General features: G+C 50.1%; 47 protein-coding genes and 1 pseudogene (2 of these 48 cut by a window edge). 11 read left to right on the forward strand and 37 right to left on the reverse strand.

What is annotated here, in order from left to right:
• The 10 genes from H8S80_RS21680 to H8S80_RS21725 all read right to left on the reverse strand — a co-directional run.
• Window positions 1-175, reverse strand: the 5' end (the start) of a protein-coding gene (locus H8S80_RS21680; RefSeq protein ID WP_243007963.1) for a hypothetical protein. It extends 194 nt beyond the left edge of the window; 175 of the gene's 369 nt are visible here — the first part of the coding sequence; the start codon lies at window positions 173-175; its stop codon lies off the left edge, out of view.
• A 111-nt stretch (window positions 176-286) separates the two neighbouring features.
• Window positions 287-1,180 (reverse strand): hypothetical protein, encoded by an 894-nt coding sequence (locus H8S80_RS21685; RefSeq protein WP_117632860.1) that lies wholly within the window; start codon window positions 1,178-1,180, stop codon window positions 287-289.
• 544 nt (window positions 1,181-1,724) lie between these two features.
• Window positions 1,725-2,777, reverse strand: a complete 1,053-nt coding sequence (locus tag H8S80_RS21690; RefSeq protein WP_320934766.1) for a branched-chain amino acid aminotransferase — start codon at window positions 2,775-2,777, stop codon at window positions 1,725-1,727.
• A gap of 81 nt (window positions 2,778-2,858) precedes the next feature.
• Window positions 2,859-3,770, reverse strand: a complete 912-nt coding sequence (locus tag H8S80_RS21695; RefSeq protein ID WP_117632861.1) for an acetamidase/formamidase family protein — start codon at window positions 3,768-3,770, stop codon at window positions 2,859-2,861.
• Window positions 3,771-3,791: 21 nt separating this feature from the next.
• A complete protein-coding gene (locus H8S80_RS21700; RefSeq protein ID WP_117632862.1) occupies window positions 3,792-5,153 on the reverse strand; it encodes an MATE family efflux transporter in 1,362 nt (453 codons plus the stop codon).
• Between the two features lie 139 nt (window positions 5,154-5,292).
• Window positions 5,293-5,712, reverse strand: a complete 420-nt coding sequence (locus tag H8S80_RS21705; protein ID WP_002603662.1) for a VOC family protein — start codon at window positions 5,710-5,712, stop codon at window positions 5,293-5,295.
• A gap of 59 nt (window positions 5,713-5,771) precedes the next feature.
• A complete protein-coding gene (locus H8S80_RS21710; RefSeq protein WP_117632863.1) occupies window positions 5,772-7,043 on the reverse strand; it encodes a hypothetical protein in 1,272 nt (423 codons plus the stop codon).
• Between the two features lie 222 nt (window positions 7,044-7,265).
• Complete coding sequence (locus tag H8S80_RS21715) at window positions 7,266-8,777, reverse strand: sulfatase (protein WP_117632864.1); 1,512 nt, start codon at window positions 8,775-8,777, stop codon at window positions 7,266-7,268.
• Between the two features lie 19 nt (window positions 8,778-8,796).
• Entirely contained in the window at window positions 8,797-10,713 is a 1,917-nt protein-coding gene (locus H8S80_RS21720; RefSeq protein WP_029466430.1) for a beta-glucoside-specific PTS transporter subunit IIABC, read from the reverse strand.
• A gap of 15 nt (window positions 10,714-10,728) precedes the next feature.
• A complete protein-coding gene (locus H8S80_RS21725; protein ID WP_117632865.1) occupies window positions 10,729-12,156 on the reverse strand; it encodes a glycoside hydrolase family 1 protein in 1,428 nt (475 codons plus the stop codon).
• Between the two features lie 164 nt (window positions 12,157-12,320).
• On the opposite strand from H8S80_RS21725, the gene H8S80_RS21730 reads away from it, so the two are divergent.
• A complete protein-coding gene (locus H8S80_RS21730; RefSeq protein WP_002603657.1) occupies window positions 12,321-13,160 on the forward strand; it encodes a MurR/RpiR family transcriptional regulator in 840 nt (279 codons plus the stop codon).
• A gap of 90 nt (window positions 13,161-13,250) precedes the next feature.
• Window positions 13,251-14,540 (forward strand): alkyl/aryl-sulfatase, encoded by a 1,290-nt coding sequence (locus H8S80_RS21735; RefSeq protein WP_117632866.1) that lies wholly within the window; start codon window positions 13,251-13,253, stop codon window positions 14,538-14,540.
• A gap of 113 nt (window positions 14,541-14,653) precedes the next feature.
• Here the strand turns inward: H8S80_RS21735 and H8S80_RS21740 are convergent, their stop codons facing one another.
• The 7 genes from H8S80_RS21740 to H8S80_RS21770 form a co-directional block, all read right to left on the reverse strand.
• Entirely contained in the window at window positions 14,654-15,457 is an 804-nt protein-coding gene (locus H8S80_RS21740) for a histidine phosphatase family protein (RefSeq protein ID WP_117632867.1), read from the reverse strand.
• 276 nt (window positions 15,458-15,733) lie between these two features.
• Window positions 15,734-16,192, reverse strand: a complete 459-nt coding sequence (locus tag H8S80_RS21745) for a hypothetical protein (RefSeq protein ID WP_117632868.1) — start codon at window positions 16,190-16,192, stop codon at window positions 15,734-15,736.
• Between the two features lie 430 nt (window positions 16,193-16,622).
• Window positions 16,623-18,440: a beta-glucuronidase gene (gene uidA, locus H8S80_RS21750; RefSeq protein ID WP_117632869.1), complete on the reverse strand. Its 1,818-nt coding sequence runs from the start codon at window positions 18,438-18,440 to the stop codon at window positions 16,623-16,625.
• Between the two features lie 101 nt (window positions 18,441-18,541).
• Complete coding sequence (locus H8S80_RS21755; RefSeq protein WP_117632870.1) at window positions 18,542-20,005, reverse strand: carboxylesterase family protein; 1,464 nt, start codon at window positions 20,003-20,005, stop codon at window positions 18,542-18,544.
• Complete coding sequence (locus tag H8S80_RS21760) at window positions 20,002-20,838, reverse strand: creatininase family protein (protein WP_117632896.1); 837 nt, start codon at window positions 20,836-20,838, stop codon at window positions 20,002-20,004. The genes H8S80_RS21755 and H8S80_RS21760 overlap by 4 nt, the downstream gene beginning before the upstream one ends.
• A gap of 11 nt (window positions 20,839-20,849) precedes the next feature.
• Window positions 20,850-21,785 (reverse strand): amidohydrolase family protein, encoded by a 936-nt coding sequence (locus tag H8S80_RS21765; RefSeq protein ID WP_117632871.1) that lies wholly within the window; start codon window positions 21,783-21,785, stop codon window positions 20,850-20,852.
• A gap of 17 nt (window positions 21,786-21,802) precedes the next feature.
• Window positions 21,803-23,185 (reverse strand): MFS transporter, encoded by a 1,383-nt coding sequence (locus tag H8S80_RS21770; RefSeq protein WP_002603649.1) that lies wholly within the window; start codon window positions 23,183-23,185, stop codon window positions 21,803-21,805.
• A gap of 198 nt (window positions 23,186-23,383) precedes the next feature.
• Between H8S80_RS21770 and H8S80_RS21775 the strand changes: the two genes are divergently transcribed.
• The gene (locus tag H8S80_RS21775) at window positions 23,384-24,247 is read left to right on the forward strand and encodes an AraC family transcriptional regulator (RefSeq protein WP_002603648.1); all 864 of its coding nucleotides are present in this window, start codon (window positions 23,384-23,386) and stop codon (window positions 24,245-24,247) included.
• A gap of 396 nt (window positions 24,248-24,643) precedes the next feature.
• Complete coding sequence (locus tag H8S80_RS21780; RefSeq protein WP_117632872.1) at window positions 24,644-24,856, forward strand: hypothetical protein; 213 nt, start codon at window positions 24,644-24,646, stop codon at window positions 24,854-24,856.
• A 116-nt stretch (window positions 24,857-24,972) separates the two neighbouring features.
• Here H8S80_RS21780 and fucO read toward each other — a convergent pair whose 3' ends face one another.
• Both fucO and H8S80_RS21790 read right to left on the reverse strand, forming a co-directional pair.
• Window positions 24,973-26,121, reverse strand: a complete 1,149-nt coding sequence (fucO, locus tag H8S80_RS21785; RefSeq protein WP_002603646.1) for a lactaldehyde reductase — start codon at window positions 26,119-26,121, stop codon at window positions 24,973-24,975.
• A gap of 205 nt (window positions 26,122-26,326) precedes the next feature.
• A complete protein-coding gene (locus H8S80_RS21790) occupies window positions 26,327-26,896 on the reverse strand; it encodes a TetR/AcrR family transcriptional regulator C-terminal domain-containing protein (protein ID WP_002603645.1) in 570 nt (189 codons plus the stop codon).
• Between the two features lie 233 nt (window positions 26,897-27,129).
• Here H8S80_RS21790 and H8S80_RS21795 point away from each other — a divergent pair, with 233 nt between their 5' ends.
• Window positions 27,130-27,813 (forward strand): CatA-like O-acetyltransferase, encoded by a 684-nt coding sequence (locus H8S80_RS21795; RefSeq protein WP_117632873.1) that lies wholly within the window; start codon window positions 27,130-27,132, stop codon window positions 27,811-27,813.
• Here the strand turns inward: H8S80_RS21795 and H8S80_RS21800 are convergent.
• Both H8S80_RS21800 and H8S80_RS21805 read right to left on the reverse strand, forming a co-directional pair.
• Window positions 27,810-30,431, reverse strand: coding sequence for a cation-translocating P-type ATPase (locus tag H8S80_RS21800; protein WP_117632874.1), 2,622 nt, complete (start codon window positions 30,429-30,431; stop codon window positions 27,810-27,812). The two genes, H8S80_RS21795 and H8S80_RS21800, sit on opposite strands and share 4 nt — an antisense overlap.
• Before the next feature lie 51 nt (window positions 30,432-30,482).
• Complete coding sequence (locus H8S80_RS21805) at window positions 30,483-31,166, reverse strand: YoaK family protein (RefSeq protein WP_038257988.1); 684 nt, start codon at window positions 31,164-31,166, stop codon at window positions 30,483-30,485.
• A gap of 177 nt (window positions 31,167-31,343) precedes the next feature.
• Between H8S80_RS21805 and H8S80_RS21810 the strand changes: the two genes are divergently transcribed.
• Both H8S80_RS21810 and H8S80_RS21815 read left to right on the forward strand, forming a co-directional pair.
• Entirely contained in the window at window positions 31,344-32,792 is a 1,449-nt protein-coding gene (locus H8S80_RS21810) for an MATE family efflux transporter (RefSeq protein ID WP_117632875.1), read from the forward strand.
• 94 nt (window positions 32,793-32,886) lie between these two features.
• Window positions 32,887-33,783, forward strand: coding sequence for a DUF4261 domain-containing protein (locus H8S80_RS21815; RefSeq protein ID WP_025529895.1), 897 nt, complete (start codon window positions 32,887-32,889; stop codon window positions 33,781-33,783).
• A gap of 135 nt (window positions 33,784-33,918) precedes the next feature.
• Here the strand turns inward: H8S80_RS21815 and dcd are convergent, their stop codons facing one another.
• The 8 genes from dcd to argS all read right to left on the reverse strand — a co-directional run bounded on the left by dcd (window position 33,919) and on the right by argS (window position 44,265).
• Window positions 33,919-34,437 carry a dCTP deaminase gene (gene dcd / locus H8S80_RS21820; RefSeq protein WP_025529894.1) on the reverse strand — a complete coding sequence of 173 codons (519 nt, stop codon included), beginning with the start codon at window positions 34,435-34,437 and terminating at the stop codon, window positions 33,919-33,921.
• A 12-nt stretch (window positions 34,438-34,449) separates the two neighbouring features.
• Entirely contained in the window at window positions 34,450-34,683 is a 234-nt protein-coding gene (locus tag H8S80_RS21825) for a hypothetical protein (RefSeq protein ID WP_002603638.1), read from the reverse strand.
• A gap of 131 nt (window positions 34,684-34,814) precedes the next feature.
• Window positions 34,815-35,534, reverse strand: coding sequence for a YkgJ family cysteine cluster protein (locus H8S80_RS21830; protein WP_117632876.1), 720 nt, complete (start codon window positions 35,532-35,534; stop codon window positions 34,815-34,817).
• 16 nt (window positions 35,535-35,550) lie between these two features.
• Window positions 35,551-36,075, reverse strand: a complete 525-nt coding sequence (gene nrdG, locus H8S80_RS21835; RefSeq protein WP_117632877.1) for an anaerobic ribonucleoside-triphosphate reductase activating protein — start codon at window positions 36,073-36,075, stop codon at window positions 35,551-35,553.
• 19 nt (window positions 36,076-36,094) lie between these two features.
• Window positions 36,095-38,224: an anaerobic ribonucleoside-triphosphate reductase gene (gene nrdD, locus H8S80_RS21840; protein WP_117632878.1), complete on the reverse strand. Its 2,130-nt coding sequence runs from the start codon at window positions 38,222-38,224 to the stop codon at window positions 36,095-36,097.
• Window positions 38,225-38,571: 347 nt separating this feature from the next.
• Window positions 38,572-39,192: a flavodoxin family protein gene (locus tag H8S80_RS21845; protein WP_002603634.1), complete on the reverse strand. Its 621-nt coding sequence runs from the start codon at window positions 39,190-39,192 to the stop codon at window positions 38,572-38,574.
• Between the two features lie 111 nt (window positions 39,193-39,303).
• On the reverse strand, window positions 39,304-42,471 hold the full coding sequence (locus H8S80_RS21850) for a DEAD/DEAH box helicase (protein WP_117632879.1): 3,168 nt from the start codon (window positions 42,469-42,471) through the stop codon (window positions 39,304-39,306).
• 24 nt (window positions 42,472-42,495) lie between these two features.
• Complete coding sequence (gene argS, locus H8S80_RS21855; RefSeq protein WP_117632880.1) at window positions 42,496-44,265, reverse strand: arginine--tRNA ligase; 1,770 nt, start codon at window positions 44,263-44,265, stop codon at window positions 42,496-42,498.
• A gap of 277 nt (window positions 44,266-44,542) precedes the next feature.
• On the opposite strand from argS, the gene H8S80_RS21860 reads away from it, so the two are divergent.
• Window positions 44,543-45,379, forward strand: a complete 837-nt coding sequence (locus H8S80_RS21860; protein WP_117632881.1) for a hypothetical protein — start codon at window positions 44,543-44,545, stop codon at window positions 45,377-45,379.
• A 23-nt stretch (window positions 45,380-45,402) separates the two neighbouring features.
• Here H8S80_RS21860 and H8S80_RS21865 read toward each other — a convergent pair whose 3' ends face one another.
• From H8S80_RS21865 to H8S80_RS21885, 5 genes are all read right to left on the reverse strand, one after another.
• Window positions 45,403-46,134: an alpha/beta hydrolase gene (locus H8S80_RS21865; RefSeq protein WP_117632882.1), complete on the reverse strand. Its 732-nt coding sequence runs from the start codon at window positions 46,132-46,134 to the stop codon at window positions 45,403-45,405.
• A 55-nt stretch (window positions 46,135-46,189) separates the two neighbouring features.
• On the reverse strand, window positions 46,190-47,059 hold the full coding sequence (locus H8S80_RS21870; RefSeq protein WP_117632883.1) for a glycoside hydrolase family protein: 870 nt from the start codon (window positions 47,057-47,059) through the stop codon (window positions 46,190-46,192).
• On the reverse strand, window positions 47,056-47,943 hold the full coding sequence (locus H8S80_RS21875) for a carbohydrate ABC transporter permease (protein ID WP_181988014.1): 888 nt from the start codon (window positions 47,941-47,943) through the stop codon (window positions 47,056-47,058). The genes H8S80_RS21870 and H8S80_RS21875 overlap by 4 nt, the downstream gene beginning before the upstream one ends.
• Before the next feature lie 83 nt (window positions 47,944-48,026).
• Complete coding sequence (locus tag H8S80_RS34365) at window positions 48,027-48,944, reverse strand: carbohydrate ABC transporter permease (RefSeq protein WP_207662651.1); 918 nt, start codon at window positions 48,942-48,944, stop codon at window positions 48,027-48,029.
• 56 nt (window positions 48,945-49,000) lie between these two features.
• Window positions 49,001-50,455: an ABC transporter substrate-binding protein gene (locus H8S80_RS21885; RefSeq protein WP_117632885.1), complete on the reverse strand. Its 1,455-nt coding sequence runs from the start codon at window positions 50,453-50,455 to the stop codon at window positions 49,001-49,003.
• Window positions 50,456-50,639: 184 nt separating this feature from the next.
• Between H8S80_RS21885 and H8S80_RS21890 the strand changes: the two genes are divergently transcribed.
• Both H8S80_RS21890 and H8S80_RS21895 read left to right on the forward strand, forming a co-directional pair.
• Window positions 50,640-51,917 carry a response regulator gene (locus H8S80_RS21890; RefSeq protein WP_117632886.1) on the forward strand — a complete coding sequence of 426 codons (1,278 nt, stop codon included), beginning with the start codon at window positions 50,640-50,642 and terminating at the stop codon, window positions 51,915-51,917.
• Window positions 51,904-53,664, forward strand: coding sequence for a sensor histidine kinase (locus tag H8S80_RS21895; protein ID WP_117632887.1), 1,761 nt, complete (start codon window positions 51,904-51,906; stop codon window positions 53,662-53,664). The genes H8S80_RS21890 and H8S80_RS21895 overlap by 14 nt, the downstream gene beginning before the upstream one ends.
• A 48-nt stretch (window positions 53,665-53,712) precedes the next feature.
• Here H8S80_RS21895 and H8S80_RS21900 read toward each other — a convergent pair whose 3' ends face one another.
• Both H8S80_RS21900 and H8S80_RS21905 read right to left on the reverse strand, forming a co-directional pair.
• Window positions 53,713-54,651 carry a hypothetical protein gene (locus H8S80_RS21900; protein WP_117632888.1) on the reverse strand — a complete coding sequence of 313 codons (939 nt, stop codon included), beginning with the start codon at window positions 54,649-54,651 and terminating at the stop codon, window positions 53,713-53,715.
• 77 nt (window positions 54,652-54,728) lie between these two features.
• Window positions 54,729-54,974, reverse strand: a pseudogene (locus H8S80_RS21905) (AAA family ATPase); the annotation flags it as partial.
• Between the two features lie 328 nt (window positions 54,975-55,302).
• On the opposite strand from H8S80_RS21905, the gene H8S80_RS21910 reads away from it, so the two are divergent.
• The gene (locus H8S80_RS21910) at window positions 55,303-56,202 is read left to right on the forward strand and encodes a phosphotransferase enzyme family protein (protein ID WP_181988015.1); all 900 of its coding nucleotides are present in this window, start codon (window positions 55,303-55,305) and stop codon (window positions 56,200-56,202) included.
• Between the two features lie 1,309 nt (window positions 56,203-57,511).
• On the opposite strand, the gene H8S80_RS21915 is transcribed toward H8S80_RS21910, so the two are convergent.
• Window positions 57,512-57,671: the final stretch of a hypothetical protein gene (locus H8S80_RS21915; RefSeq protein WP_118033047.1), read on the reverse strand. 344 nt of this gene lie beyond the right edge of the window; the window shows 160 of its 504 coding nt (coding positions 345-504); the start codon falls outside the window, past its right edge; the stop codon is at window positions 57,512-57,514.

Below are 57,671 nucleotides of genomic sequence, written 5' to 3' on the forward strand. Positions count from 1 at the left end.
CAATAGCGTCCTGATACGGCAGCTGATACCCAAACCACGGATCCAGAAAACGGTCCAGACAGAAAAGAAGGCTCTCCTTCTTCCCCATATTCGTTCCCATCAGGACATTCCTTATGGCCTCTATCCCGCTCTTCACGATCTCCATCTCATCATCGGTATAAGTTATGTAAGACATCTGACATCTCCCGCCTTCCTCTTATCATGACAAAAGGAGCTGCCCACTGATTACCCAGCGAGGCAAGCTCCATCAAAACTTGTCTGTTCCGGTTCTTTTATTCTGTCCCCATTATTTTGCTGCTTCCCATTCCCGATGCCATTCCGCCACCAGACTGCTGTCTTCTCCGCATATCGAGGCAGCTTCCTCCGCGCTAATACCTTTGGCAAACAGATTGACTGCTACTTCATGCGCTTTCTCTGAGATACCTTCCGCTCTGCCTTCTTCTTTACCTTCCCTGCGGCTCAACTCCTTTTCATCGGCAATATGCCGCTGCTCATCATATTCCGTCAACAGCACCTCGAACACCTCCGCTCTGTGGATCGACAAAAATTCCGCCAGTACTCCATCCCGGATACAGGAATCCATCACGTCCTCAACCGCCGTCCCGAGCGCCGTTCTATCCTTCGTCCTCTCCCTGATACGTGCCACGAATTCCGCATACTCCCTGAGTGTCGAACACTGCTTCATCAGCCCCTCATTATGACCGCGATTAATATTCATCATAATCGCCTTAAACTCCATACACGGCTCCAGTTCTGAATGAACGCGGGAAAATGCATCCGAAAGCTTCAGTTCGATGTAATCCGGTTCCTCCTTCAGACCGTTATAGAACACATAAAACTGAGGAATCGGAAGCGTAATCAGCCTGCTCCCGTAGAGATTAAGTCCATTCTGCTCAATGTATTTCCTGTATTCCTCTACGATATATAATGTGCCGCGAACCGGCATATTAGGATTCCAGGTCGACTGGTGCTCCCAGAGATTTAAGACATCATCAATCAGAAATGCGAGATCATTCTTCATCTTCATGTAGATTACATCATCCAGCGTATTAATCTCAAGCTCTTCAGGATTGGTATACTCTGAGTGACTGATCGCGTTATACAGGGAAAGCAGTTCCTCTTTCCGGTTAAATACCATTCGAAATAATCTGTCTTTGTATTTCTTATTCACTTTTACCATATTCCTTACCTCCATTATACTGAAACCAGTTGTACTTTTCAACAGATTTTTTAACCATTACCATAGAGGCCCCTAATATCCGATACCCTGCGAAAGCCTGCATCCAGTAACGATAAACAGACCACTCCCTTTCTTTTATTCAATTTCTGACCCCAATTCTATATTCCCTGTGAACGCTTCGGCCGAACAGCCATGATGCCAGTAACTGGCATTAGATCTCCAGATATAAATGGAAATTAATAAAACAACTATATCATAATCTCAAACAAAAGGCAATCCAAAAGCCTTATCGAACCTTCCGGAATCAAGTCATGTTTTTCCTCACACCGCCAGTACACAGCCCGAGGCCTTCCGGGTGGTCCGGGGAGCAGGAGGGACGGGAGAACGAACGGTTTCCTTTTCCGAGGTTCGCTGGAACTAAAGCAGAAAGACGGGAAAAAGCGGCGGATCGTGCACATGGAGGAGAAGTCCATCAGGAGTTCTCCGTAATTTGCGCGATCCGCCACTTTTTCCCGTCTTTCTGTTTTAGGGCGTACCCCCCGGCTTATTCAATCACATGAATCCACCCTTCAGGCGCCTCAATTCTTCCCATCTGAATCCCGGTCAATGTATCATACAGCTTCTTCGTCACTTCTCCCATCTCGCTCATACCGCTCGGCAGGCAGATCTCTCTCTCATGATCCACAATCTTGCCCACCGGGGAGATAACGGCCGCAGTACCACACAGTCCGCATTCCGCGAAGTCCTTCACCTCTTCCAAAAGCACTTCTCTCTCCTCCACTTCCAGTCCCAGATAGTCCCTGGCAACCACCATCAGGGAACGGCGTGTGATTGACGGCAGAATGCTTTCAGACTTCGGAATAACCACCTTCTTATCTTTAGTCACGAACAGGAAGTTGGCTCCGCCTGTCTCCTCCACCTTCGTTCTCGTTGCGGGGTCTAAATACATATTCTCGTCAAATCCGGCGCGGTGGGCTTCCATGATCGCATGTAAGCTCATGGCATAGTTTAAGCCTGCCTTGATATGGCCTGTGCCGTGAGGCGCCGCACGGTCGAAATCGCTGACACAGATGGTGAGCGGTTTCACGCCGCCCTTGAAGTAAGGACCTACCGGTGTGGTAAAAATCCGGAACTGGTATTCATCCGCCGGCTTCACGCCAATAACCGGATTGCTTCCAAACATATACGGTCTGACATAAAGCGTCGCTCCGCTTCCAAATGGCGGCACGTATGCGGCATTGGCCGCCACTGCCTTCGTAACGGCCTCCACGAAACGCTCCTTCGGGAATACCGGCATCTCAAGCCTTCTGGCGGAATTCTCCATACGCTCTCCGTTTAAGTCCGGACGGAAGGTTACAATACGGCCATCCTCGGTAGTATATGCTTTCAATCCCTCGAAAATCGTCTGCGCATACTGCAGAACACCTGCGCACTCATTTAATACAATATTCGCATCCTCGGTCAGAGTACCCTCATCCCAAGCTCCGTCTTTAAAATTGGATACATATCTTTTTTCTGTCTGTATATATCCAAATCCTAAATTTCCCCAGTCGATGTTCTTCTTTTCCATACGTATCTTCCTCTTTCCCTCGTTGATTTGTTTCCTGATTCATTTTTAATTCAATTCTTAATTTTTTTCATTATTATACTTTTCCATATAAAAGTCAAGACATTTTCCTCAGGAACCAAAGATCGAATAAAAGCCATAACTCTGAGTTATATAACGAGGCAGTTCCATTCTAACGGTTTTCATCGGATTCACGGTCTGGCAGATGATCAGATTGCCTGTCATCGTCAGAAGCATGCCGGCATCCGAAACCTCCATTCCAATCTTTTCTCTCATGAAATCATACATCTGTCTCGTCGCGGCCCGCCAGGCGCCTTCCACATCTTCCGCCGATGCGATGGTGATCAGACGGTCCTCCGTCTCGATCATGGGATATGGGACGCAGTACTCATTCCGCACCACATCGACGCGAACCGTAGCCCGGCCTTCGATCTCCAGGCCGCAGTCCTCCACTTCCCCGTCGCCCATGATGGCGTGGAAATCACCCATGGACAGAAGGCCGCCCTCGGCAAAGACAGGAAGGTACAGCACGGCGCCCTTTTTGATCTGGGTGCAGTCCATATTTCCGCCGTGATCCATGGGAGTTATGGTAGAAACGCCCTCTCCCGCCGGCGCCACACCGATCACGCCGATCATCGGCTCCACCGGGATTTCCACTTTGCCGTCGTAGTATGCCTTTCCATCTTTGACAGGAACGCGTTTTAATACCTTTTTCGGAAATTCCGACCTCTCGCTTCCGCTGTTCGGCCCCAGCATCACAATGCCGACAGGTCCCAGCTCGATATCCAGAATCTCGATCTTAAGCATGTCCCCCGGCATCGCTCCCTCAATGTACAGAGGGCCGGTGGCCGGATTCCCCGGTTTTCTCACCACATTTTCAAAGGTGGCCTCCTCCGGCAGGAACTGGTTCGTAAAGCAGTCATACGTCTCAAATACCACCGTCTCTCCCGCCTGAATGGAAGCACAGGCTGCATTGTCCTTTGAGAGCACGTTCGTTATAAATTCTTTTGTTATCACTTTCATCTCTATTCTCCCTGACCCTGTTTATTTTTTCTTACCGCTGAGCTCCGGCCACACCGTAATCAGCATGGTGATGAAGCAGGCCGCCCCGCCGATAAAGTTGGACACCGGTTCCGCCATAAGCACGCCGTCTGTTCCCAGTCCAAACATCAGAGGAAGGACCAGCATAAGCGGAATCACGATGATCACTTTCCTGAAAATCGAGAAGAACACCGCATTCTTCGCTTTTCCCAGCGCCACAAACACGGATTGGCCGGCGAACTGAAGCGACATCATGAAAAAGCCGAAATAGTAGATCCGCATGGCCGGAATTCCTTCCCTGACCAGATCCGCGTCCTGATTGAAGATGCGGATAAAGAATTCCGGAAAGCCATGGACAAACAGCCACATAACCGTCGTATAGGCGATGGAGACCACCGAAATGAATACAATGGCCCGTTTCACCCGCTTATACTCTCCCGCCCCGTAATTGAATCCCATCACCGGCTGCGCGCTGTTAGTCAGGCCATTAACCGGCATGGAAATGATTTCCCGGACAGAGTTGATCACGGTCATGATCCCTACGTACAGATCTCCGCCATAATGCTGCAGTGACGCATTGTACATGATCTGTACCGAGCTGTTGGTGATCGCCATGGTAAAGCCCGACATGCCGAGGGCCACGATGTTCTTCATCCGCTGCTTCTTCAGCCGGAACGCTGAAGTTTTCAGCCTTAAAATCGCCTTCCCGCCCGTCAGAAACTTTACGATCCAGAGGGCAGACAGAAACTGGGACAGTATCGTGGCAAGCGCCGCCCCTCTTACTCCCATATGAAAGGTAAAGATAAAGATCGGGTCCAGAATAATGTTGGCGACCGCTCCGAGGAGCACGGTCATCATGCCGATGGTACCGAACCCCTGCGAGTTGATAAAGCTGTTCATCCCCAGACCGATCATCACGAAAATACTTCCGAGAAGATAGATGCTTATGTACTGATCCGCATACGGATACGTGTTGTCACTGGCCCCGAACAGATAGAGCATGGGCTTTTTGAGGGCCAGTCCCACCACAGTCAGCCCGATTCCGAATATTACCATCAGGACGAAGGAGTTGCCCATGATCAGCTCCGCCTCCTCCTTATTGCCGCGGCCGCGTTCGATGGAGCACAGCGGTGCCCCACCCATGCCAAATAAATTGGCGAACGCGATAACCATGGAAATAATGGGCAGACAGAGCCCCAGACCGGTTAGGGCCAGCGTGGCATTCTCCGGAATCCGCCCGATGTAGATCCTGTCGATAATATTATAGAGTACATTGATCAGCTGGGCCATGGTCATAGGGACCGCCAGCTTCATGATATTTGATACGATGCTGCCTTTTGAAAAATCATTTGCTGTGTCTGACATGGTGTTTCAATCCTTTTACCTGTAACATTTCTATCTATCATATCACTAACCGCCGCATTTGCAAAGTGCTTTATCCCCTGCTGCCGGCAGGCGTTCCCGGTCGGTCTTCCAGGTCAGTGCTCCTGATCAGCCCTCCAGGTCAGTGTTCCCTCAGGACATTGATCTGCCATCCGATGCCGTACCGGTCCGTCACCATACCGAAACAGCTGCTCCATGCTGTCTCCGAAAGCTCCATCTCTGCCTTACCGCCTTCCTTCAGATGCCCGAAGATCTTCCTGGCCGTCTCTTCGTCCTCCGGCATGAGAGCGATCGTAATGTGGTTTCCCTGTTCATACGGCATACCCGGAAATGTATCGGAAAACATCAGTTTCTTTCCCTTCACAGTGATCTCCGTATGCATAATCAGCTTCTTCGCCTCCTCCGGCATCGGCCATGCGGGATTCTCCCCACTCTCCCCGAAGGTCAGAAACTTCGGCTGCTCCGCTCCGAACGCCTTCGCATAAAATTCCACCGCCTCCCGGCAGCTTCCGTTAAAACGGATATAGGGTGTAAATTCCATCCTGTGTTCCTCCTTGGATTCTAAGATGGAATTAGTATAACCGGATATCCATTTCTTTATCATTTTTCCAGATTTGCCTCCGGTGAGTGGGACATGCTCCGAAAAAACGCTTCCGCCCATTCGTCCTCCCTGTGTTCACAGGAAGCCGTTATCAGTGCGATCTGATATCCGCCTGCCACTTCCCCCACATACTGGCTGCACGGACCGTCCGTCTCATGCTCTGTGGTTCCGGCAAACGCAAACCGGTACGCTAAGCAGCCATTCTCTCCGCTTATCGGTTCTCCCTCTGCGCCGTCGAAAATCCGCTCCGTGATCTCCGGGCTCTCCTCTCTGCTTTTTAACGCCGTAATCCGGATCGCATGCCAGTCCTCCTCCAGACCGTCATACCATAAATGAGAATTGCTGTCCTCATCGTATTCATAGAGATAGGAGCCCGGAACCACAAAGGTCATGGTGCCGATCTTATCCCGCACATTCCCGCGCTTGTAGCCGATGGGATAATCCGGTTCATACACCGGCACATCTGCCACAGCCTCCGGCTCTCTTCCATTTAGCCGGCAGAGCAGGATGTATTCCTCCGTTGGAAATGGAAGGCCCCGGTCTAAGAGAAGGGCTTTTTCCAGATCATCAATAATACGGTCATTCATCCGTTTATCCCACTCACTCCTGCTGCCCGGCATGAAACAGCACTCTTCCCACATCAGGCTGAGAGCTGTGTTTCTGTAATATCCCGCATCTCTTCCCGGCTCATTCCAGATAAAAAATTCCTTTGCAAAGGGCTCAATCCCCTCATTTTCCACCCAGCCCAGCATTTTCTGGACTGAGAACCGGCCGAAGGGAGTAAACACGGTGCCAGGAATCTCCTCCGGCGTGTACTGATCCAGATCCCAGCAGAGACCGAAGGACACGGCATCCGGCCATTTTTCTTCCCGCTCCCGGCATACCGCAACCAGGTTTTTCAGCCATCCGTAAAAATGTTCTTCTCTCATCCGTTCAAAATCATGGTCATCCCCATAGCCGGTCTCATCGTCCAGGATAAATTCCAGATCCGTCTCTCTGGCAAGCTCCTCCACGAAGTGAACCGCAGCAGCGTGAAATCCCGCTCCCGCCAGACTGGAGGTGCACTCTCCATAGACCATCTGCGCCGGAATTTCCCCGTCCAGCCCGGAGCTGAACTGAAAAAACACGTCTCCCAGCCGGCAGAATCCCACACGCATACAGTCTTCCTCCTGCCGTACCTCATACCGCTTCTCCTCTCCCAGCATCCGGATCATCTGCTTTACAAACCGTTTATCTTTAACCACTGCCTGGCACGTAAATCCTACACTCATACTTTTTTCCTTTCCCTTCGATCACTCATTTTGGCCGCTCCTTCTGTGCTACTGTTCATTATACTCAGGGAAGCAGTCATTTGTAAAGTATTTGGTATAGTGGCCAGTACAGATAAAAACCTCCCATTTATGCGGATTGCGGGATAATAAATCTGATAAGAGAATTATTCCTTTGCAATCGCATAAATGGGAGGTTTTTCAAGAATTCCATCTGCTCATATTCTATTTACCCGGCAGCGCGGTATTGTTCCGGTTTTCCTGCCGGGCATCAAGCCCCAGCCGCACAAACTGCTCCTTGGGCGCCCCCATTTCCTCCATGCACCGGATCAGAAGCGTCCGATACTGTTGTTCTAAGGGACCATCGTCCGCCAGATTGTTCTTCTGCTCCCCGTCCTCTGCCTCAAACAACAGATTTCCATACCGGGATGAGCTTCCTGGAACTCTGCACGGGATCTTTAACACTCTACTTCCGTGGGAATATCTCCCGCCGTCTGTCAGTTCCATCTCATCAATGCACACCTGCGGTATAAAACCGCGCATCGCAGTCGGCATAAGCGTATAATTATACAAGGGCTGATTGTCGTCAGAGGAGGCGCATTTCATATAAACATACTTCCCGTCCGTTACGTTTACATGGCCTCCATGGATTCCAAATACCGCGGTTTCACGAACCGGCTTTTCGTCCGCCAGAACCGGAATCAGGCTTCGTCCGTCCATGGTGTCATCTGCTTCCAGACCGAAGAAATCCATGAGTGTCGGCGCAATATCAATGGTCTGTGCAAGGCCGTCTCTGCGCTCTCCCATCTTTTTGTACCTGGGATCCCAGATAAAAAATGGCAGGTGGGCGATTTCGTCGTAGGCGGGCTGGATGTTCTTTCCCATCCAGTCGTGCTCTCCCAAAAGGAATCCGTGATCGGTATTCACAATCAGCATGGTATCCCTCCACAGACCGTACCGGTCCATGGCGTCCAGCACTTTTCCGAGATACCGGTCACACATCGAAATCAGGGACGCATACTGCTTCCTGATATGGCCGACTTCCCCCCGGTGCTCTGCCGAATCCGTTTTGCGGTAAGCAGGCCAGTCAAAGACCGCACCCTCGTATTCATCCTCATAAAGCTGCCGGTATTCCTGCGGACAGATAAAAGGCTCATGAGGATCGAAGCACTCGATCTGTAACAGCCAGTCATCCTTCTCATGGAATTCCTTAATAAAATCGAGGCCCGCAGTCACCGTCTTAACGGAAGGCATATCCTTTTCTTCCGGCTGAAATCTGCGGTTAGTCCAGTTCTGTCTGACCGAGTCACCGGTTTTGGAGAGGCGGCCGAGAGGCGGCACCGGATTCTCACCCAGCGAGGGCTTCCACCGGTCCCCTTCCTGTCCGCGGAATCCCTCCCAGGTCGAGTACCGGTTGTGATACGTCGCACCGCCATCCTCCCAGTAATGGGAGTGATCTGTCACCAAATGGGTATATACACCGTGTTCCTTTAACCGCTCCATCACCGAAACATCAAAGGGTTCCAGCGGTCCCCACATACGGTGCAGAAAGCTGCATCTGCCCGTATGCAGATCCCGCCTGGCCGGCATACACGGAAGACTGGCTGCATAAAAGTTATCAAAGGTCACTGTATGCGCTTCCAGGCGCTTAAACTCCGGGGTATGCACCCATTCATTTCCGTAAGCAGAAAGATATTTTCTGGTCAGAGTATCAAACATCATGATAATTGCTTTCATCTAATTATTCCTCTTTTCGTCAGCATGTGGAAATACAGAGCAGGCCATCCTCACAGCTGATCTTCGCACCATTTTCCGTCCCCGCTCCGTCGCCTGTCTGCGCCAGAACTGTCACCGCCTGATAAGCCGGCGTATTGCTGATAATCACAGGTGTTGTCAGTGAATATCCGGCCTGTTTGATTTTTTCCATGTCAAACTCTACGAGAAGCTGTCCCTTCCGGACCCTGTCTCCCTGCGCGGCATGTGCTTTAAAGCCATCACCGTTCAGCTTCACCGTATCCATTCCGATATGAATCAGGATCTCCACACCTTCGTCAGAGGTGATCCCAATGGCGTGCAGGGTAGGAAAAAGAGCTGTCACCACACCGTCCACCGGCGCATGTACTCTGCCCTCAGACGGGATCACTGCTGCTCCCATTCCCATCACGCCGCAGGAAAATGCCTCATCCTCAACCTGATCAAGCGGAATCACCCGCCCCCTTAGAGGACTGTTTATAACAATATCGGAGGCGGACGAAGATGCAGAGTCCTCTTTCTTCTCCGGACTCAGTCCGAAAAACCATGTCAGAATAAATCCAAGCCCGCCGGAAATCACAATCGCCAGCAGATACCCGTACAGACTTCCGTCAATCCCTGTCTCAGGATTGATATAGCTGGGAATGGAGAATATCCCCATACCGCCGGCCATAAATGCCTTTGTCTGAAATGCGCCCATAATCACTCCGCCCAGGGCCGAGCAGAGCAGCGTAATAATAAACGGACGTTTCAGCGGAAGCGTCACTCCGTATATGGATGGTTCGGATACCCCGAACAGACTGGATATACAGGCCGGCCAGCAAATCCCCTTCATCTTCTTATCCTTTGTGCGCAGGGCTACTGCAAGAACCACACACGCCGTGACAATAGGCGTGGCTGATTTGAGTACCGTAACCGCGTCATAGCCGTATGTTACGAGATTATTTAAGCCGACAGGCGCCATTCCCCAGTGAAGCCCGAACATGACCAGAAGCTGCCACGTTCCGCCCAGAAGAAAGCCTGCCGCCATCGGGCTCAAACCGTAGATCGCCATCGTAACCGCACCCACAATCTGGCTCATCCAGGTCGCTGCAGGCCCAATCACCAGAAATGTGGCCGGCACAATGATCAGGAGCGTAATACACGGTGTCAGAAATCCCTTCACCACATCGGGAAGGATCTTCTTAATCCGGTTCTGCAGCCTGGCCGCAAAGTACACGGCAATAATCACGGGAATTACGCTGGAGGAATACCGCATCAGCAGCACCGGCAGACCTAAAAACTTTAAGTGAACCGGCGACTGCAGTATCGTCCCCTCCATCACCTTAAATAATGGTTCCCCTGCCATAATTGCAGTCAGGCTGGGATATACGAGACATGCGCCGATCGTCATTCCCACGAACTCATTCAGTTTAAATTTTTTTGCTGCCGTAAACCCTAAATACATGGGCAGGAAATAGAACATGCTGTCGCCAATGATATAGAGAAGCTGATACGTCCCGGAGGCGGTGCTTAAGATTCCCAGCGCCGCAAGCATACCGGTCAGTCCCTTAATCATACCGGTAGCCGCCAGAACGCCCAGAACCGGAGTGAACAGTCCAGAAACGATATCGATAAGACGGCTCATCAATCCGCCTTTCTGCTCCGGCTTCTCCTCCTGCGAAACGGCATTTCCAAATCCACCGGCTTCCAGCACAGCGTCATACACCTCCGCCACCTGATTGCCGATCACCACCTGATACTGACCGCCGCTCTGAATCACGGTTACCACACCATCCATGGCTTTCAATCTTTCCGTGTCGGCCTTTCCCTCGTCCTTTAACCGAAAACGAAGGCGCGTGACGCAGTGAACCACATCGATCACATTTTCTTTTCCGCCCACGTGACGGATGATGTCTCTTGCCAGACTATCGTATTTCATATCCATTTCCCCCTTTTAGAGATTTTCTCCATTGCTCTCAATTACATTTTTATACCAGTAGAAGGAGTCCTTGCGCAGCCGTTTCATGCTGCCGCTGCCGTCATCATGGCGGTCCACATAGACGAAGCCATAGCGTTTGGCCATCTCTCCTGTCGACGCGCTCACCAGATCGATGGCGCTCCAGACCGTATATCCCATCAGATCCACTCCGTCCTCCACGGCTTCCCGCATCTGCCTGATATGCTGTCTCAAGTACTCAATCCGATACGTATCGTGGATCCGGCCGTCTTCCTCCACCGTGTCTTCCGCTCCCAGGCCATTTTCCACCACCATGACAGGAATCCGGTAACGTCCGTAAATATCGTTCAGCGCGGTCCTGAGTCCGACCGGATCGATCTGCCAGCCCCACGCGCTCGACTGTAAATAGGGATTTGCGGCTCCTCCAGCCAGATTGCCGGACGAGGCCTTTTCCGGATTGGTTCCCCAGCAGGAAGAGGTATAATAACTGAAGCTGTAGAAATCCACCGTCCCTTTTTTCAGTATCTCCTCGTCCCCCGGCTCCATCTGAATGGAGATGCCGTTTTCCTTAAAAAACCTGCGGGCAAAATGCGGATACTCACCTCTTACCTGTACATCCGCGCAAAACTGGTTTCCCATCTGTTCTTTCTGTTTTGCTCCCAGGACATCCTCGGGACGGCAGGTCAGAGGGTATGTCACCATATAGGCAATCATACATCCGATAGAAAAATCAGGCCGGATGGAGTGTCCGAGACTGACCGCCATGGCACTGGCCACAAACTGGTGATGAAGCGCCTGAAACCGTTTTTCCGGAATATCCGTCTGCTTTGTAAATTCCTCCGTCCCCGGATTTAAAATTCCGAGAGAAAGGAAATTGCCCGCAGGTATCATACCACAGTTAATTTCATTAAAGGTCAGCCAGTAGCGGACCTGATCACGGTATCTGGTAAACAGCGTTTCACAGTAACGGAGATAACATCCGATGGTCTCCCTGCCGGCCCAGCCATTATATGCTTTTGTAAGTCCGTAAGGCATTTCATAGTGGGAAATCGTCACAAATGGTTCGATTCCGTATTTTCTGCACTCCGCAAATACCCTGTCATAAAACCGGAGTCCTTCCTCGTTTGGCGTCTTCTCCAGGCCGGTCGGATAAATTCTGCTCCAGTTTATGGACAGCCGATACACTTTGAACCCCATCTCCGCGAATAAACGGATATCCTCCTGATACCTGTGGTAAAAATCCACGGCCTCATGACTGGGATAAAAGACCCCGTTCTCCTGCCTCACGGTGATTCGTTTCGATTTATATCTGGAGCCTCCTGTGCATAAATCCGATGCGGACGGCCCTTTTCCGTCCTCGTCCCATGCGCCCTCCACCTGATTCGCGGCGGCAGCCCCGCCCCATAGAAATTCTTTCTGAAACATTTTCCTATACACCTCTCCCTCTTTTTTTCCAGCTTAACCGTTCGGGACAATTTATTCAAGAACCGGGAAACATTCTGGTTGTTTGTTTCACTCTTTCCTGATATCTGATATAATTACCGTGAAACAGATTTTCAATCTATACGCCATGGAAAGGTGGTTTTCCAATGAATATCCTGGAACAGCTCAGAGAGGCAGAACATTTTTCTTCTGCAGAACAGAATATTATCCGTTATTTGCTGCAATATCCTGAAACCATTATCAATTTTTCGGTCCGTGATCTGGCGAAAGCCAGCTATACCAGTCCCTCTACCGTCACGCGGCTGGTTAAGAAGTTAGATGACGGACATGGTTTTTCTCATTTTAAGGCACGCTTTTTCAGTGAGATCAACTCCGTATTTCTCGCCTCCGGAGACAGGACGATTAACACGAATGAAACGGTTCACTCCATTGTACAGAAGATCGCGGATCTTGAACAAACCGCCATCGAGCAGACAAAGCAGTCCATCGACTATCAGACGCTTGTGCGGGCGGCGAATTTAATCAACTCCTGCAGTCAGCTGGAGTTCTTCGGTTTTGGCGACAACCTGCATTTGGTCAAACCACAGATGTACCGCCTGCTCTCCATGGGCTACCGTGTCGTCATCCACGATCCCAATAACGCCCAGTATTATCAGGCAATCTCGACACCGGCCGATGCGGCCGCCATCCTGGTCAGCCATACGGGGAACAACCGGCGTCTGCTCGATATCACATCAATTCTAAAACAACGGAAGGCCAAAACCATTATACTTACGCCTGCCAACACACCGCTTTCCAGAATTGCCGACGAATGGATCGAGATACAGGATTCAGGGGTGAATGACATAAACGGAAACATTGTCTATGAACTGTCCGTACAGTTTATTTTAAACGTATTATGCGGAATCGCATACTCCAAAAATTATGAACGCAACCATGAAATCCTGGCCAGATATCTAAACTCGTATCAAAAATTTATTTACTGACCTCTGTGAAGTAATTCATTCGCTCATCAGAAGTAAAATATGATAAAATAAAATATGGTAATAAAAAATCAAATGCTGGGAGGGATATACTTGTTAAGTAATGATGCTGAAGCAAGATTAAAAGAATTCAATGATACCGCATTTCCGAAAGAGATGATCACTATCACTGACCGCGTCCGGATCGCGGTCGGCTGGGGGCACAGCAACTGTATTATCGTGGAAGGGGATACGTCCCTGATTCTAATCGATACTCTGGATTCCGACGCCAGAGCCGCACGCCTGAAGGACGAGCTGTCCCGTCTGACGGATAAACCCGTAAAGACCATTATCTTCACTCACGGCCATCCGGATCACCGGGGCGGCTGCGGAGCGTTCCGGGACACGGTGGAGGAGATCATCGCCTTCGCGCCCAAGAAGGCCGTATTAAAAGGGACAGAACGAATTAATCCGATCTTAAACAAAAGGACCTTCCGTCAGTTCGGCTATGGACTGACCGATGAAGAACTCATTACCCAGGGCCTGGGGATCCGGGAAGGCCACGCCATCGGTGACGGCGTCTACTCGTTTCTTCCTCCCACCACACTTTATACAGAAGATTCCGTCAAGCGCACCATCGATGGAGTTGCCTTCGAGCTGGTATCAGCGGTCGGCGAGACGGACGACCAGATCTTTCTCTGGCTTCCGGAGGAGCGGATCATGTGCTGCGGCGACAATTACTACGGCTGCTGGCCCAATCTCTATGCCATCCGCGGCGGACAGTACCGCGACATAGCCGCCTGGGTGGACAGCCTGGAACACATCATGAGTTATCCGGCCGAGGCCCTGCTTCCGGGCCACATGCTTCCGGTCCTGGGACACGACCGGATCACAGAGGTCCTCGGTAATTTTAAGGAGGCCATCCGCTACATCCTGGATGAGACTCTCGCCTGCATCAGCCAGGGGCTTTCCCAGGACAAAACCGCTGCCCGGGTGGTTCTTCCTGAAACCTACCGCAGCCTGCCGTATCTTCAGGAGTATTACGGTACAGTGCAGTGGTCTGTGCGCGCCATCTATCAGGGATATGTGGGATGGTTTGACGGCAATCCGTCCAATTTAAACCGTACTGCACCGGAGAAATACTCCCGCAATCTGATAAAACTGGCCGGCGGAGAGCAGGCCATTTCCACCGCTGTCAAAACGGCTCTGGAGGAGTCGGAATTCCAGTGGGCCTCCGAGCTCTGCGACCTTCTTCTTGGTGCCGGAGACACCGTATCCGAAGAGGGGAAAACAAACGCCCGCCATTGGAAGGCCGAAAGTCTGAGACAACTCTCCAGGCTGGAAACCAGCGCGAACGGGCGCCACTATTATCTCAGCTGTGCAAAAGAGCTGGAAAAGGAATAGGCTCCGTTAAACTTTAGAGTGCTCTTTATAGTGAGTAAAAAAGGATAGGGAAAATACGGTCAATCGCCGTCTTCCCTATCCTTTTCTATCCATTTTTCCCCTCTTACTGATCCCTACTCTTCTATATAACTCATATCATTTACCGATTCCACGGTAAACGTTCCGTTGTCATAGATAATTTTTGTGATGGAGGCATTTCCCAGTTCTCCCGCTGCTGCATCCGGGTCGATGGCAGCCACTGCTGCTGATATGGCCATCCCATGTGAAACCACCAAAACCTGTTTCTGCCCGCGCTCTGCGGCCTCACCCGCGATCTCACGGATTCCGTCCATAACCCGCTTCTGTGCCGTCTCCCACGTCTCCGCGGTTTTGCTCTCATCGGTTTCCGCCATTGCAGTTACCGCTTCTTCAATTTTCAGCTTGCCTCCCATGACCGCTCCCATCATAGCGTCCACACTGTCATAGCTTAGTGCCTTTGCAGCCGGTGTGTATGCTTCCGCCGGCATGGCACCCTCGTAAATTCCGTAGCACACCTCCCGGACTTTGGGATTTCTCTGTAAGGATACCTCCGGCTGTCCGTTATTCTTCAGGATCAGCTCTGCCGTTTCTATTGCTCTGCCGCTGTCACTTGTATAAACCGCATCAAAGGTAATTCCGGCCTTTTTTAACCCGCGTCCCAGTTTTTCAGCCACCGCCGCGCCGTCCTCCGTAAGCGGAGAATCACACCAGCCCTGCATACGCCCTGTCGTATTGAGCATGGTCTTCCCGTGCCGCGTCAAATACAGGGTCACCGGTGCCGGCTCCATGGCCTGCGCCTCGGTCTGTTCTTTCCCCGGTGCCTTCGCGCAGCCTGTCAGGGCCGCTGTTACGCATAAAATCCCCGCCATCATAATTGCCATCACTTTTCTTTGTCTCATTTTCTCTCCTCCGTTGTTTATTGTTCTTATTCGGTCCAGTCAGAATCCGAATCGCACCACCCCTGGTTCTATCTCATTGTAATCATTTTTCCAGGCGCGATCTACGCATATCTTAACCAAATCATACACGGAAATTGACTCTTTCGGCCCTGTCAACGGATTCACGGGGGGCACAGGCAGACAGCAAAAAAATGGCCGCCTCCCGCTGCTGAACGGAATACGGCCATTCGTATCGTATCGACGACTTATACCAATGAGTCGAAGCATTTATATTGATCAGACGCGCTCGGCATATAAATCGAAATTAACAAGCCACTCGCCATCCTCTTTTACTGCAACATCCTGCCAATGAAAATACTTATCCTCAATTTTAACAAAAACCCATTTTCTGCTTTTATCCTCAATGTTTGTGAGAACGATCTTATCATCCTGCTTTGCCGCTTCAAACCGCATAATTTTACCAGTATAACAATATGTGACATCCCAGGCGTGTACGTCGGGCTTGTAGACACGAAGCGTTGTTCCGTATTCAAAGCCGGGCAAGACAATCACATCCTGTATCGCCATTCCCTCAAGAACCCACGAGAAATGCCATTCGCCTTTTATCACGCGGGAATTGCTATTGTCAACATAGTCGATCTTCCAACTGCCAATCAGTTTTCCAAAATAATCAAACTCTTCAGGCAGTGCCTTATTCTTTCCCTCGCTTATGAGTGCTTCAATGAAATGATTCATAAGAAATCCTCCTGTACAATGCAGCTTCTAATTCAAACTCTATCGGTTGATATCCTGGCTTATATTCCTTTAATACCTCAACTGAGCGACGAATATCGTCCCCAGTTAAATTCAGAGAATATCAATTGATTATTATGGTTTCATTTTACAGTAATTTGTACCATTTTACCACCCTCTTTCTATGCTTACTCCATAATTTTCTTACCGTAAAATGGATAAGAAAGAGTGTGGAAAGGGACGTAGGGCGGGATGTCCTCATCCCGCCCTACATTTTACCATATCTCTTTATAAGTTCTTGTGGAACACAGGCGTAAAAAAGCGCCAAACGTATTTTGAAAACTCTGATGCAGAAACGCGCAAACTCGCAAAAATATAGTATTCATGCAGCTTTACGAAGTTTTTATACTTTCACACCAAATAGACCGTTCTACTATTTTTTATATCCAAATTCCGGAATCTTCGTCCAGCGGCCGCGGAGGTAATGGGCGACCAGCTTCGGCTTTCTGTCTCTTGTGAAGATTCCCTTTTTGTTGCCCTGCACCCGGAGAAGGCTCTGGCTGGTTGCAAAATCGGCAAAGTTCCATACCTGCTCGCCTACGAAATTCTCCAGGGAGTCCGCTACCTCGTGATTGACCTTATAGTATTCTACCTGATACTCCTCCGTGTACATCACCGGAGTCGTGTCGTGGAAGCCGCTTACCGTGTCCGCTCCGTATTCTGTATACATGAACGGTTTACCGAGGGAATTCCAGAAGGTCAGTTCTTCCCGGCACAGCTCCTTTGCCATGTCTAAATCGCCGCCGCAGGCATACCAGCCGTAATAGCGGTTTAAGCAGAAGACGTCGCTCAGCTCAATGGTGCAGTCCTCCTTGTAATTAGGCATCTGGACACTGACGATGGTGCAGGGACGTTTCTGAGGATCGGTCTCCCTTGCCAGATCGTATAACGGTTTAAAGTAGGCGTAGGCGCCAGGTCCGCCGGAATCGGCCTCGTTGGCAATACTCCACATGACAACACAGGCGTGATTCTTGTCACGCAGAATCATATCGCGGACTACGTCCATATGGTGTTCGTGCGTCCGGATTCCGCCCTCTTCCGGCGGATCGAAGGTGTTGACCCGCTTTCCGTCCTTGAAGTTCGCACCGCCCCCGAAATTCAAATGAACTCCGACTGCCGGTGTCTCGTCGATCACCACGATTCCCTCTTCATCACACAGACGCATCATCTCTTCGCTGTACGGATAATGGCTGGTGCGGAAGCTGTTGGCTCCCTGCCACTTCATCAGGGAAATATCCTTCGTATTCATAGGCATGTTAAGCCCTCGGCCGGCCGGGAACGTGTCCTCGTGTTTGCCGTAGCCCTTGAAATAGAACGGACGGCCATTGATCAGGAATTTTCCGCCTTCCGTCTTCACGGTGCGGACACCGTAAGGAAGGGAGTAGACATCCTCACCGAAGGTCACTCTCACCTCATATAAATAGGCGCAGAGCGGCTGCCACAGGACAACATCGGAAATCTCCAGGGTACCGTCGGTTCCTTCCGCTTCCGCCGCCAGTCTGCCGTCCTTCGTGTATACGGCGATCTTCGCGGTTCCGTCTCCCACGGTCTCAAGGCGGTAGGCAATACGCGCTGTCGTATTCTCCACCTCCGCGTTTAAGAAGATATCCTGTACATATGAGGACGGAGTCGTATAAAGCTTGACCGGACGTGTAATTCCACAGTAGTTAAAGAAATCGAAGTTGGGATTGTTTCTCTTTCTGGAGGTCTTTCCTCCTCCCATTCCCATTAAGTCTCCCATTCCGCCGCCCGCCTCGCTGCCGACCGGAAGGGTGGTATGGTCGATCCGGTTGTCCACCGCCACCGTCAGGAGATTCTCCCCTTCTCTCAGATACTCGTTGATCTGTACCTCGAACGGGAGGAAGCCTCCCTTATGCTCTGCGATCAGTTCACCGTTTAGATAGACCTTTGCAATGTGTGTAACTGCGGCAAAACGCAGAACCAGACGCTGACCCGTCATGTAGGACGGCACCGCCAGCGTTCTCTGGTAGAAGCACCAGCCGTAATGGTCACGGAACGCTTCTCCCTCTTTTAAATCATTGTAAGACGCCGGAACCGGCATGGTCATCGCTGACTCCAGTGGCCGTTCATACCATTTTTCCTCAAATCCCCGGCCGTCATCCAGCTTAAATGCCCAGACGCCGCTTAAATCCATCAGTCCCCTCGACTGCGTTAAAATCGGATATAACATGTCCCATACACTCCTTTTATTATTCTGTTATCAGTATAACAGATTTCCCGCCAACACTGCTAGGACAGTTTTGACGGGAATCCGGACAATTTTTGGGTTATTTATTCACCAACCGAAGGTTTCGTTCGCATGGTATGGTTCAGCTTTGCAATGGAGACGTATCCCATTGCCACAGTTTTATCACCGAAACGCATGACGCGGTTCTGGTCCTTTTTCATAGGCAGCCATTGGGGAAGGCCGCCGCCGTTGGGATCTCCGGTGCGGATAAAATTGGAAAAGCAGCGCACCATACAGTCCGAAAGCTCGCGGTCCCAGGCCTCAAACGGACGCCAGCTGTTTTCCAGCGTACCGAATTCATACCACAAATCCGCGGAATGCCAGGCGCCCCGGTCATCCCCCGGCAGCTGCCTGTCAAAGAAGAATGCATAGGAAGGGCATCTTCCCAGGTCAGACTGCAGTCTTGCCCATCCCTTTGCCATCTTATGTACAATCGGAGGAACGATATCCTCACTGGTAGAGCCCATGAGATAAGGGATCTCGTGTGCCCCGCCGTTTCTGACGATTTCCATGGCCGGCTCCGGCAAAAACGCACCGTCCACAATCGGGCCGCAGACCATGGCCGCGTCGGGGCGCTCCTTCGACAGTGCATTAAATGCTTCAAAGATTACAGAGGGCTCTGCTTCCCTCAGCCCCTTTCCGCACGCCTCGGTCACCCGAAGGTCCAGCTCACGCCAGAATGGTTCCACATCCTTCAGGGACGCTGCGGCGGCAAATCCTTCCCTCACACCGCCACCGCTCATCATAATGGCTCCGCAGATACTGCCTTTCGTCAGCGGGGAGAGGCAGTGCTGCTGCACGCTCATGGCGCCGGCCGACTGTCCCATCAGGGTGATCCGGTCCGGATTGCCGCCAAACGCGGCGATATTGCGGCGGACCCATGATAAGGCCGCCATCTGGTCGTACATGGCATAATTGCCGGCATGCCCCGCCTCATCCTTCCACTCCTCCATGCAGGCAAATCCGAGAGGTCCCAGGCGGTAGTTGATCGTCACCACAAGGATTCCCTGACGGCAGTAGGCCGCGCCGTCAAAATGTTTCTCATGGCCGCATCCGCCCTTGAATCCGCCTCCGTGAATGTAAAACAGAACCGGTGCGTTCTCCGGCTCCAGCGGCGTCCAGATGTTTAGGAACAGGCAGTCCTCGCTGTAGGTGTAGGACTCTCCCTCCCGGAATTCATGGTAATAAAATGCCTTTTCCGGCACCTTTGCCTCATCATAGAACGCTCTCGGCTGATAAGAACAGTTTCCGAACCTGTCTGCCTCATAGATGCCGTCCCAGTGCGTCACCTCTTCAGGGTACTGGAAACGTTTGGCATTTGCATAGCGGATTCCTTTATAGACAATGCAGTCTCCCTTTGCGGAGACAGTTCCTCGCACAGCTCCGCACGGTGTCCCGATCAGTTTCGACGATTCGCCGGACTCCGGCTGTATTTCTGATTTCATCATTTCCTGTTTCATTTCTTTCCCGATTTCCTTCTCTGTTTCTTTCCCGATTTCGTCCGTCATCTCTTCTGCCCGCCTGCGGCCGGAATCCAGGGATACCGCTCCATAACCTCCTGCTCAAAGGCTTCCAAAGACCTCATTTCCTCTGTAATGGTTCTCATATCCAGGCGCTTTACGATCTCATTGATCAGCATCTCCCCTTCGTCCGCCAGTTCTTTTCTCCTGGCCGCGTCAGGGATCGCAGGCGTACTCATATGATCCTTTGCGTCGCCAAAGCAGTAGCCGATGCTGCCGCTCTGGTAAGCCAGGCTGAACAGATGGTCAAACGGCTTCGTCGTCTGCGGCTCCTGATGGCAGTATTCCGTGGTAAACGGAACATCCTCCAGACGGCCCATCATCTGGTACGCGCCGACTGTGATGGCATGAAAACTGTCCATTGTCTTGAATAAATCCCGCGCACTCTGGAACATCTGCATCGTCAGATCCATATACAGAATCGGGACGCCGGTCTCATCGAAAAAATCCCGGATCATCGGACAGCAGGTCATATGGGCGGGGCCGTGAAAGCTGACGTAAATCTGGCGCTTGAAGCCCTGACGGAGAAGACTTCTCGCAATCGCTCCCAGATAGTCGATGCCTTCCCGCACGCTGACCTGAGTCGTGCCGCGTCCGATGGCCGTGGCCCCGGCGTAGAAATACGGCAGTCCCGTCAGCACCAGCCCGTCAGCCGCCTCCGCCATCCGGAGGGCGAAAGCCTCGCTGATTACCGTTTCGCTGTCAAGGGGCAGTCCCCCGTGGAGTTCCACCGTTCCCACCGGAACAATAATGACATCATTGCGTGTCAGATACGTTTCTGCCTCGTCATTCAGCATCCGGGGCAGAATCCTCGTTCTCATTTCCTCCATCCCTAATCTCCTTTCACCATCTTCTCTTCTGTTTTCTCATCGGTCTTTTCTTCTGCATTTACAGCCAGCTTCCGGCCCAGCCCAAAGATACGTTTTGCATTGCCGCTCACAATGGCCTGACAGGCGGAGATGGAGAGCGCTCCCTCCTCCACCTTCTGATCCAGCCATCCGCCCAGCGGAAATTCCATGTCCACATTTACCATGTCCGTTCCAAACATCAGCCGGTCCTTCCAGGCCTCCAGAAACGCCAGGCCGAATGCCTCATCCCGCATCATGGCGCATCCTCCGCTGTTGGCCGACAAATCTCCATACAAATTCGGATATTTTTCAAACAGCTGACCCAGCCGGCCGCCGGGCGTCACCGGCCCTTTTCCCCACTCATACCGCTCTTCCCGGGATTTCCCCGCGCCGCCCGATATCTCGTGCCAGAATGGCTGGCTGTGGCCGATAAATATCAATTTTGGGTACTTATTTAAAGCCCGTTCCAGAAGGGGCAGCCCCGGCTCATCCACCACACCGTACTGGAAGCCTTCCTCCGGGCTCATATGAAACAACACCGGCAGGCCAAGGGCTTCCGCCGCCTGAAATACCGCCTCTAAAAACGGATGATCCAATCTGTGGTTGACAGCCAGTTCTCCGACACCGACGGCGCCCTCTTCCCGGTACTGCTTTAACCTCTCGTATACCGTCTCCGGTTCCATCTCATCCAGGCCGCACATCCAGGCATACCGGTCCGGATACTGTTCCGCGATTCTTCTGCACGAAGCGTTGGAGCCGAACATCGCCTGTTTCTCGCCCGACGACATGATGATTCCAAACCCGATTCCAAGCTCATCCAGATGCGGCAGCATTTCCGCCCCGCTGGATATCTTCATTCCCAGACCGTCGGGAATCGGATGTTCACTCAAATGAAGATGAATATCGATCTTTTTTTCCATTCCGCATCTCCTCACACCTATGCCTGTTTCTCGCCCTCATCTCTCCGTTTCTTCAGCACCGCGTACATTTCCGTCGTCTTCTTGTTGGTCAGGTTGTATACGAGTCCGATGCCCAGAAGCTCCAGCACGCAGGTCGCTACCGGAATAAAGGTGCAGAGGGAACGAATATGACCGGCGACAGCGGCAGTCTGTGCCTCAATACCGGAAATATAGCCGATCGCGCCCAGTGAGAAGGAAGCGATGGTGGATGCCAGCGTGGAACCGATCTTTCTGGAGAATGTGTAGATGGAGTAAAGGCTTCCGTCGCTGCGCTCTCCGGTCTGGTACTCATGGTAATCGATGCAGTCCGTAACAAACGCCCAGATCAGCATGGTAAATGCCGTCTGTCCGCTGGTCGCCAGGGTGTTGATCACCAGGAATAAGTACACGTTCTGAATCGGCATCATAAACAGAATCAGGGAAATCACAAGGTTGTAGCCGGAGCATACTAAAATGACGTTGCGTTTTCCATATTTCTGGCTCAGCTTCGGGATCAGCGGGAAGAATACCAGCATAATCGGAATACTGATTAAGGACACCAGCGTCAGCACCTGCGGCGCATGATAGAATTCTTTGTAAAGGTAACTTCCCAGCTGGCTGTTGCCGGTGATGAACAGAAGGCTTCCTACCGTTGCCAGCATAACGCCCAGCATTGGACGGTTCTTAAATACACTCTTTAACACCTTGCCGTAATTGAACTTCTCGCCTTCCACCTTCGGCTGACGAACGCGCTCTGTGGTAAAATGCAGCAGCAGGCAGTAGCAGATCATGGATAAGATCCCGAATACCACCGCTACCTTGAAGAAACCACTCGGCACGACTTCGCCCGCTTTGTTGAATACGAACTGAGGAACCAGTGAAATGGCTCCGATTCCGACGATTGTGCCGCCGATGGAACGGGCTCTGGAAAGCTTCGTTCTCTCGATCGGGTCATTGGTCACAACAGAGGCCATGGAGCCAAATGGCATGGAAGTTCCGGTATAGCTCATTCCGTATACGATGTAAGCGAATACGACCCAGACATGTTTCGCCAGGGAACCCCAGCTGCTGACATCAGCAAAACACAGCAGGCCGGATATAGCCAGCGGAATCATTGCAATCTTAATGTAGGGTTTGAATTTGTCCCCGCTCTTGCCTATCTGCCATCTGTCCGGAAAGGAACCGATCATCGGATCGTTAAATGCATCCCACAGCCTTGCAAACAGGAACATACTTCCCATCCATGCTGCCTTGATTCCCAGCACATACGTACAGAATGTGAGGAAAAATGCATCGACATACAGGTTCACAAAGCTGCCCGCCATATCACCGCATACATATCCGATCTGGTCTCTGATTCCAAATTTTCGTATCTCTTTCATAAAACCTCTCCTTTTCTTCCCATAAGACTTGAAATTCTTATGTTCATTTGTTATAGTTCTATTATATTGTGTAGTTTTAGCAATTTAAATTGCGCATCTTGCATTATACATTGTAATTCTTGCAAATAAGTTATGAGGTTTTATTTATTTTCAATAATATTCTTTCAACTTTTTATGCATTTTAACCATGGAGGTCCTATGATTAATTTCTGGAAAGAAATACAGATGGAGGATTCCTGTACGGAAATCCGCATTCAGACCAATACAGACAATACCGGCCATGTTTTCCTGCACAGCCATACATTTTATGAGATCCTGCTTTGCAAAAGCGGCAATATCCAGTATCTTTTAGGGGATAAGCGCTTTCGCATCCAACAGGGGGATATTCTGCTCATTCCGCCCGGAGTCAGTCACCAGCCGCTCTTTCCGGAGCCGCTTAAGGAACCGTATTCCCGATACGTCATCTGGATCAACGCCGCCTACTGGCATCAGCAGTGCGAGGAATTTCCGGATCTGAATTTTGCCTTTGAACAGTGTCAGAAGCGCGGGAGCTATCTTCTGCGCTCCACCCGGGCGACGTGGTCAGGGCTTTTTTCCGCTGCTTCCGCTGCCTTAAAGGAGACGGAGGAGCGAAAGCTGGGCTGGGGATACTGCACCCGGACTGCAGTCATCAGCCTCATGGCCCACATAAGCCGCACCTATTACTATCAGGATCTGCAGATGCCGGCTGCGGAAAAAAGCGTTCTGGTGGATGATTTATTCCGCTACATTGACGAACACTTAAGGGAGAAGATCACGTTGGAAGGGACGGCGAAGCATTTTCTCGTAAGCCCCTCCACCATCTCCCACACCTTTCAGAAGAACATGCAGGTGTCCTTTCATCACTGCGTGATCCAGCGCCGTCTGATCGCAGCCAAAAACGGAATCCTGTCCGGAGTCCCGCTCCAGGAAATATGGGAGAGCTGCGGTTTTCCAGACTATTCTTCCTTCTACCGTTCCTTTAAGAAGGAGTATGGCATATCGCCGCGGGAATTTAAGAATTTCCATCGCCATGATGCATAGAAGCATTATTGTGAAGATGCGTGCTGAAACTGTGTACTTGCCTGATCTGGGAAACCTGGTTTTTCATATGCTGCGGTAAACTCTAAAATGCCGGGCAAACAAAATTACCATTTATTCAGGTAAATAACACTTGACTTATCTGTGCATTTGTCATATGATTATCCTATCCCATTTCCGCATTCTGCCGGAAGATGGTGATGTTCTGAATATCTCAAACAACATCAGAAAATTATCCCTGAAAAAAAGCGCAAGCAGGAAACGATTGAAAAAGCCGTAAATCTCGGTAAACGACTGCCTGACAGGGAGGGCCAGCTGAAGGTAATAGCCGGAATCCTGACCTTTACAGACAAAATCATTGACCGGGTATACGCGAAAAAACTGGAGGAGGAGATGCAGATGACATTAGTCGGACAGATGTTGATGGAGGAAGGGTATCAACGGGGAATGGAAAAAGGAATGGAAAAAGGCATCCAGGTCTTTATTCAGGATAATGTTTCCGAAAACATCCCGAAACAGCGTATTATTCAAAAGCTGCAGGCCAATTTTTCGTTAATGGAAGAAGAGGCCATAAACTATTACACCATTTTTTCAAAGCAGACACAAAACTAACATACAATCCATAAAAAGAGCCGTTTCATCAATGACTTTTCATCGATGAAACGGCGTCTCTACTCTATTAATCGTCTCTTACACTGCAGTTTGTCCGAACTCCCGTCCGACCGATCTTACATCAGGCTCTTATACAGCGCAATAATGTCTTCCAGACTCGCATCCTTAGGATTTCCAGGTGCGCATGCATCTGCCACAGCGGACTCAGCCAGGAACTGAATATCCTCTTCCTTAACGATAGCCGTTAAGTCAGCTGGAATTCCAACGTCCTGGGACAGCTTCTTAACTGCCTCAACTGCCGCTTTGCGGTACTCTTCCACGGTCATGGTCTCGGTTCCCTCTACACCCATGGCCTTAGCGATGGCGCGGAACTTCTCACCCGTAGCATCTGCATTGTATTCCATAATGGTCGGAAGCAGGATGGCATTGGCAACACCGTGCGGTGTGTCGTATACGGCGCCCAGGGCGTGAGCCATGGAATGAACGATGCCAAGTCCGCAGTTAGAGAATCCCATACCGGTTAAGTACTGGCCCAGAGCCATGCCTTCACGGCCTTCCGGCTTATTCTCAACCGCATCTCTTAAGCTGGAAGCGATCTTTTCAATCGCCTTTAAGTTGAACATGTCTGTGATCTCATTGGCTCCCTTTGTGGTATAGCCCTCGATCGCATGGGTCAGCGCATCCATACCTGTGGAAGCAGTTAATCCCTTCGGCATGCTGGACATCATCTCCGGATCAACGAAAGCGACAACCGGAATATCGTGTGTATCAACACAGACGAATTTGCGTTTCTTCTCAACGTCGGTAATTACGTAGTTGATGGTAACTTCTGCCGCCGTACCCGCTGTCGTCGGAACAGCCAGAATCGGAACACACGGATTCTTGGTCGGAGCCACGCCCTCTAAGCTTCTGACATCGGCAAACTCTGGATTCGTGATGATGATGCCTACGGCCTTGGAGGTATCCATGGAGGAACCGCCGCCGATAGCGATAATATAGTCTGCACCGGATTTCTTAAATGCCTCAACACCGGTCTGTACGTTTTCTATGGTTGGGTTTGGTTTGATATTGGAATAAACCTCGTAGTCCATTCCATTCTCTTCCAGAATCTTTGTCACCTTCGCTGTTACGCCGAATTTTACCAGATCAGGATCGGATGCAACAAATGCCTTATGGAACCCTCTCTTTGTTACCTCTCCCGGAATTTCATTGATTGCACCTGCACCGTGATACGATGTTTCATTCAAAACGATTCTGTTTGCCATGATAATCTCTCCTTTTCCTATCTTTTATGGGTCTTATGGATACCATTTACTTTCTGTTATTATTTTAACAAAACCAATCAAAAAAATAAAGTTACAATCCCCTTCGTTTGTAACAAATGTTACAAATCCCGCAAACTGTAACTTTATTTCTATACAATATCAATACTTCCTGTACCAACAGCCAGGCAACGCCCTCCGATCCGCATTATACGAGCCCGGCCTCCTGAAACACAGCCGAAAGCCGCGGCGGCATGGCTTCCACCAGGCTGGCCGCCATCTCTCCCGGGGTCTGCTTCATGCCGCCCAGGACCCATTTCACAGTCATATAGACGGATCCGCGGCAGTACATCTCCAGCAAAAACTGAATCTCCTCCTCCAGAGGCTTATGGGTCTTACGCGTAATCAGTGACCTGTAGAACCCCATAATCAGTTCAAAATCGTGTTCCTTCAGGGAGTTGTAATCATCCGAACGGAAGGCCTCGGTGAAGAACACCTTCTCCTTCTTGATAAATTCAAACTTCTCCTCCAGGCTCTGGCAGACCGTCTTCTCCACGCCGATCCGGGCAAAGGATTCCAGCACCAGCTTATCGAAGTACCAGTTGATCAAGTCATACTTGTCCTTAAAATTCCTGTAAAAGGTCTGGCGCGTCATATCACAGCCATCCACGATGTTCTGAACCGTGATTTTGTCCACTGGCGTCGTCATCATGCACTGCTTGACAGAGTCTGCCAGCCGGTATTTTGTTTTCTCATTCTTACTTACATAAGCCGTCATTCTATGCTCCTGTATCGTTTATTCACACGAAGGCAGCAGGCTAAGCGGGCATGCGGCCATGTCCATTTGGCGACTGCCGTGAGTGTCTGACTTCTTTTGTGTGCAGGGTTTTCTTCATCCTACCATAAAACACTAATTTTTTCAAATGGAACAGGGACAACAGCGGCAGTCTACGGAGCGTTGATTGTATTTTCATTGGAAGTCCCTATAATAGAGGAAAAGGAGGTATCACAATGGATCAAACTGTTAAATTTACGCCGCTCGACATGCAGAAATGGCCGAGGGGGCAGATGTTTTACTATTTCTCGAAAATGGCTCCGACCGGATATTCCCTGACCGTCGATCTCGATGTTACGGCGATGAGAACGGCTCTGAAGCATGCTGGTATCAAATTCTTCCCGGCTTACTTATGGCTCGTCACCAGGACGCTTCAAATGCAGAAGGAATTCAAAATAGCCGAACTGGACGGGCAGGTTGGCTGCTTCGACACACTCACACCGCTTTACGCGGCCTTTCATGAGGATGATAAGACCTTTTCCTTTATGTGGACGGAGTACACAGATGATTTCATGGCGTTTTATCAGTCCTACCTGGACAACCAGAGGAGGTACGGCGGCAGTCACGGCGTCCTGGCTCAGGCCGGGCAGACACCTCCCGCCAATGCCTATACCATTTCCTGTGTTCCCTGGGTGTCATTTAAGCATTTTTCGGTTCACTCCTATGAGAATAAGCCGTACTATCTTCCGTCCGTTGAGGCAGGCAGATTCTATGAAAAAGACTGCAGAATTATGATGCCTCTCTCCATTACCTGCCATCACGCGGCGACTGACGGATACCATATCAATCGCTTTCTGGAAACCCTGCAGTCCGAAGCGGAGGCATTTGCAGAGGATGTTCCTCATTTCCGCCTCCTCTAAAGCCATTTCGTCCCTTCCACAAACGGAACAATGCAGAAGGCCAGTCCGATTGCCACCGCATACTCGGTAAGAGAAATGTGTTCAAATTCAAACGCATCGGACAGGAACGGGACGTAGATAACCACGGTCGTGCACAGAAAGGAAGCCGCCATGGACAGCCACAGCCACGGATTATGATGTTTTAACGTAAATACCGACTGATTTAGAGACCGCATGTTGAAGGAGTGAAATATCTCCGTCATGGACAGAGTCAGAAACGCCATGGTCATGCCATCCGCACTGTTCCTAATCTCCCACACGCCCGCCTCCAGATAATGGCCGATCAGATACGAAGCCAGGGTGATTACGGTCACCGCAATTCCCTGAACCACCACATTCAGTCCGACCCCGCCTGAGAAAATCCCTTCCTTCGGGCTGCGGGGCGGCCGGTTCATAACGTCCTTTTCCGGCTCCTCCATGCCCAGTGCCAGCGCAGGAAAGCAGTCGGTAATCAGATTGATCCAGAGGAGGTGGACCGGCTTCAGGATGACGAAGCCGAGAAGCGTCGCAAAAAAGATGGACAGCACCTCTGATAAGTTGGAGGACAGGAGAAACTGTATGGACTTTCGAATGTTATCGTATATTCTCCGCCCCTCTCCCACCGCTGAGACAATCGTGGCAAAATTATCGTCCGCCAGCACCATATCCGCCACATTCTTCGTCACATCGGTTCCTGTAATTCCCATTCCCACACCGATATCGGCATTCTTGATGGAAGGCGCGTCATTGACTCCGTCTCCCGTCATGGCGGTAATACAGCCTTTCTCTCTCCACCCATTTACGATTCTCACCTTGTGCTCCGGCTGGACCCTGGCGTAAACGGAATACTTTTCAATCTCATTGCCGAAGTCCTCATCAGATATCTCGTCGAGACCAGCGCCTGTGATGGCCTGTTCCGGTGATGTGATGATGCCAAGCTGCATGGCGATGGCCACCGCCGTGTCTTTATGATCGCCGGTAATCATAATAGGACGGATTCCGGCTCTGCGGCACTCTTCGATGGCAGGCAGCACCTCGGGGCGCACCGGGTCAATCATCCCGGTGAGACCGAGGAAACAGAGCTTCTGCTCCAGCTCTCCGGCCTCCCAGCCGGCGGGGCGGGCTGTGTACTCTCTCGCAGCAGCCGCAAGGACACGGAGAGCCCGGTCGGCCAGCGATTTATTGGCGAGGAGAATTCTTTCCCTGTCCTCCTCACGCAGTGGAACGGCCTTTCCATCCGACAGTATGTGAGTACAGCGTTTCAGAACCTCATCCGGAGCGCCTTTCGTGAACTGAATCACGGTTCCATCCGCCTTTTCGTGTACGGTTGACATCATCTTCCGCATGGAATCGAAGGGTGCCTCACCGATCCGCACATACTTCTGTTTTAAGAGGTTCTGGTTAAGTCCTGCGGACCATGCGTAGGCTGCGAGAGCCGCCTCGGTGGGTTCTCCCTCCGCCTCATTCTTATCGTTTAAATGAGCGTCGTTGCAGAGTGCCATGGCCGCCGCCAGTGCCGTCTCGTCGGATCCGGTGTGTTCTACGACGGTCATCCGGTTCTGCGTCAGCGTTCCCGTTTTGTCGGAACAGATGATCTGGGTGCACCCAAGAGTCTCCACGGCCGTCAGCTTCCGGATGATAGCATGTTTCCTGGACATATTGGTGACGCCGATGGAGAGCACGATGGTGACAACGGCCGCCAGTCCTTCCGGTATGGCTGCCACCGCCAGGCTCACGGCGATCATAAACGTATCCATGACCGTATGCCCGGAAATGGCCGGATAGGCACGCAGTAAGCTGACTGCAAATATAATCACGCAGATGGCGAGCACCAGCACGCTGAGAATTCGGCTCAGCTGGGAAAGCTTTCCCTGAAGCGGCGTCTCATTATCCTTTGCCTGAGTCAGGGCATCCGCGATCTTCCCCATCTCCGTATCCATGCCGGTGCCTGTCACGACCGCGGCTCCGCGGCCATATACGACCGTGCTTCCCATGTAGACCATGTTCTTCCTGTCGCCCAGTGGAACGTCCTTCGTCCCCTCCTCCTGGGAAAGAACGCGTTCCGTCTTGAGAACCGGCACCGACTCCCCGGTCAGAGCGGCTTCTTCCACCTTCATGCTGGCGCATTCCAGAATCCTGCCGTCTGCCGGCACCGCATCTCCGGCCTCCAGGACGATGATATCGCCTCGCACAAGCTCCTCGCTCCGGATCGTCTGCTGCTTACCGTCCCTCATTACTTTGGAAGTGGCCGCCGCGATCTCCTGCAGGGCAGCTATGGCTTTCTCAGCCTTGCTCTCCTGCGCCACTCCCAGCACCGCATTGATGAGAACGACGATCATAATAATGATCACATCCGCAAACGACTCCCCCGCATAGACCGCCGTCATTCCAGAGACCACCGCTGCCGCAATCAGAATGATGATCATCGGATCGGCCAGCTGACTCAAAAAACGCCTCCAAAGCGGAACCGGCTTCGCCTCCTTCAGCTTATTCTTTCCATCTGCCATAAGTCTGCCGGCCGCTTCCTCTGCACTCAGGCCTGTCCGTTTCGTATTCAGTTTTTTCAGAACCTCCTCCGAAGTATCCAAATATCCCTTCATCACAGCACCTCCTGCCATTCATCCGGTTGTAAGAGGGAATCCGCTCCGCTGTCAATCCAGACCTCGCTCGCCCTCGATGTCTTCTTTAATAAACATAATACAGAAGCAGACAAACAGAAAACCGCAGGATATCCAGATCGTCCGCTCCTCAAACAGGGAAGTCATGAAGCTTCCAAGCGCTGCGCCGATACCAAAGACGAGAATTACGCCGTAATACCGGAGACATTTTTCCAGACAGCCCTTTTCCTTCGTATGGCGGTAGCGGTACAGCATCTCCGTCGCGCTGCGCAGATTGCCGATGCACATCGTGCTGGCATAGGCGCTTCCCTTCATCTTCCGGAACGCCTCCACCTGCATGGCGCAGACAAAGGACACCAGAATATTGGCCGCCATGTTCATGGACTGCGGAAGAAATCCCACCACAAACAGGAGCAGTATCTCCAGCACCACCACGATCTGGCGCCAGTGCAGCTTCCCGTACTCCCGGTAGATACCGCGTATGACCTCCGATATGTAGATTCCGCCCGCAAAGGCCAGCACCGGCACCAGGTACCGGAAGGCATCCGTAAAGTCTCCGTTCATCGCATTGTGTCCCAGTAAAATGATATTCCCCGTCTGGGCGTTGGCAAAAACCTTCCCGCGGGTGTAATACGTATAAGCATCCTGAAATCCACCGGACAGAGTCAGAAAGATACCGGTCGACATCGCTTCCGACATTTGACCATGTCGTTTCATCCAGACATCACCATCCCTTCGGCCTATACTATAGCACAAAGGAACCGGTCATGTCAAAAAAACCGTACTATTTTGATGATTGGTCATGAAATTCGTAGATTTCCAAAGCTCCCGGCTATATGCTTATATACAGATCCATCGGAAGCAATGGCATATACATCAAAGGAGGAACGATTCATGTCCAGGCAATTGTTACCAAAGGCGGTGCTCTCCGCAAAAGACCAGCATTTCCGGGAATTTGCCCTCCACGACAACATGTGGAAGGTCGTTCTCTACGTCGGAACGCCGCTGGCCCTGTACCAGAGTTTAAATCAGCTCTTTAAAATCTTTGACTCTATGATGGCGGCCCATATCAGCGCCGGTTCCGTGTCTGCCGTGGCCTATTTATCCCAGATCAGCCTGATGCTGTCAGCCCTGGGAGGCGGCCTCGCCATCGGGTCCAGTCTGAAAATAAGCGAAGCCTACGGTGCCGGTGATTTCGATCTGGTAAAGAAACGGGTCAGCACGCTGTTCGCCATGTGCGCGGTCTTAGGCGCCGTCATTCTGGCTCTGCTGGTTCCCTTCACACCGTGGTTTCTAAGGCTTGCCCGGACGCCGGATGCCTTTATCTCGGAAGGGACTCTGTACTTTCGGCTGGAGCTCTTTGGCATGGTCATCAGCTTCTTTAACAACATTTATATCGCCATTGAGCGGGCCCGTGGAAATTCCGGCAGAATTCTCCGCCTGAATATGGCCGTTATCGCCATCAAGATGTCCTCTACCGCCCTGTTCGTCTACGGATTTCAGTGCGGAATCAGCATGATTTCCACGGCTACAATCCTTTCCCAGCTGTTTTTGCTGGCTGCGGCTGTGCGAAACATGAATCAAAAGGACAACGCATTCGGCTTTTCCATGAAAGCGGTCTCCTTAAAGCCCGCTGTCACATTTCCCATGATCGGAATTTCCATTCCGGTCATTGCAGAGAAGATGGCCTTCTCCTTCGGCAAGGTTATCATCAATTCCATGAGTACGATCTACAGCGCGCTGACCGTGGGAGCGCTGGGAATCTCCAACAACATCGGCGGCATCACCACCATGCCCCAGAATGGCTTCCAGGAAGGCGGATCGGCCATTATCAGCCAAAGTGTGGGCGCAGGAAAGCCCCGCCGCGCGCTGAAGGCCTTTGGATGCGTTCTCGCTGTCAACCTGGTGATCGGTATCGTGCTCATGTCCTGCTCGCTGTATTTTCTGGATGCGCTCAGCCGTCTCTTTGCCGGCAATGATCCGTCGTTTCAAAAGATGATTATCTCCATCTACCGCTTCGAGGCGCTGGGGGCGATTCCGCTGGGCGTCACCGCGTCCGTCATGGCCCTGTTGTATGGCTTCGGAAAGACGAAACTGACGCTGGCCATCAACTTCTGCCGCGTCTTCGTCTTCCGGGTTCCCGTGCTCTGGTTTCTGCAGAGTTTTACTTCTATGGGAAGCTTAAGCGTCGGGGTCGTCATGGCCGTCAGCAACATTGCCACCGGCGTCTTCGCCTTAATCATCGGTGTGTATGAGATTGTGCGTATCTGCCGCCGTTACGAAATCCCACTGTCTGCCCCATTTCCTTTCTCCGGTTTTCAGAAAGCCTGGGGGAAATCTTAAGCAAATCGTAATGGCCTTTTTTTCAAAATACGGTATACTGGAGGTAACGGCGGAGGAATCCGCCTCCTGCCGACAGATACAAAGGAGAACGCATATGGGATTATTTAAAAAGAAAAGAGAACCGAAAGAAGAGCTGAAGCAGAATCTTGAGGAAAAAGCAGAATTTCAGAACCTTTATCAGATCTACCTTCTGTTTGAAGAAAAACCGGTCAAGCCGGAGGCCGGGATCATACACACGGCTCTGGAAGAAACCTTCGGCGCGATCGACATCGTGTCCCCATCACCGGCTCTGACCTCTTTTGCCGTAAAAAAATATCTGGCACAGTTTAAAGACGGCGCCCTGCCGCCCCAGGTCGTCATGGGGGACGTTCAGGAATTCAAGCAGGACTCCATTGACGCATTTTCCCGGAGCCAGCTCTGGGATGTGGCCGACGGAGACGCTCTTTTGGAGCGGTGCCGGTATGAGATTTTTCTTTTTGACATGATGGCTGCCGTGTTGGAATACAAGGAGCGCTGTGAGATGATGATGGACTGGATGGAGACAGCGGTCAGACTGTTTCCTGACTGCACTGCGGTCTGGATCAAGCCGGCCGGGAAACTGTTTACCGCAGATCAGATCAGGGAACACAAAATACCGCGTGAAGACCGTTTCATATACTTTGGCGTCAACGCCCGCCTTTTCAACATCTCCGGCAGCGACGACAAGGTTGTGGATACCCTGGGGCTCTATGCAATTGGACTCCCTGACGTCCAGTACCATTTCCGGGGTCTGGAGCCGCAGGCCGTCGTAAACCATGCATACAATGTGGCCTCCTATCTCTACGCGGCCGACGCGCCGGTCAAGTCCGGCGAGACCATCGACGGAATCGCAGACGGCCGGATGAGCCGGGAGGTACAGTGGAGATGCCAGTACGAGGACGCCTTAATCCAGCCAGTCCGGGTGGTCATGGACATCTGTCCCGGGGAATACGCGGCGGGGCATAGGGAATAAGCGGTTGTGACCATAAAAAAGGAAGATACAGCTTCAGGGACTCCTGACTCTGCATCTTCCTCTTTTTATTATCCGGTTTTCTTATATTATCTCTTACATCATCTCTTATACCGTTCTCTTATCAGAAGACCGCTCTCACTCAAAGTCCTTATACATGAGACTGGCCTGAATCCCGCTGTTATTCTGATACTTTCCACTGCTGTAGAGATCGTATTCCCCATCAATATCGTGGTAATAGATCTGGCAGATCTCCACATTCGGATATATTCTGACCGGCTGCACACAGAAAATCTCCAGCGTCCAGTACCCGGCGAAGCCGATATCTCCAAAGCCCGCGGTCACATGGATAAAGAGTCCCAGCCTGCCCGTGGAAGAACGGCCCTCCAGCATGGGGACGTACCGATCCGTCTTCGTAAACTCGTTGGTCCTTCCCAGATACAGCCTGTTTGGTTCCAGAAGAAGCCCTTCCTCCGGAATCACGATCTGCTTAGTCGGATTGGGCTTTTTCATATCCAGCTCATCCTGCTCGTAAACCAGAAGTTCATCCGCCAGAGACAGGTTATAGCTGTTAGGATTAATTCTCTTTTCATCAAATGGAGTAATGATGATCTCTTTCCCCATGTGCTTTAATATTTCTTTTCCCGAAAGAATCATGATTCATGCCCCTCATCCCAGATAGTCGCCCAGCTCCGCCTCGTTCTTCTTCCCATAATGCTTCATCAGATCCCGCTTTTCCGCGGAACTTAAGCTGTTCCAGAGCTTCTGAACCCTCGGGTCCTTAAAACCGATGTAGGGAACGCCGTTTTTCTCACATTCATAGGATGACAAATAATGATTCAGCGCACTCCACTCCACGAAAAAACTGTTAATTTTTGTGCTAAACCTCTTTACCTTCGCCATAAAGGTATTCCTCCCCTTCGGACAACCGTCCTGATACTTTACACCTGTTTATGCCTTGCCGATTCCATTGCTATAAGTATATCACAGAGACCGCCGGCAGGCAAACAGGGATTTGGGAACCGTAAGTATTTTTACAGAAAATTAATAAATTCCTCCCGCGCAGCCGCCATGCGCGCCTCAAACTGCTGATAGAAATCCAACTCCTTCTGAAACGGAATCAGATAGAAATGCTTAAGCACCCCCATAGCAGTCCGCTTCCTCGCATCTTCCCCACCGGTCGGTTCTGAACCCTCTTCCTGTTTCTGCTCCAGTTTCTGCTCCGGTTTCTGCTCCAGCCTTTCTTCCAGCTCCTTAAGGAAGTAATGCCACTCCACAATATAGCTCTCATAACGGCCCATATCCGGAGTATCCATCCACTTGCGGATCTTGACCTTCGTCTTCTGCTCTTTCCGGCATTCGTGAATCTGGTTAAAATACCGGAAGCCGTGATCCTCATAGATTCGTCCAAGCGGAAACATCCGGCAGATTCCCGGTCTGAAGGGATGAATCCGGCAGCGCCCCTCCTCGTTTAAAAAGGTGCAGGCCTCCCCCTCTCCGGACATCTTCAGGTTTGGCAGAATTATGCCATCCACCAGATTCAACTCCACTGACTCCGCCAGCAGCCCCTCAAAGGACAGGCCAAGGCCCGTCTCCAGCCGAAAGACGTCATAGGGATCTAAAACAATGGAACTTCCCATGCCCCGGCAGCAGGCGGAACAGCCGCGGCAGTCGTCACAGCCCACCTTCACCATGTCGCCGCTGCCATACAGTTTCCCATCTGATATCTCTTCCAGGCTGATCTCCCGTTTCATCGGCCGTATTCCCCCTTTACCTATCCTTTTCCACAAACAGCTCCGGGCAGCCCGGCTCGTGAATCTGCAGCACGCGCTGATTGCTGCTGCCCCGGAATTTCAGTTTGAGATCGTAAAGCTCCTGGTCGAATTCGCCATCCACCAGGATATCGATGCACGCAAGAAATTCGGGCGTCACCTCGCAGTGTGCCCGTCCCTCCGGCGCCAATAGATCCGTCTCATACGTATAACCGGTGTAGCACCAGATTGTCTTCTCCGGATACAGCTCCTTAAACCGGAGAACCAGAGGCAGAAGCGCCCGCTGGTTCTGCGGCTCCATCGGCTCTCCGCCCAGCAGGGACAGACCGGATATATAGCTTTTTCCACAGGAATCGAGGATCTCCTGTACCGCCTCGTCCGTGAACTCATTTCCATAATTAAAATCCCATGCGATCTCATTAAAACAGCCCCGGCACCGGTGAGTGCAGCCGGACACAAAAAGGCTCGTCCGCACTCCGGTGCCGTTGGCAACGTCGCAATGTTTGATATCGGCGTATTTCATGATATTATCGCTCCTCAGACTACAGATGAAGCACTCTGGCCTTGATTTCCTTTGTCTTTCCGGCATTCCAGAAATTCTCGCCCAGGTAACCGCAGGTTCTTCTGGTCACGTTCATCTTATCCTTGTCCTTATTATGACACTGCGGGCATTCCCACTCCATGTCCTCATTGATGATGATCTCACCGTCGAAGCCGCATTCCTGGCAGTAGTCGGATTTGGTATTGAACTCCGCGTACTGGATATTGTCATAGATGTATTTGACCACGTCTTCCATGGCCTCCAGATTCTTCGCCATGTTCGGAACCTCCACATAAGAGATGGCGCCGCCGGAAGAAATCTTCTGGAACTGGCTCTCAAATGTAAACTTGCTGAACGCGTCGATCTTCTCTCTCACGTCCACGTGGTAGGAATTCGTATAGTAGCCTTTGTCCGTCACATTTTCGATCAGGCCGAAACGCTCTCTGTCGATTTTGGCAAAACGGTAGCAGAGGGACTCAGCCGGAGTTCCGTAAAGGCCGAATCCAAGACCGGTCTCCTCTTTCCAGCACTCAACTGCCTCTTTCATGCGGTTCATAACGCGGAGGGCAAACTCCTCTCCCGCCGGGTCCGTGTGGCTGACCCCTTTCATCAGCTTCGTCATCTCGTAGATACCGATGTATCCTAAAGAGATCGTGGAGTATCCGTCATGAAGCAGCGGATCGATCTTCGCCCCCTTCGGGAGTCTGGCGATCGCTCCGTACTGCCAGTGAATCGGGCTCACATCGGATAATGTGCCTTCCAGTGCCTTATGCCTGCACATAAGAGCCTCGAAGCAGATGGCAAGACGTTCGTCTAATAGCTTCCAGAATACCTCCTCGTCGCCCTTTGCCAGGATTCCGATCTGCGGAAGGTTCAGGCTCACAACGCCCTGATTGAAACGGCCTTCAAACTTATATTCCCCGTTCTCATCCTTCCAGGTCGATAAGAAGCTGCGGCAGCCCATACAGCTGAACACATTGCCCTCATAGTTTTCCTTCATCTTCTTCGCGGAAATATAATCGGGATACATGCGCTTTGAAGAGCAGCGCACCGCAAGCTTCGTGATATAATCGTATTTTCCGCCCTTTAAACAGTTATTCTCGTCCAGAACGTAGATGAGCTTTGGAAATGCCGGTGTCACATAGACGCCCGCCTCATTCTTGATCCCTTCCAGTCTCTGGCGCAGAATCTCTTCCACGATCAGCGCGTTCTCATCGATGTACTCATCCTCGTCGTCCAGGCGAAGGAACAGCGTCACAAACGGCGCCTGGCCGTTGGTCGTCATCAGGGTGTTGATCTGATACTGGATCGTCTGAACGCCTGATTTCAGTTCATCTCTCAGACGAATCCGCGCCATCTTCTCCACCGCCTCGTTATCCAGGCTGTCGCCAAACTCTTCCCGGATCTGTCTGTGGAATTTATTGCTGCTCTTCCTTAAATACTTTCCAAGATGTCTCATATCCACGGACTGGCCGCCATACTGGTTGCTGGCCACCGCCGCGATGATCTGGGTCATAACCGTACAGGCTACCTGAAAGCTCTTAGGGCTCTCGATCATCTTCTCGTTCATCACAGTGCCGTTATCCAGCATGTCCGCGATATTGATGAGACAGCAGTTAAAGATCGGCTGAACAAAGTAATCCGCGTCATGGAAATGAATCGCTCCCTGTTCATGGGCCATGGAAATGCGTTCCGGCAGAAGCATACGCTTCGTCAAATCCCTGGATACCTCTCCGGCAATGTAATCCCTCTGTGTGGATGCCAGAATCGTATTCTTATTGGAATTTTCCTCCGCCAGCTCCTTGTTTTCATTCCGGATCAGCTTCAGGATCGATTCATCCGTCGTGTTCGCTTTTCTCAGAAGCGCCCTCTGATACCGGTAAATCATATATTTTTTCGAGAGAGTGTACTTGTTCTGCTTAACCAGGCGGCTCTCAATCATATCCTGAATGCTCTCGACATGGACAACATCCTCACATTCTTTCTCCACATCATCCAGAATTCCGTCAATCAATGCCTCCCCGGCGCGTTCCGCCGCGTCCACTTCCGCATTCGCCTTCTGAATAGCCCTTACAATCTTCTCTCTGTCATAATTTACAATTCTGCCGTCACGTTTCTGTACCTTAATCATCGCTGTCTCCTTATTTCCTTTAATCCATATTCTACTTTATAATACTGCTAAAAAATAACACAGCAGCTGTCAATTTGCCGTGAAATCTTCTACATTTTGCGTATGTAATTATTTCTTCACCATATATAGTGCTTTTCCATTATACAACAGATATGGCAAAAGTAAAGGCCTTTTTCTCTTTTTCTTTCTCTCTAAAGCCCTGAAAAAACACATCAGCGCTCTCCGCAGGCCGTTTCCGGGACATTAATTTTTTTCTCAGCGGAGTCAGTACACAGCCGAAGAACCAGCGGGTGGTGAAAGGATTGCTCCTTCCGCCGCCCGCCGGTTCTCCGGCATAGCCTCCAGTTTTAACGGATAAAGTTTGTCTTAAGCTTCTGCTCCGCTTCCGGCGTCGTGATTCCTGCCGCCTTACCCGCCTCGATGCAGCGAAGCATCCACGCCATATTCTTCCCCAACGTGCGCATGATCTGCAGCCCCTCCAAATCCTGCTCCACGTCCTCCGGCGAATTGCCGTGAACCATGTTCCAGTACTGGGACGATACGACCGGCATCTGGGAAATCGTAAAGTATTTGTTCAGGGTATCGAGCGTAGCCGTCGTTCCCGCGCGCCGTGCAGAGGCCACCGCAGCAGCCGGCTTGAACGCAAAACAGCTTCCCGCGTAGAACAGACGGTCCAGGAAGGAATAGAGGGAGCCGTTAGCCGACGCATAGTAGACCGGAGATCCGACGATCAGTCCATCCGCGTGCTCCATCTTATCCAAAAATGCATTGACCGGATCTCCCTTGAAGACACAGCGGCCCGTCGCGGCGCATTTGCCGCATCCGATACATCCATGAACGGCCTGATTGCCGATATGGACGATCTCCGCCTCGATTCCCTCTTTCGTAAGAGCTCCCGCCACTTCCGTGAGCGCACGGTATGTACAGCCCTTTTCGTGAGGGCTTCCGTTTAACAGCAGTACTTTCATCTTAATCCATCCTTTCTTTTTCAACTAAAAATAAGCATCCCGGCCAGGGTGTGACAGAAAGCATTTTTCCGGCACACCCTAATCTAGTGCCCCCAGCGGATATCAGGCACTCTATAGTGGCGTATTTGCGCCGGGAGGCACTAGCAGGCCGATGAGATCATCCTTCGTCAGGCTGCCTAACGAGACGGTGCCTTCTGTTATGATCTGTTCCGCCAGATTCTTCTTTGATTCCTGAAGCTTTAAGATATTTTCTTCAATAGTTCCCTTCGTAATCAGCTTAAACACGGTCACCTGCTTTTCCTGGCCGATCCGGTGGGTGCGGTCCGTCGCCTGATTCTGCGCCGCCACGTTCCACCATGGATCGTAATGGATGACCACATCCGCGGCCGTTAGGTTTAATCCCGTTCCTCCGGCTTTCAGGGAGATCAGGAATACCGGCACGCCGTCGTCCTTAAAGGAGTTGACCATGTGAAGGCGCTCTTCCTTGGGTGTCGCACCCGTCAGAATATAATATGCCATCCCCTCTTTTTTCAGCCGCTTTTCGATGATTTCCAGCATCGATGTAAACTGGGAAAAGAGCAGAATCTTATGGCCGCCCTCCACGCCGTTCCGGATCAGATCGATACACGTCTCGAGCTTGGCGGAGCTGCCGTTATAGTTGCTGTAGCAGAGATGCGGATCGCAGCAGATCTGGCGCAGCTTCGTCAGCTGAGCCAGGATCTGAATCCTGTCAGAGCCGCCGTCTCCGGCCTGCTCCAGCTGCTGTCTGACCTGCCATGCATTGGCGGTGTACAAATCCTTCTGTTCCTTCTCGAAGCCGGAATAGATAACATTCTCCAGCTTATCGGGAAGTTCCTTCAGCACATCCTTCTTTAAGCGGCGCATGATAAACGGACCGATCATACGGTGCAGCCCCTTTAGACAGGCTTCATCCTGATCCCGCACGATGGGAAGCTCATACTCCTTCTTGAATCTCTGATAGGAAAACAGGAAGCCGGGCATGAGGAAGTCAAATATACTCCACAGCTCGCTGAGCCGGTTTTCAATCGGCGTTCCCGTCAGGGCGAATCTCGTTCTGGCATTCACCGATTTAACCGCCTTCGCGCTCTGGGTCGAGGCGTTCTTGATATACTGCGCCTCGTCGATGATCTGAAAACGGAATTCCTTTTCCTCGTAAAAGGCGATATCCCGCTTCAGCAAATCGTAGGAGGTAACTAAGATCTCCCCCTCCGAGGCCGCATTCAGAAGTTCTTCCCGCTCCTGTGCGGTACCGTTTATTGTACGGACTTTCAGGGTCGGTGCGAACTGATGAATCTCATTTTCCCAGTTGTACACCAGGGACGCCGGGCAGACGATCAGCGCGGACGTATCCGGCTCGCGGTTCCTCTCATCCAGCAGGAGCGCGATAACCTGAATCGTCTTTCCAAGGCCCATATCATCCGCCAGAATTCCGCCAAACCCGTAGGAATCCAGGGTCTTAAGCCACCGGAAGCCCGTTTTCTGGTATTCTCTCAGAACAGGACGGAGCGTCAGCGGTATCTCAAAATCACTGTCTTCCACGGATTTCATGCCGCGGACCACAGCCTTAAACAGCGCATCGCGGTAAAGCGTAATGCCTGTGCCCTCTTTTAAAATGCCATCCAGATAGAGCGCCCGGTATTTGGGAAGACGGATTTTCTGACTCTGTAAATCCGACTTGTTGACTGCGAGGCCCTCCACCAGCTTCGCCACCGTCATCAGGCCGTTATCGTCCAGAGCCAGAAACTCGCCGTTTTTCATGCGGTAGTACCGTTTTTTCTGGCTGTACTCCGAGAGCAGCCTCGTGAGCTCGGCCCCCGACATTCCGTCCGTGTCCACCGTCAGCTCCAGCCAGCTGCCGCTGCTCTTCACACCGATGGAAATCTTCGGAGGCGGAAGAACCTTCAGTTTTTTAAAGGACTCCGACAAATATACCTCACCCTGAGCCATGAACTCGCTCATGCCCTCCGTTAAAAGGCGGTAGATGGCCTCCTCGTCGTCGCGGATCGCCGGATATTCGGTATCGTGTTCCTTGTATTTAAAGTACTTTGTAATCAGCTGGCTGACCCGGAATTCTCCCGGCACATCCCGGCATACGGTTCTGGGAAGCTTCTCATCCTCCACCGGCTGAAACGAGTATTCCCCATAAGACAGAACCGGCTTTAAGACCAGGTCGTTCGGTCCCTGGCTGTCGAACTCGAATCTCGCTTTCAGTTCCTCCGGCTTGTATGCCTCCAGTTCCACGTCGCCTGCGTCGATCGTACTGTACGCAGCGATCTTTTTCAGCACGCGCTCATAGAAAAGCGGCATATCCTTGTCATTCACTTCCGCCTCACAGTTGGAGCCAAAGCTCTTTATCATCTGCTCCAGGAAGACGTGCAGTGTGGCACTGCATGCTTCGTCACAGCGAAAGATCCGTTCCTTGTCCACCACATAGAGATGGCGCTCCCCCTCGAAGATCAGAAGACCCTTGTCGATGGATACCAGGATGCCATCCCGTCCCTTTCTTCTGACTTTGACCGCCAGATCGGGATTATGATCCGTCACCGTCACCATTCTCTTGTGGGCACGGTAGTCCTCCAGTTCCAGCGTCTCGCCCATCATCAGGCTGAAGAAGCGGTCCCGGTTGCCCCGGCTCAAATTTAAGCCCCGCAGAGTCGGCAGGTTCGAAAAAGAGCTCTTCTGAAACTGTTCATAGTGCTCACAGTAAGTGTTGACCAGCTCCATGATGAATTCCACCAGCGGCCTGCTCTCCTTTGCAAAGACGGACAGATTGTGGTGGAAGGCCAGGTTCTTCCCATATTCCACCAGTGAACCGCTCTCTACCGCTCTCGTAAACGCCACAAGATCCTTAAGCACATAGAAACGTTCCCGCCCCAGACGGAATTCCAGCTTCACATCGCTCCGGTCCGCAATGATACGGACAGCCAGCTGCACCTGCTTTTCTTCTCCCTCAATAATGATCTGAGCCACTTCCCGGTTGGTGTACTCCCGGATCATGGTTCTGGCCTGCTGGGAGGTGGTGACGGGCCGTCCCGAATTCTCAGCCGCCTTTTCCCGGTACTCCCTGTAGAGCTCCTGACAGTGCGGACACATCCCCTTATAGGAATTTCCCTGCACACAGGAACAAGAGTAGTCATAAACCTGACTACCCTTGATATATAAATTAGCTTTATACTGTTTTCCCTGGTCTTCAACCAGGCCTTTTACGCCCGATTCGCCTTTCCAGAAGGCGCTTGTTGTCATCTGTGATACTTTCATAAGTTTTTCACATCCGTTCACACATTACATACGTTCCGGAGCCTCAATTCCAAGCAGATCGATACAGGCGGTAAGTACATCCTTCGCCAGACTGATCAGACTGAGCCAGGAAGCACGCTGTTTTTCGTTTTCCTCGGCAATGATCTTCGTGTCGTGATAGAACCGGTTGAACGCGTTAGCCAGTTCATATACGTACTGGCAGATCTTATGGGGAGCCAGTTCCAGAAAACTGGTCTCGATCACCTCATTATATTTCGAAAGCTGAAGCATCAAATCTTTTTCCACACCGGAGGCGGCCGGAAGGATATCTCCCGTGCACACGCTCTGCACTTCCAGCTCGGAAGCCTTAGCAAGGATGGACTTGATACGCACAATCGTATACAGGATATAGGGACCTGTGTTTCCCTCAAAGGAGACGAAACGGTCCATATCGAAAATGTAGTCCTTGGAAGCCTGATTCGATAAGTCGCCGTACTTGAGAGCCGCCATACCGACGATCTTCGAGGTCTTTAACGCCTCTTCCTCGGACACGGAGCGGTTCTCCATGATCTTATCATATGCCGCTGTGTCAATATCGGAAATCAGGGTCTCCAGACGCATCACACCGCCGTCTCTTGTCTTAAACGGCTTGCCGTCCTTTCCATTCATGGTGCCGAAGCCTAAATGGGACATCTTGCGCTCTTCCGGTACGAATCCGGCCTTCTTGGCCACGCGGAACACCTGGGTAAAATGAAGCTCCTGACGCTTGTCTGTTATATAAATATACCAGTCCGGGCAGTATTCCTTCTCACGCTCCAGAATGGTTCCCAGATCTGAGGTAGAATAGAGGGCCGCGCCGTCGGATTTACGGATGATGCAGGGCGGAAGTTCCTTGGAATCGCCAGGCTCGGCGATATCGACCACCAGCGCTCCCTGGCTCTCATACGCCAGCTTCCTGTCTTTCAGCTCCTTAATCAGACCCGGAATATAGTCCTGCGCGTCGCTCTCTCCCTTCCATAAATCGAAGGTTACATTTAAGTTACCGTAATTCTTCTTTAAATCCGTTACGGAAACATCGATAATATGATTCCAGATCGCGCGGTAAGGTGCGTATCCGTTCTGCAGCTTCAGTGTCGCCTCGTGGGCTCGCGCGCTGAATTCCTCGTCTGTCTTAGACTTTGCACTGGCCGCCGGGTAGATCTCTTCCAGCTCACCGATGGTAAACGGCGCCTCCTTCGGATACTCTCCGGTATAGGACTCCTCAAAATAGGCAAGCTCCGGCTTTCTGTCGCGGAGTTCCTCAATGATCAGGCCCATCTGAAGTCCCCAGTCTCCCAGATGAACGTCGCCGATCACCTTATGTCCCAGGAAACGTCCCATCCGCTTAATGCTCTCCCCAATCACAGCAGAACGGAGATGGCCCACGTGCAGCGGCTTTGCCACATTGGCTCCGCCGTAATCCACAATGATCGTGAGAGGCGTTTTTGCCTTTTCACAGCCGCAGTGGTCTCCCTCTCTCATGTTGTTCATGTAGGTTGCCAGATATCCGGCTTCCAGTTTTATATTAATGAAACCCGGCATCACGGCGTTTACTTCTGAAAACATATCGCCGCCAGCCAGCTTCTCCACAACTTCGTTCGCAATGTCGATCGGTTTCTTCTTATATGCCTTCGCGGCTGCCATGGCACCATTACACTGGTACTCACAGAGGTCCGGCCGGTTGGACAGTGTAACCTTCGCAAAGCTCTCATCGTAACCACAGGCTGCGAATGCCTCTTTTACCTCTGATGTGATTAAATCAAGAATCTTTTTCATCGGTTCCTGTTCTCCTTTTTGAATATTCTTCCTGTTTCTCTTTTTCCTATGCATTCCCATTTCACTAATTTCAAAATACTTCCAAGCTAAAAGTTAATTATATTACAACCAGGTTGAAAAATCAACATTTTTTCCAGATCTCCTGAAATCCAAAAACACACCGGGCTGCAGTTCACAGCAGAAAACGAATACAGAAAGTTTTTTTTGAAAAAGCTAAACATTTTCACCGCCTGTACGATAAGGATAGTAACGGACATCAAAGATCGGAGGAAATGGAATGAGAGTAAATCTGAATTTCAACCTGCATAAGAATACGCTTATCAATACCGCACGGGTAAATGCATCATTCGCCAAATACCAGTCAGGGCAGGATAAGAAGAGCGGGGGCATACTGGGAAACCGTCCGAAAAACGACCGTTTCACCCTCTCCCCTCAGGGTAAATTAATAAACATGATTGAGAATCTGACCAAGCAGAAACAGGCGCTTGTGGATCAAAGAAACAGTCTGGTGGAAACGACCTTAGGCGACGGCGGAAAGATGGAGGACATCAAGGATCAGCTCAAATCGTACAAGAAGCAGATCGAAGCCATTGATAAACAGATCTCTAACGCCTACACCCAGCAGGCCAAACAGTGCATAGAGCCGGAAGACAAAAAGAGTTCTGACAAAACAGACAAGAGTAAAACCGACGATCAGCTGACGACCGAACACCTTACAACTCTGGCCGCTGTCTCCCAGGATCTCCGCCATGCGGAAAAGATTTCCGCAGTTCAGAGCCACATAGAGGGCGAAGCCAGAATCAAAGAATCGGAAATTGATCTTGGAGCGGTTCACGTCGACGCCTTAGTGAGCAAGGGACTCGGCGGCGACACGGTAGGCGCCCTCATAGAAAATGAGATGGACTCCATCGGACGTTCCGAGCAGGAAGCCGGACAGCTGCATGACAAAGCATCGGAGCTGGCGCTTCGTCAGGGAGAACAGCTCCGGAAATCCCGGGAGGAATTAGAGCAGACGGATGACGCCCAAACGAAAGGGGCAACGGCACCGGAAGACACAGATGGGCCGATGGTTGATCAGGGGAAAGATGGGAATGACGAAAGGGATGGGGAGTAGAGCCTCAACTATTCACTTTATTATTACATGCCAAACACTTCCATCAGCCATTCGATACTATCCTCTGGCCAGCGCAGCACTCGCCCACAGACCTCTGCAGACGGGTGCATAAGCGCAGGCCCTCCGATGGATACACCATGGGGGCCAAAAGCATATATATGACTCTCATACGCCACCCCCGCCGCTGTCAAAGCTGTAACTAGAGAAACTGTACTCTCCACCGGTACTACATGGTCATTTCGCGTGGCAAAAATGAAGCAAGGGCAGGTATCCTTGTCTATAGATGCAGCAACATCCGGAGCCTCCGGGTACCGTTCCACCGCTTTTACCCCTCCGGTCACAGCATACCCCAATATGGCAGCATTGGGTTTGTTGACTGCCAGTGAGGCTGCACAGCCAGCGAGATGCCCGCCTGCTGAGAACCCCACCACTGCAATTCGATTACTGTACAGATGCCATCTGTCTGCATTTGTTCTGATCAACTCCATAGACTGTTCATAGTCCTGCAGTGGGGCAGGCCAAACACTCTCCTCCCCCACTGAATATTCCAGAATAAAAACCTGAAACCCAGCCTTCAGATAGACGTATGCCACCGGATCAGCCTCTCGCTCAGAGCACTTCCTGTATCCTCCTCCCGGCAGAATTAGAATTCCGGGTCTTCTTCTGATATGAAAGAACTCTCCACCCACAGGCTGCAGATAAGCAGTCAAAATCACGTGGCGCTTCTCATTTAATATCATACGCTCAACAGTCATGTCCAATAAATCTCCTGTATCGTTCTATGCTCCATTATTCTCTGTCCAGCACTGCCTACATTTCCCAATGCTCCAGATCACTGCTAAATGCCAGTCCCAAAGCGCCACCGTGTTCCCTCAGTGTATCTCCATGAAAGAACATCAGCCATTTGCCGCTCCTCGCTCTGTCATCCAGTACCATAGGCGCAGTGGGTCCCCCCGGTGCCCATGGCACCTTCGGAAAATCCAGATACCGAATCCCTTCCCAATGTATTAAATCATTTGATTCCGCAGTACCAATCCCCCGACCTGGTCTGCAGGGGGCAAAATACATTCTATATCTTTCTCCCACTCTGATTACGCATGGATTTTCCACAGTAGAACCGTCCGGCGTCTGTTCCTGGCGCAAAATAGGCTCAGCCTCTGAAGCCTCCTCATAATGCACCAGATCCAGGGATTTCAGAAGGCCCAGACAGCCGTCCGTCTTGTACAGAACATGGAAGCTGCCCTCTCCCTTCACCAAATAAGGATCTATCTGTCTGGGCGTAACTGCCCATGGTGCCTTACAGCCTGCCGGATCCATCGCAACCGGCCTGGAGAACACCTTCAAATCTCTGCTTACTGACGTCCAGAGGCGACAGTTTCCATTTCCATATTGCTCTCCTCTATCGATGGGATAGCTCTGCATACATAACACAAATTCTTTTTCATTCCAAATACAGTTGCCTGGACTGGAAAATCCTAACGGAGAATCGAATAAAATCTCTGGCGCAGACCACTTTCTAAGATCATTGCTAATAATTCTGGCCAGGGAGAGTGTGATCCCCTCCTGCAGCGCCTGTTTACTGTCAATATGCGTATAAAAGCAGTGATAACTGCCATTATAATAGCAAACTGCAGGATCGCGCATCCAGATGTCCTCTTCCCAGTCTCCCTGAAGCATCATTCCTTGACCCCTCCCAGAGTTGCCCCGCCCATAATATACTTTTGAAAAATAAAGAAGATGATAATCGGTGGGAAAATGGCAAACACAATACTCACCAACTGCTGGTCCAGAGGGAAGCTATAGCTGGACTGGGCATTATAGAGCTGCAGCATCACCGTCTGCCTGCTTCGGCTGGGCAGCACCAGATAGGGCAGGAGAAAATCCCCCCAGGCGCTGTTGACCGTAAATATGGCCACCACTGCAATAATTGGCTTACTTAGTGGCAGAATAATCCTGCTGAATACCTTAATCCTTCCACAACCGTCCAGACGCGCAGCCTCCACCAGGGAAACAGGGAGACTGTCAAAGGAATTTTTGAACAGCAGGATATTGAAGGCATTTGCGCCTGCACACAACCACATGGGCCAGTAAGTATCTGTAAGATTAAGCCCCAGCAGCGGCAATTTAATCATATTCTTGAACAACGGGACCATACTCAGCGTGTTAGGCAGCAGCATTGTCCATATAATTAAGGTGATAATGAAAGCCGATCCTCTTGGCTTTAAGCAGCTCACCACATAACCTGTGATCCCGTTAAATACCACAGAGAATATTACACAGCCTGCTGCCAGAATAATTGTGTTTAAGTAGTACTGACCGAATTTCAACTTATTCCAAACATCTGCAAACTTTCCAAAATCGTAAGCTGTTGGCAGAAGTCTGGGCGGAATTTCCATCAGTTCCTTGTGTGTTTTAAAGCTGGACAGCAGAATCCAAAGCGGCGGCAGAAGGCAGATTAGAGCTACCCCAAGAAGAACTGCAAAAATCGCCCAGTAAATCATCTTATTGCCTGTTTGATTCATATCCATGGAGGACAGTGTACCGGTATCCTTGTTTTTAAACATCTTGCCGCTGCTAAATCTGAAACTTCTTACCTGTTTTGTATTTTCCAGCGCTTGTCTTATTCTGTTCATTTTCCACTCACCCATTAGTCTTTCTCTCTCGACGCAATCTGGTAGATCACGGTAAGAACTGCCAAAATCAGGAATGTGATCGTGCCCACAGCCATAGAGCGTCCTGCCTCAAAATATCGGAAACCGTAATAGTAACTGCTAAGCATTAAACTCATAGAAGCATTATTGGGTCCGCCGGATGTCATCGCCAGCGGTTCCTGCATAACCTGAAAAACACTGATAATCTGCCGGATCAGCATCAGACCCATCAGACTCTTGATGCAAGGCACCTGTACATACCATATCTTACGAAAAAATCCGGCGCCATCTATGCTGGCTGCCTCGTAGAGATCCCTGTTAATCCCCTGCAGTGCCGCCAGATAGATCAGCATGGCGCTTCCGAAGCCGCGCCAGGTCATGGTAATGACAATAAGCGGTATAGAGAGCTTGGGATTCTGAAGCCACTGTGACGGTTCCAGCCCCAACGCTCCCAGAAGTATATTTAATATGCCGCCCTTTCCCGGATCAAAAATGAAGTACCACAACAGGGCAGTGGCCATCCCAGGTATCATGGCAGGGAAGTAAAACAGAAATCGAAATACTGCCTTCAGATGAATCATCTCGTTCAGCATAACCGCCACTACAACGGGAATCAGAAATCCGATTAACAGGGACCAGAAAGTATAGGCAAACGTATTGGTAAGTGATGCCAAAAATTCCGAGTTCGTTATAATATCACTGTAATTCTGAAGTCCGATAAACGCTACCGCGTCATATCCTTTGGTTTCGAAAAATGAAAGCACCACCCCCGATACAAGCGGCTGCCACAAAACCACGATAAACATGATTACAGACGGTACTAAAAGAACCCATGAGCCAATGTCCTTCCTGATCACATTCAGAAACTTCCCCCTTCCTTTACTTTTCCTTGTTGCACGTCTCTCTCTGCTCACTTTCCTCCACCTTTCCCCAAAATGTCTCTGCAGGTTATACAATATTTCAAAAAGAATTAATTACTTACCTTATCCAAATAATCCTTTTGAAAATCTGCTGCTGCCTTAGTCAAAAGCTGCTGAGGATCCGCATTCTCTTTAGTAAATATCTCCTGTATTACAGAATCCAGTGCCTTGTATAGCTCCTGTGCATTAACAGGAGGCTCTGATCTCAGATTCTCCGAACTGTGTTCACAGTATGAATTCCAAAGACGCATATCCACATTGGTGTGCTTGTTTAAAATTTCATTTTCTTTCTCGATTCGGTCTCCTGATGTCCAGATCCGCACGCCCAAAGGACCTACCGGAATACCCTGTTCCTCAAATTCAGCGTATCTCTTCTCAAAGCCCTGCATTGCTTCCTCCGTAAATACAGGAGATTCTCCCAGTACCGTAAGCCATTTCAGGATAGCCTCCTGCTGGGCAGGTGTGGTTCCAGGCGCCACCATATATACATTTCCGCCTAGTTGTGCCGCACCACCGGCTGGCCCCTCAGGTGTAGTGGAAACTGCAAAGTTATCCTTACTCATACCGGTACTCTGTACAATTCCCTTCACCATGTTCAGATGGCAGAGCCCCATGCCGACCTGATCCGCACCGTAGATATTTTTAAAGTCATTCAAATCGCCTAATGTATTATCTGGCAGAACATTATATTTCCAGCGAAGATCCTTTAAGAACTGGAGTGCAGCCACAGCCTCCTGACTGTCAAACACGGCCTTCCACTTTCCATCCACCTGCTCCTCAAACTCCGCACCGTAACTCCATGCCAGATTGGTAAACATCCAGCCACCATGGTTCGATGTAGTCGGGTAGAAGAAACCGGGCTTTCCGGTTTTTTCTTTGATGGTAACAGCCGTCTGGGCAACCTCATCCCATGTTTTAGGTAAAACAGGCAGTCCCTCCGCATCTACAAGTCCAGCCTCTTTAAATACTTCCACATTATACATCATGCTCATGGAATAAGCACTGACAGGGATTCCATAATATTTTCCGTTCTTCTCCACCTGAGCCAGCAGCTCCGGATTGATGGCCGCCACTACACCATTGTTCTGGATGGTGTCCGTGATATCCTCAGCATATCCTGCATTCACAATCTTCTCGATTTCCGTGAACCAGGTCATATACAGGTTGGGCAACTGACCGCTGGCAGCTTTTGGCAGGAAGGTATCAACTTCGTAAAGATACTCATCCTGCTCAATTGTGATATAGGGATAAAGTTCGTTCATGGTTTTCTTGTAACCTTCGTACAACTCATACTGCTCATTTTCAGGTGTCGGCCAACCGCCGATGGTTATGGTCACAGGCTCTGCTTCCGACTGGGCGGCACTGCTGTCTCCCGATACCGCGTTTTCCGTGCTTGCAGGAGTCGCGCCTGTCTGATCCTCACTTCTGTTTTTGTTTCCACAGCCGGCCAGCATTGTTACGGACATAGCACATACCAGCATACAACACATTATTTTTTTCTTCATCTGTAATCCTCCCTGTTTGCTTTGTTTTTTGATATCATCAGCTTATCACACACTACCTGGATTGATCTATTTGATAATCCTGCGAAAACGGGGACAAATCTGCTCTTTTCTGTTAAAATACTTTAGAAAGTACTTTAGTTGATCTATAATATATATATTACAAATTGTTAAAAGGAGGACATCCATGATCCGTCTGCTTATCGTAGATGATGAATACTATATCAGGCTTGGTATTAAAAATGCTATTGACTGGAAGTCTATCGGCATAGAAATCGTGGGGGAAGCGGAAGACGGCGAACAAGGACTAGCCATGGCTCTGGAGTTGGAACCAGACCTGCTCCTTATAGATATCCGTATGCCATTTTTGGATGGTCTGGAGCTACTGGAAGAAATCGCAGCCCGTCATTTGGACTGCGGTGTCATTGTACTTAGCGGCTATGATGAATTTGAGTACGCTCAGAGGGCTATTAAGTACGGTGTTCTGGATTACCTGCTCAAGCCAATCGATAAAAATAAATTAAAAGAAACAGCCATGAATGCAGGTATTGCAATCCGGAAAAGGCGCAGTGTTCAACACTATCAGCAGCTGGTAAACAAGGAGCAGACTGCTATCAGGGCTCAATTTTTAAGAGACTTCATCTGCGGCACGATTACAGACGAAACTTTTGCCGACTCCCGGATTCAGGAGCTGCATCTTCCCCTCTCAGATGGTCCTTTTCAGGTAATCTGTGTCAAACTTGATGACTATAGCCTGCTGGAGAGGCAGCTGCCGCCCGAGGAGCTGGCTGATCTGCGGGACTGCGTATTCACCTGCCTTTCTAATTTCTTTCTATTAAGCAAAAGCTCTATGGGTATGATCACAGATATCTCCCTGGAAGAATGGGCCGTAATACTTACCCATTTAAATACCGCGACGTCCCTGGAGAAGGAGGCTGAACTGCGGAGTAATATGAGTGATTTTTTTAAAGCGATTGAAGAGCGCACCAGCCATACTGTCTCCGTCAGTATCAGCCGCCTTTGTGAGCTGGTAACAGACCTTCCGGCCATTTGCCTGGAAGCCCGGCTGGCTAACAAGAAGTATCTTCCCTGTGCCAACAGTACGACCTGGGCGGATAAGGAGGAAGGGGGCAGCATCCGTGCTGAGGTGCAGGAGGCCCTACGCTTTATCAAAGAGCATTACCGGGAGGAGATCACGATTCAGCAAATTGCAGATGCCCTTTACTTAAGTCCCTACTATCTGATGCATATTTTCAAAAGCGATATCGGCAAGACCTTCAACACCTTCCTGACAGATTTTCGCATGGAAACAGCAAAGGAACTGCTGCAAATACCTGGCTGTAAAATCTATGAAATCGCCCGGCAGGTCGGATATTCCGATGTAAAGTACTTCAATAAACTTTTTAAAAAGCACACAGGACTGACCCCCAGTGATTTTATAAGGATTCATTATGCAAAAAATTAAACGTTTTCTTTATACTCTAATCCGCAAATTTCAGGTCGGAACCCGTATCCTGATTTTTCTCATTACAATGCTTATGATTATTGCCACCGGCGCGGTCATTTTTTCTCGCTATTATGCCAAAACTATCGCAGACCAATATGTCTACGACTATCTCAGAACAGAGCATAAACGGATCATCAACAGTATGGAACTCTATATGGAAGAGATTATTATGGTTTCCCTTCGATATAAAAATACGAATGCCTTTTATGATATCCTCCAGAAACCTGACTTAACCGTATTTCAGAAGGAGAGAGCCCTGCAGGAAGCAGCGGAAGGCATACAGCCCCCTGTTTCCAGTTCCATCGGAAATGTTTATTTAATAGACAAACAGGAGACTGTCTACCAGATCGCAGTTCAAGCTACCGGTGTTCCTCTGCCGGACCTTTCTGAGTGGAGAGCGCTTGGAGATACTCCCTATTACCATATTGGAAAACTGGTCCGGTCTTCAGACGGCCGTGCATGGCTGCCTATGTATATGCAGCTCCACAATTATAATACCATGCAGACGGCTGGCGGACTGGTCTTCTATCTTCCTCAGGACCCTATCTCTGTCCTGTATGCCGGACTGCTGGCTTCCGGCGAAGAAACCGGCAGCCTGAACGGTTCCACCTTCGTTACAGACAGCAGTGGTATGATTCTGTCACACAACGATGCTTCACAATTGGGTACACGGCCTGACAATCTTATTTTTTCGGAAACCGATGCCCCCTTTTTGGTATCCACTGCAAAGATAGACGGTGAAAAATCCATCATTATATCAACTGCCTTCAGTCCCAGAAGCAGCTTGATCGGTTTTTCATGGCGCCTGGTAAGTATTCTTCCCTATGATGATCTGTTTCATGTGCTGAATCAAATCCTGGATGCGCTTTTGACCGCATGCTTTACCATGATCATACTTGCTGTTTTTCTCTCCTTCTTCCTTACTGGCCATTTGACCCGTTCTTTAAAAAGACTGCAGACCAGACTAAAAGATTTGGGCAGCGGAAACCTGGATTCCTTTTTGGACAGCAATCCCAGGGACGAACTCTGGGATCTGGAGCAGGGATACAATGAGATGGTGCAGCAGATTTGTGAGTTGTTGGAAAAAAACAGATTAGAGCAGGAGAAAAAAAGGGAACTGGAACTCACCGCCCTACAGGCTCAGATTAATCCGCACTTTCTGTATAATACACTGGATGCCATAGGCTGGATCGCAGTTATGAAGGGACAGAATGAAATAGAACAGATGGTGATGGAACTTTCCCGTTTTTTCCGGCTCAGTTTACACAAAGGGGATAAAAAAATTACGATCGAGGATGAGATGGGTATCGTCATCAGCTATGTAACCATTGAACAGCTCAGAAATCCTGGAAAATTTGATATCAAATATGAGATTGAACCGGAAATCACAGGGTTACTGGTACCCAAGATCATTCTGCAGCCTATTGTCGAGAATGCTATCAAGCACGGTGTCTCCCAGGTCCGACGCCATGGCATGATCACTGTCAGGGGATATCGGAAGGGAGATGACGTTTACCTTGAGGTATCAGATAATGGCTGCGGATTCCGTCAAAAGAGCAGTCATATACACGGAAGCGGATACGGTCTGAGAAATGTAAATGAACGTATTCAGCTGGAATATGGCAGCGAATACGGTATTTCTGTGCAGAGCATTGAAGGTGAAGGCACTACTGTGCAGATACATATCAGCTTTGAGCAATCATAAGGATCATTCAGGATAAAACCTGCCGAATGCATTTCAACCCATACTTCTCTATCTTCCTTCCAAACCGGAATGCATTCGGTGCTTCAGTTTATTCAGAGGAACCATAATACTGTCAGAAACAAAACGCACTCCCAGAAAGATTAACAAAATGCTAATTAGAAACAGAACAGCAAACATACCGCCAACCTGCCAGAGCAATTTATCCATCTGCAGATGAATTACCTGGATCAGCCGATCGCGCGACTGAGGGAGTTCACGGATGGATATAGTTCTACCCGCCAGTATATCAAACTCGGTATTTTCTGCTTCCAGAAAAGGCTGCAGTTCTTCGCTGCGCCGCCCGATTCCAAACCAGGCTCGGTCCGGTGAGACTATGGCCACAGTCTCCTGCCATGAAATCACGTTTTCTTCCTTAATGGAGTCCTGCATAAAGGAAGAAACATCCAGATCCGCAGTCAGATAGGCGATCTGCTTTCCCTCATCGGACACAGGCATCAGGTAACTCAGACATTCATAGCTGCGTGCTGTTCCTTCCCGCAAAAACCAGAGGGCGCTGTCCCCCTTTTGCTTCGTCTCGTTCCACATCTCTGCTATTCTTTCAGGTTCCAGTTCCGCATAGCGCACATTGCTGTCCCCTCTGGCGCGTTTCAGGACCCCATCCTCAATACAATAAATTCTCAAAGAAACAATGTTTCCTGAACTGCGTATAAAATCACTTATTTTTTCATTTACAGCAGTCCAGTCGTGTCTTTCAATCGCATTGGTAAACTGTGGGTTATCCCCAAACAGTCTAATCTGTTCCCCCAGCACCGCCAATTTCTGCTGATAATTCTGATACTGCTGCTCCATGTGAGATCTGGACAATGCCGTGTAATGCCTGGTGTTATAGTCTGTCAGAATGTAGAAAGCAGCTGTATTTACAAGAAGTGAAAAAATGCTTAAAAACAAAATCAGGGTTATCTTTATTTTTCTGTTATGCCGCTCCATTCCCCAGTTTCCTCCCCTGCCATTACTCCCGTTCTTTCTCTCAAGAATCGCCGTTTATGCAGCAAAAAGCCATCCGGTCATATTCCCATCCCATGCGCCTCTCTCCATGCCTTCACTTCCTCCAGCCGCTTCTTCGCCGCCTTCTCATTCCCCTCTTCCGTGGGGACATAATACGTCCGGTCTTTCAGGGAGTCAGGCATACACTGCATGGCGGCGATCTTGTCCTCTGTCTGGTGGGCGTACTGGTAGCCTTCTCCGTAATGCAGCTCCTTCATCAGTCCCGTCGGCGCGTTGCGGATCACTAAGGGATCCCTGCTTGCCAGCGGCCCCACGGCAGCCCGGTCGTCAAAAAGCGATAATTGTTCCATCATAACTCAGCCACCTTTTTTATTCGATCCATTTATTTAGCTTCTATTTTACCATGGCCTGAATGAAATATCAAACTCCATACCAGGCAAACTCATGCTTATTTGTATATAAGCAAGCAGGGGAGTCCAAGGGAAGCCGTGATCATTTTCCTTGCAGAATAGTGAATGAGCAGCCTCCCGACTTCTTTATATGGTATACTGGCATCATAGCACTGCATTGCAGACAAGATACCTGATTTACCGGATTATCGCCGGAGAACGAAAACGATTTGAGGAGGAGAAAATGAAACTATCTGCATTGATCGGACACTGGGGTCTGGAATCCGGGGAAATCCGGCAGATCCAGGACTGCGTATGGGAAGTCTCAGGAACCTATATCTTAAAGGCATATGAAAGGCTCAGTGATTTGGAGCGGAATGTACAGATTATGAAGGTGCTGCGCTCCATGGACATACCGGCAGCCGAAGTAATTTCCACCAGCGAGGGCACGGATTACTTATGCAGCGCTGAGCGCTGTTATATGGTGACAAGGAAGCTTCCCGGAGCACCAGTAAAGGATATCAAAGAGGTGAAAAAGCTCGCCTGTCAGATGGGTCAAATAATCGGCAGGCTTCATCTGGCCTTCCAGACATGTGAGGAGGAGCTGGACTTCTGGGACAACAGCCTGTTAAGCGAGATGAAGGGCTGGGTAAAGGATGAACTGAACAAAAATGGCTGGACGGTAATTGCACAGTCTGATTATGAGAACGCCGTTTCCAGCCTGGAACACGTGTATGACAGGCTTCCATTCCAGCTGATTCACAGAGACGTCCATTTTGGAAACTTCCTTTTCCAGGAAGGCGAATTTACCGGTTACATCGATTTCGACTTAAGCCAGAAAAATATCAGGATTTTTGATCTCTGCTATTTCTTGATGGGACTGCTGGCAGGGGAGGAAGGTCTCCGCCCCAGCACAAATGAATGGCTTCTGATGATCGCTGAAACAGTGGCCGGATATGAGAGCCAGATTACACTGACAGCCGTGGAAAAGGAGGCATTTCCCTGGGTAATGGAAAATATCGAGCTTCTCTTCGCCTCCTGGTTCACCGGAATTTCCGACTTACGGTGCGCGGAGGATGCGGCAAAGCTGTTTCATTTTGTGCAGGAAAATGAAACAGCGATAACGGATACGCTAAAATTGTAAGCGTTTAATACCTGAAGAGGGAGTGTTTTAAGAATACCTCTAAAACACTCCCAAGAGAAAATACCGGCGAAACACTCCGCCGGTGGACCGTCCTGCTGTCCAGCCGACAGCGGCCATGTTGTTTCATTCATTTCATTAGCAGTTGTGATTCGGCTGGTGTGAAACGATCATCCGGATAACATGCAAAGGTCAGCTTTCCGTTGTTTTTTCTTATGCTTTCGCTCACAAACGAATAGTAGTATTTTCCCAGAAGGCTTATATAAATATCCAGATCCAGTCTAGTAGTCAGCGTCTCCGGAAATTTTCCGCCCGACAGTTTATTTTCTTTTTTTGTTTTGTATTTTTTCTTTTCTGAAACTCCAACATCCTCAACAAATTCAATCCTGAAAAAAGCTGCTGCATTCAGATAATATCATCATGCGGCAACTTCTTTCACTGGTATTCACCATATTTAGTTCAAATACTTTAGATCCTTCATAAATTTTACGACAATGGGTTTTTCCTCTATGGGTACCTGAACATTCATAACCGTATTTTTTATTCTAGTTATGTGCATGTTTCCAATGTATACGTTCCATAATACTTTAGGCTGAGAAAATTTTCAGAATATCCACTCTGTAAACTCAACTCCAATCTGATCCTTAATGTATGCAGTACCACTTTTTCCCAACTCTTCCACAGGTATGGTAATACAATTATCAACATACTCATAACCACAATTTTGGGTATTCTTTTGAAATTCCTCAAGTGTTATTGTTTCCGTGGGTATTCTTTTGATACAATACAGAGTTACTGCTATTACAATGGCAATGACTATACCAAAAATAATTAAAACTTTTTTTCTTCTTTCACCTTAATTTCGTTTTTACCAGTTCCTGTCTTTCTAAATACTTACATTGCATGAGGCAGTCCGTTAAAAATGGAGTCGAGCAGGGAAGATTATATCTCCCCCCTCTCCCCATCATTATATACCTTTTACAAATGGCAGTTCAACAAGACTTCAAAGTATGTCTTTCAATACAATAATCCAAACAAGCTACAAGCACTGCTTTTGATAACCCTTCTTAGCGGTATTCTGCCACCCCCGATGAACAATCCACCCATAAATATAGATTCGGCATGGTCTAGGTAAAGGGCGCATAAGGATGCGCCATGAGCCAGTTATATCGGCTCGTTGGCCCGATGTGAAACAACCTCACTTTTCCGGGAATTATAAAAAATCTCAGGGGCAAAAAGTGTGTAGGTTAAAGGCCAAGTGGCTTGACGCCACCCGATTGGAGGACATCGCCCGACAAAACCGGGCGAATACCTATAGACTCAATTTTAATGCTCTCTGTAAAACTTCAAAGCCATTTTTAAGTACTTTTTTTATTAAATTCTTCTCATCATCTGCCCATTTTGGCAAAAAATCTTCACCACTCTTCTTTAGTGACGGCAAATTACAACCGTAAAATAATTTATCATAAATA

The sequence above is a fragment of the Hungatella sp. L36 genome (genome assembly GCF_014288035.1).

Bases quoted from the DNA above. Each gene is read 5' to 3' on its own strand.
- H8S80_RS21685 (WP_117632860.1), bottom strand. From the start codon at position 1,180: ATGGTAAAAGTGAATAAGAAATACAAAGACAGATTATTTCGAATGGTA.
- H8S80_RS21815 (WP_025529895.1), top strand. From the start codon at position 32,887: ATGGGATTATTTAAAAAGAAAAGAGAACCGAAAGAAGAGCTGAAGCAG.
- H8S80_RS21765 (WP_117632871.1), bottom strand. From the start codon at position 21,785: ATGGAAAAAAAGATCGATATTCATCTTCATTTGAGTGAACATCCGATT.
- H8S80_RS21890 (WP_117632886.1), top strand. From the start codon at position 50,640: ATGATCCGTCTGCTTATCGTAGATGATGAATACTATATCAGGCTTGGT.
- H8S80_RS21705 (WP_002603662.1), bottom strand. From the start codon at position 5,712: ATGGAATTTACACCCTATATCCGTTTTAACGGAAGCTGCCGGGAGGCG.
- H8S80_RS21910 (WP_181988015.1), top strand. From the start codon at position 55,303: ATGAAACTATCTGCATTGATCGGACACTGGGGTCTGGAATCCGGGGAA.
- H8S80_RS21760 (WP_117632896.1), bottom strand. From the start codon at position 20,838: ATGAGAACGAGGATTCTGCCCCGGATGCTGAATGACGAGGCAGAAACG.
- H8S80_RS21810 (WP_117632875.1), top strand. From the start codon at position 31,344: ATGTCCAGGCAATTGTTACCAAAGGCGGTGCTCTCCGCAAAAGACCAG.
- argS (WP_117632880.1), bottom strand. From the start codon at position 44,265: ATGAAAAAGATTCTTGATTTAATCACATCAGAGGTAAAAGAGGCATTC.
- H8S80_RS21755 (WP_117632870.1), bottom strand. From the start codon at position 20,005: ATGACGGACGAAATCGGGAAAGAAACAGAGAAGGAAATCGGGAAAGAA.
- H8S80_RS21695 (WP_117632861.1), bottom strand. From the start codon at position 3,770: ATGAAAGTGATAACAAAAGAATTTATAACGAACGTGCTCTCAAAGGAC.
- H8S80_RS21775 (WP_002603648.1), top strand. From the start codon at position 23,384: ATGATTAATTTCTGGAAAGAAATACAGATGGAGGATTCCTGTACGGAA.
- H8S80_RS21790 (WP_002603645.1), bottom strand. From the start codon at position 26,896: ATGACGGCTTATGTAAGTAAGAATGAGAAAACAAAATACCGGCTGGCA.
- H8S80_RS21830 (WP_117632876.1), bottom strand. From the start codon at position 35,534: ATGAAACGGGAGATCAGCCTGGAAGAGATATCAGATGGGAAACTGTAT.
- H8S80_RS21825 (WP_002603638.1), bottom strand. From the start codon at position 34,683: ATGGCGAAGGTAAAGAGGTTTAGCACAAAAATTAACAGTTTTTTCGTG.
- H8S80_RS21730 (WP_002603657.1), top strand. From the start codon at position 12,321: ATGAATATCCTGGAACAGCTCAGAGAGGCAGAACATTTTTCTTCTGCA.
- H8S80_RS21715 (WP_117632864.1), bottom strand. From the start codon at position 8,777: ATGAAAGCAATTATCATGATGTTTGATACTCTGACCAGAAAATATCTT.
- nrdG (WP_117632877.1), bottom strand. From the start codon at position 36,075: ATGAAATACGCCGATATCAAACATTGCGACGTTGCCAACGGCACCGGA.
- H8S80_RS21865 (WP_117632882.1), bottom strand. From the start codon at position 46,134: ATGACTGTTGAGCGTATGATATTAAATGAGAAGCGCCACGTGATTTTG.
- H8S80_RS21700 (WP_117632862.1), bottom strand. From the start codon at position 5,153: ATGTCAGACACAGCAAATGATTTTTCAAAAGGCAGCATCGTATCAAAT.
- H8S80_RS21720 (WP_029466430.1), bottom strand. From the start codon at position 10,713: ATGAAATACGATAGTCTGGCAAGAGACATCATCCGTCACGTGGGCGGA.
- H8S80_RS21780 (WP_117632872.1), top strand. From the start codon at position 24,644: ATGACATTAGTCGGACAGATGTTGATGGAGGAAGGGTATCAACGGGGA.
- H8S80_RS21845 (WP_002603634.1), bottom strand. From the start codon at position 39,192: ATGAAAGTACTGCTGTTAAACGGAAGCCCTCACGAAAAGGGCTGTACA.
- H8S80_RS21800 (WP_117632874.1), bottom strand. From the start codon at position 30,431: ATGAAGGGATATTTGGATACTTCGGAGGAGGTTCTGAAAAAACTGAAT.
- H8S80_RS21900 (WP_117632888.1), bottom strand. From the start codon at position 54,651: ATGGAGCGGCATAACAGAAAAATAAAGATAACCCTGATTTTGTTTTTA.
- nrdD (WP_117632878.1), bottom strand. From the start codon at position 38,224: ATGATTAAGGTACAGAAACGTGACGGCAGAATTGTAAATTATGACAGA.
- H8S80_RS21885 (WP_117632885.1), bottom strand. From the start codon at position 50,455: ATGAAGAAAAAAATAATGTGTTGTATGCTGGTATGTGCTATGTCCGTA.
- H8S80_RS21725 (WP_117632865.1), bottom strand. From the start codon at position 12,156: ATGTTTCAGAAAGAATTTCTATGGGGCGGGGCTGCCGCCGCGAATCAG.
- H8S80_RS21860 (WP_117632881.1), top strand. From the start codon at position 44,543: ATGAGAGTAAATCTGAATTTCAACCTGCATAAGAATACGCTTATCAAT.
- H8S80_RS21795 (WP_117632873.1), top strand. From the start codon at position 27,130: ATGGATCAAACTGTTAAATTTACGCCGCTCGACATGCAGAAATGGCCG.
- H8S80_RS21740 (WP_117632867.1), bottom strand. From the start codon at position 15,457: ATGAGACAAAGAAAAGTGATGGCAATTATGATGGCGGGGATTTTATGC.
- H8S80_RS21745 (WP_117632868.1), bottom strand. From the start codon at position 16,192: ATGAATCATTTCATTGAAGCACTCATAAGCGAGGGAAAGAATAAGGCA.
- H8S80_RS21710 (WP_117632863.1), bottom strand. From the start codon at position 7,043: ATGAGTGTAGGATTTACGTGCCAGGCAGTGGTTAAAGATAAACGGTTT.
- fucO (WP_002603646.1), bottom strand. From the start codon at position 26,121: ATGGCAAACAGAATCGTTTTGAATGAAACATCGTATCACGGTGCAGGT.
- H8S80_RS21850 (WP_117632879.1), bottom strand. From the start codon at position 42,471: ATGAAAGTATCACAGATGACAACAAGCGCCTTCTGGAAAGGCGAATCG.
- H8S80_RS21770 (WP_002603649.1), bottom strand. From the start codon at position 23,185: ATGAAAGAGATACGAAAATTTGGAATCAGAGACCAGATCGGATATGTA.
- uidA (WP_117632869.1), bottom strand. From the start codon at position 18,440: ATGTTATATCCGATTTTAACGCAGTCGAGGGGACTGATGGATTTAAGC.
- H8S80_RS21805 (WP_038257988.1), bottom strand. From the start codon at position 31,166: ATGAAACGACATGGTCAAATGTCGGAAGCGATGTCGACCGGTATCTTT.
- H8S80_RS21895 (WP_117632887.1), top strand. From the start codon at position 51,904: ATGCAAAAAATTAAACGTTTTCTTTATACTCTAATCCGCAAATTTCAG.
- H8S80_RS21875 (WP_181988014.1), bottom strand. From the start codon at position 47,943: ATGTTTAAAAACAAGGATACCGGTACACTGTCCTCCATGGATATGAAT.
- dcd (WP_025529894.1), bottom strand. From the start codon at position 34,437: ATGATTCTTTCGGGAAAAGAAATATTAAAGCACATGGGGAAAGAGATC.
- H8S80_RS21870 (WP_117632883.1), bottom strand. From the start codon at position 47,059: ATGATGCTTCAGGGAGACTGGGAAGAGGACATCTGGATGCGCGATCCT.